The 56,298-nt window shown below is 69.0% G+C and carries 50 protein-coding genes (1 of these 50 only partly in view); 24 read left to right on the top strand and 26 right to left on the bottom strand.

Translation table 11 applies throughout. The features are described 5' to 3' along the window. From CMO28_RS10705 to CMO28_RS10675, 7 genes are all read right to left on the bottom strand, one after another. Nucleotides 1-38 carry the start of a GAF domain-containing protein gene (locus CMO28_RS10705; RefSeq protein ID WP_296713267.1) on the bottom strand. 457 nt of this gene lie to the left of the window's left edge, so the window shows 38 of its 495 coding nt (coding positions 1-38); the start codon lies at nt 36-38; the stop codon falls past the left edge of the window. Between the two features lie 21 nt (nt 39-59). Further along, nucleotides 60-1,649, bottom strand: coding sequence for a putative bifunctional diguanylate cyclase/phosphodiesterase (locus tag CMO28_RS10700; RefSeq protein ID WP_296713266.1), 1,590 nt, complete (start codon nt 1,647-1,649; stop codon nt 60-62). A gap of 148 nt (nt 1,650-1,797) precedes the next feature. Next, complete coding sequence (locus CMO28_RS10695; RefSeq protein ID WP_062767122.1) at nt 1,798-2,811, bottom strand: ABC transporter substrate-binding protein; 1,014 nt, start codon at nt 2,809-2,811, stop codon at nt 1,798-1,800. 170 nt (nt 2,812-2,981) lie between these two features. Beyond that, a complete protein-coding gene (locus CMO28_RS10690) occupies nt 2,982-4,136 on the bottom strand; it encodes an ABC transporter permease (RefSeq protein ID WP_296713263.1) in 1,155 nt (384 codons plus the stop codon). After that, nucleotides 4,133-5,065 carry an ABC transporter permease gene (locus CMO28_RS10685; RefSeq protein ID WP_156503287.1) on the bottom strand — a complete coding sequence of 311 codons (933 nt, stop codon included), beginning with the start codon at nt 5,063-5,065 and terminating at the stop codon, nt 4,133-4,135. Before CMO28_RS10685 ends, CMO28_RS10690 begins: the two co-directional genes overlap by 4 nt. Beyond that, nucleotides 5,058-5,849 (bottom strand): ABC transporter ATP-binding protein, encoded by a 792-nt coding sequence (locus tag CMO28_RS10680; protein ID WP_322111327.1) that lies wholly within the window; start codon nt 5,847-5,849, stop codon nt 5,058-5,060. The genes CMO28_RS10685 and CMO28_RS10680 overlap by 8 nt, the downstream gene beginning before the upstream one ends. 603 nt (nt 5,850-6,452) lie before the next feature. Beyond that, the gene (locus tag CMO28_RS10675; protein ID WP_062767119.1) at nt 6,453-6,920 is read right to left on the bottom strand and encodes a helix-turn-helix domain-containing protein; all 468 of its coding nucleotides are present in this window, start codon (nt 6,918-6,920) and stop codon (nt 6,453-6,455) included. A 482-nt stretch (nt 6,921-7,402) separates the two neighbouring features. Here CMO28_RS10675 and CMO28_RS10670 point away from each other — a divergent pair, with 482 nt between their 5' ends. After that, the gene (locus CMO28_RS10670) at nt 7,403-7,927 is read left to right on the top strand and encodes a hypothetical protein (protein WP_296713261.1); all 525 of its coding nucleotides are present in this window, start codon (nt 7,403-7,405) and stop codon (nt 7,925-7,927) included. 15 nt (nt 7,928-7,942) lie between these two features. Here CMO28_RS10670 and CMO28_RS10665 read toward each other — a convergent pair whose 3' ends face one another. Next, entirely contained in the window at nt 7,943-9,562 is a 1,620-nt protein-coding gene (locus CMO28_RS10665; RefSeq protein WP_296713259.1) for an EAL domain-containing protein, read from the bottom strand. Nucleotides 9,563-9,829: 267 nt separating this feature from the next. Next, nucleotides 9,830-10,672 carry a fumarylacetoacetate hydrolase family protein gene (locus tag CMO28_RS10660; RefSeq protein WP_296713257.1) on the bottom strand — a complete coding sequence of 281 codons (843 nt, stop codon included), beginning with the start codon at nt 10,670-10,672 and terminating at the stop codon, nt 9,830-9,832. 171 nt (nt 10,673-10,843) lie between these two features. On the opposite strand from CMO28_RS10660, the gene CMO28_RS10655 reads away from it, so the two are divergent. The 3 genes from CMO28_RS10655 to CMO28_RS10645 all read left to right on the top strand — a co-directional run bounded on the left by CMO28_RS10655 (nt 10,844) and on the right by CMO28_RS10645 (nt 12,626). Next, nucleotides 10,844-11,446, top strand: coding sequence for a 2-hydroxychromene-2-carboxylate isomerase (locus tag CMO28_RS10655; RefSeq protein ID WP_296713256.1), 603 nt, complete (start codon nt 10,844-10,846; stop codon nt 11,444-11,446). Between the two features lie 317 nt (nt 11,447-11,763). Continuing rightward, on the top strand, nt 11,764-11,955 hold the full coding sequence (locus CMO28_RS10650; RefSeq protein ID WP_296713254.1) for a hypothetical protein: 192 nt from the start codon (nt 11,764-11,766) through the stop codon (nt 11,953-11,955). 131 nt (nt 11,956-12,086) lie between these two features. Continuing rightward, on the top strand, nt 12,087-12,626 hold the full coding sequence (locus CMO28_RS10645; RefSeq protein ID WP_296713252.1) for an META domain-containing protein: 540 nt from the start codon (nt 12,087-12,089) through the stop codon (nt 12,624-12,626). Between the two features lie 41 nt (nt 12,627-12,667). Here CMO28_RS10645 and CMO28_RS10640 read toward each other — a convergent pair whose 3' ends face one another. Then, nucleotides 12,668-13,885, bottom strand: coding sequence for a sensor histidine kinase (locus CMO28_RS10640; RefSeq protein WP_296713249.1), 1,218 nt, complete (start codon nt 13,883-13,885; stop codon nt 12,668-12,670). Nucleotides 13,886-14,150: 265 nt separating this feature from the next. Further along, nucleotides 14,151-15,188, bottom strand: a complete 1,038-nt coding sequence (locus CMO28_RS10635; RefSeq protein ID WP_296713247.1) for an NADP-dependent oxidoreductase — start codon at nt 15,186-15,188, stop codon at nt 14,151-14,153. 264 nt (nt 15,189-15,452) lie between these two features. Here CMO28_RS10635 and CMO28_RS10630 point away from each other — a divergent pair, with 264 nt between their 5' ends. The 3 genes from CMO28_RS10630 to CMO28_RS10620 all read left to right on the top strand — a co-directional run bounded on the left by CMO28_RS10630 (nt 15,453) and on the right by CMO28_RS10620 (nt 18,758). After that, nucleotides 15,453-16,637, top strand: a complete 1,185-nt coding sequence (locus tag CMO28_RS10630) for a thiolase family protein (protein WP_296713245.1) — start codon at nt 15,453-15,455, stop codon at nt 16,635-16,637. A gap of 100 nt (nt 16,638-16,737) precedes the next feature. Next, nucleotides 16,738-17,550 carry an enoyl-CoA hydratase/isomerase family protein gene (locus tag CMO28_RS10625; RefSeq protein ID WP_296713244.1) on the top strand — a complete coding sequence of 271 codons (813 nt, stop codon included), beginning with the start codon at nt 16,738-16,740 and terminating at the stop codon, nt 17,548-17,550. A gap of 83 nt (nt 17,551-17,633) precedes the next feature. Beyond that, the gene (locus CMO28_RS10620; RefSeq protein ID WP_296713241.1) at nt 17,634-18,758 is read left to right on the top strand and encodes an alpha/beta hydrolase; all 1,125 of its coding nucleotides are present in this window, start codon (nt 17,634-17,636) and stop codon (nt 18,756-18,758) included. Nucleotides 18,759-18,782: 24 nt separating this feature from the next. Here CMO28_RS10620 and CMO28_RS10615 read toward each other — a convergent pair whose 3' ends face one another. Continuing rightward, on the bottom strand, nt 18,783-19,457 hold the full coding sequence (locus tag CMO28_RS10615) for a TetR/AcrR family transcriptional regulator (RefSeq protein WP_296713240.1): 675 nt from the start codon (nt 19,455-19,457) through the stop codon (nt 18,783-18,785). A gap of 302 nt (nt 19,458-19,759) precedes the next feature. On the opposite strand from CMO28_RS10615, the gene CMO28_RS10610 reads away from it, so the two are divergent. The 5 genes from CMO28_RS10610 to CMO28_RS10590 all read left to right on the top strand — a co-directional run bounded on the left by CMO28_RS10610 (nt 19,760) and on the right by CMO28_RS10590 (nt 25,545). Then, the gene (locus CMO28_RS10610) at nt 19,760-21,916 is read left to right on the top strand and encodes a TonB-dependent siderophore receptor (RefSeq protein ID WP_296713238.1); all 2,157 of its coding nucleotides are present in this window, start codon (nt 19,760-19,762) and stop codon (nt 21,914-21,916) included. 14 nt (nt 21,917-21,930) lie between these two features. Then, nucleotides 21,931-23,067: an ABC transporter substrate-binding protein gene (locus tag CMO28_RS10605; protein WP_296713236.1), complete on the top strand. Its 1,137-nt coding sequence runs from the start codon at nt 21,931-21,933 to the stop codon at nt 23,065-23,067. Nucleotides 23,068-23,107: 40 nt separating this feature from the next. Further along, on the top strand, nt 23,108-24,211 hold the full coding sequence (locus tag CMO28_RS10600; RefSeq protein ID WP_296713234.1) for a siderophore-interacting protein: 1,104 nt from the start codon (nt 23,108-23,110) through the stop codon (nt 24,209-24,211). A 77-nt stretch (nt 24,212-24,288) separates the two neighbouring features. Continuing rightward, entirely contained in the window at nt 24,289-24,567 is a 279-nt protein-coding gene (locus CMO28_RS10595) for a PqqD family protein (RefSeq protein WP_296713232.1), read from the top strand. A 72-nt stretch (nt 24,568-24,639) separates the two neighbouring features. Then, nucleotides 24,640-25,545 (top strand): aspartyl/asparaginyl beta-hydroxylase, encoded by a 906-nt coding sequence (locus CMO28_RS10590; RefSeq protein WP_296713229.1) that lies wholly within the window; start codon nt 24,640-24,642, stop codon nt 25,543-25,545. Between the two features lie 2 nt (nt 25,546-25,547). On the opposite strand, the gene CMO28_RS10585 is transcribed toward CMO28_RS10590, so the two are convergent. The 10 genes from CMO28_RS10585 to CMO28_RS10540 all read right to left on the bottom strand — a co-directional run bounded on the left by CMO28_RS10585 (nt 25,548) and on the right by CMO28_RS10540 (nt 36,281). Then, complete coding sequence (locus tag CMO28_RS10585; protein WP_296713227.1) at nt 25,548-26,717, bottom strand: JmjC domain-containing protein; 1,170 nt, start codon at nt 26,715-26,717, stop codon at nt 25,548-25,550. Between the two features lie 135 nt (nt 26,718-26,852). Beyond that, a complete protein-coding gene (locus CMO28_RS10580; protein WP_296713225.1) occupies nt 26,853-27,008 on the bottom strand; it encodes a hypothetical protein in 156 nt (51 codons plus the stop codon). Nucleotides 27,009-27,382: 374 nt separating this feature from the next. After that, complete coding sequence (locus tag CMO28_RS10575) at nt 27,383-28,177, bottom strand: SDR family NAD(P)-dependent oxidoreductase (RefSeq protein WP_014748453.1); 795 nt, start codon at nt 28,175-28,177, stop codon at nt 27,383-27,385. A gap of 4 nt (nt 28,178-28,181) precedes the next feature. Next, complete coding sequence (locus CMO28_RS10570; RefSeq protein WP_296713222.1) at nt 28,182-29,294, bottom strand: acetoin dehydrogenase dihydrolipoyllysine-residue acetyltransferase subunit; 1,113 nt, start codon at nt 29,292-29,294, stop codon at nt 28,182-28,184. A gap of 18 nt (nt 29,295-29,312) precedes the next feature. Next, a complete protein-coding gene (locus CMO28_RS10565) occupies nt 29,313-30,320 on the bottom strand; it encodes an alpha-ketoacid dehydrogenase subunit beta (RefSeq protein WP_062767076.1) in 1,008 nt (335 codons plus the stop codon). 34 nt (nt 30,321-30,354) lie between these two features. Next, a complete protein-coding gene (locus CMO28_RS10560) occupies nt 30,355-31,359 on the bottom strand; it encodes a thiamine pyrophosphate-dependent dehydrogenase E1 component subunit alpha (protein WP_296713218.1) in 1,005 nt (334 codons plus the stop codon). 60 nt (nt 31,360-31,419) lie between these two features. Then, on the bottom strand, nt 31,420-32,502 hold the full coding sequence (locus CMO28_RS10555) for an ATP-NAD kinase family protein (RefSeq protein ID WP_296713216.1): 1,083 nt from the start codon (nt 32,500-32,502) through the stop codon (nt 31,420-31,422). A 363-nt stretch (nt 32,503-32,865) separates the two neighbouring features. Continuing rightward, on the bottom strand, nt 32,866-34,908 hold the full coding sequence (locus CMO28_RS10550; RefSeq protein WP_296713214.1) for a sigma-54-dependent Fis family transcriptional regulator: 2,043 nt from the start codon (nt 34,906-34,908) through the stop codon (nt 32,866-32,868). Between the two features lie 214 nt (nt 34,909-35,122). Next, nucleotides 35,123-35,821: a uracil-DNA glycosylase family protein gene (locus tag CMO28_RS10545; protein ID WP_296713212.1), complete on the bottom strand. Its 699-nt coding sequence runs from the start codon at nt 35,819-35,821 to the stop codon at nt 35,123-35,125. Between the two features lie 40 nt (nt 35,822-35,861). Continuing rightward, nucleotides 35,862-36,281, bottom strand: a complete 420-nt coding sequence (locus tag CMO28_RS10540; protein WP_296713209.1) for a c-type cytochrome — start codon at nt 36,279-36,281, stop codon at nt 35,862-35,864. A gap of 346 nt (nt 36,282-36,627) precedes the next feature. On the opposite strand from CMO28_RS10540, the gene CMO28_RS10535 reads away from it, so the two are divergent. From CMO28_RS10535 to CMO28_RS10515, 5 genes are all read left to right on the top strand, one after another. Further along, nucleotides 36,628-37,731, top strand: a complete 1,104-nt coding sequence (locus tag CMO28_RS10535; RefSeq protein WP_062767156.1) for a DUF2336 domain-containing protein — start codon at nt 36,628-36,630, stop codon at nt 37,729-37,731. A gap of 197 nt (nt 37,732-37,928) precedes the next feature. After that, on the top strand, nt 37,929-40,040 hold the full coding sequence (locus CMO28_RS10530) for a PAS domain-containing sensor histidine kinase (RefSeq protein ID WP_296713205.1): 2,112 nt from the start codon (nt 37,929-37,931) through the stop codon (nt 40,038-40,040). Between the two features lie 159 nt (nt 40,041-40,199). Then, the gene (locus tag CMO28_RS10525; RefSeq protein WP_296713203.1) at nt 40,200-40,517 is read left to right on the top strand and encodes a hypothetical protein; all 318 of its coding nucleotides are present in this window, start codon (nt 40,200-40,202) and stop codon (nt 40,515-40,517) included. 36 nt (nt 40,518-40,553) lie between these two features. After that, nucleotides 40,554-41,198, top strand: coding sequence for a 5,6-dimethylbenzimidazole synthase (gene bluB / locus CMO28_RS10520; protein ID WP_296713200.1), 645 nt, complete (start codon nt 40,554-40,556; stop codon nt 41,196-41,198). Nucleotides 41,199-41,248: 50 nt separating this feature from the next. After that, complete coding sequence (locus CMO28_RS10515) at nt 41,249-42,004, top strand: NAD-dependent deacylase (protein ID WP_062767052.1); 756 nt, start codon at nt 41,249-41,251, stop codon at nt 42,002-42,004. Nucleotides 42,005-42,010: 6 nt separating this feature from the next. On the opposite strand, the gene CMO28_RS10510 is transcribed toward CMO28_RS10515, so the two are convergent. After that, the gene (locus CMO28_RS10510) at nt 42,011-42,538 is read right to left on the bottom strand and encodes a GNAT family N-acetyltransferase (protein WP_296713195.1); all 528 of its coding nucleotides are present in this window, start codon (nt 42,536-42,538) and stop codon (nt 42,011-42,013) included. Nucleotides 42,539-42,574: 36 nt separating this feature from the next. Then, complete coding sequence (locus CMO28_RS10505) at nt 42,575-44,038, bottom strand: thioredoxin-like domain-containing protein (protein ID WP_296713193.1); 1,464 nt, start codon at nt 44,036-44,038, stop codon at nt 42,575-42,577. A gap of 388 nt (nt 44,039-44,426) precedes the next feature. On the opposite strand from CMO28_RS10505, the gene CMO28_RS10500 reads away from it, so the two are divergent. Then, nucleotides 44,427-45,185 (top strand): glucose 1-dehydrogenase, encoded by a 759-nt coding sequence (locus CMO28_RS10500; RefSeq protein WP_014748438.1) that lies wholly within the window; start codon nt 44,427-44,429, stop codon nt 45,183-45,185. A gap of 263 nt (nt 45,186-45,448) precedes the next feature. Then, nucleotides 45,449-46,399, top strand: a complete 951-nt coding sequence (locus CMO28_RS10495) for an aldo/keto reductase (protein ID WP_296713188.1) — start codon at nt 45,449-45,451, stop codon at nt 46,397-46,399. On the opposite strand, the gene CMO28_RS10490 is transcribed toward CMO28_RS10495, so the two are convergent. Both CMO28_RS10490 and CMO28_RS10485 read right to left on the bottom strand, forming a co-directional pair. Beyond that, on the bottom strand, nt 46,384-48,159 hold the full coding sequence (locus tag CMO28_RS10490; protein WP_296713185.1) for an ABC transporter ATP-binding protein/permease: 1,776 nt from the start codon (nt 48,157-48,159) through the stop codon (nt 46,384-46,386). The two genes, CMO28_RS10495 and CMO28_RS10490, sit on opposite strands and share 16 nt — an antisense overlap. A gap of 4 nt (nt 48,160-48,163) precedes the next feature. Then, the gene (locus CMO28_RS10485; RefSeq protein ID WP_296713181.1) at nt 48,164-50,470 is read right to left on the bottom strand and encodes a TonB-dependent hemoglobin/transferrin/lactoferrin family receptor; all 2,307 of its coding nucleotides are present in this window, start codon (nt 50,468-50,470) and stop codon (nt 48,164-48,166) included. 266 nt (nt 50,471-50,736) lie between these two features. Between CMO28_RS10485 and CMO28_RS10480 the strand changes: the two genes are divergently transcribed. The 5 genes from CMO28_RS10480 to CMO28_RS10460 form a co-directional block, all read left to right on the top strand. Further along, a complete protein-coding gene (locus tag CMO28_RS10480; protein ID WP_062767036.1) occupies nt 50,737-51,231 on the top strand; it encodes a DUF1344 domain-containing protein in 495 nt (164 codons plus the stop codon). A 240-nt stretch (nt 51,232-51,471) separates the two neighbouring features. Next, entirely contained in the window at nt 51,472-51,903 is a 432-nt protein-coding gene (locus CMO28_RS10475; RefSeq protein WP_296713176.1) for a hypothetical protein, read from the top strand. Nucleotides 51,904-52,072: 169 nt separating this feature from the next. Next, nucleotides 52,073-52,762, top strand: a complete 690-nt coding sequence (locus tag CMO28_RS10470; RefSeq protein ID WP_296713174.1) for an enoyl-CoA hydratase-related protein — start codon at nt 52,073-52,075, stop codon at nt 52,760-52,762. A 255-nt stretch (nt 52,763-53,017) separates the two neighbouring features. Further along, nucleotides 53,018-54,922 carry a methylmalonyl-CoA mutase family protein gene (locus tag CMO28_RS10465; RefSeq protein WP_296713172.1) on the top strand — a complete coding sequence of 635 codons (1,905 nt, stop codon included), beginning with the start codon at nt 53,018-53,020 and terminating at the stop codon, nt 54,920-54,922. 4 nt (nt 54,923-54,926) lie between these two features. After that, on the top strand, nt 54,927-56,298 hold a 1,372-nt coding region (locus tag CMO28_RS10460), incomplete at its 3' end, for a methylmalonyl-CoA mutase family protein (RefSeq protein ID WP_296713170.1).

Here is a 56,298-nt window from a genome sequence, read left to right as displayed (position 1 = left end):
GGGGTCGCGTCGGTATCGATGGGGGCGGCGTCGAACATGGGGGGCGCGAGCTCCGGCTGTCAGGCGGTGGGCGGGGTGGCTGTGGCCCCGATCATGCCCAGGCTTTCGGCCGCCGTCACGCTTCGACCGCGGGTGGAGGCGTTGCGGATGCCGCTCGCCATCAGCCGGTCGGCGGCGGCAGCGCCGGTTTCCGCCCCAAGGCCTTCGGCGCCGACATCGAGCCCCAGCCCGCCGCCCAGCCCGGCCAGCGCCTGCACCAGCCGGGCGGTCTCCGCCTCGTCGATCCGCTGGATGAAACTGCGGTCGATCTTGACCCGGTCCAGTTCCAGATCGCGCAGATGGTAGAGGCTGGAATAGCCGGTGCCGAAATTGGCCAGCGCCACCCGTGCACCCGCGGCCCTCAGATCGCCGACCAGGGCGCGGACGGCATCCGGATCGCCGACGAGCGTGCTTTCGGCGATGTCGAACTCGACCCGCGATGCCGGCAGCCCGGCTTCGGCCAGGATGCCCTGCGCATCGGCGGCGAAGGCCGGATCCTTCACCTGCCCCGGCAGCAGGTCGACCGACAGCAGAACGTCGGCGGGCCAGCCTGCCGCCGTGCGGGCGGCCTCGACCAGCATCCAGCGGCCCAGACCGTGGATGAGGCCGGTATCTTCGGCGATTGGCAGAAAGCGTTCGGGCGGGATGTCGCCATGGACGGGATGCCGCCAGCTGATCACCGCTTCGAAACCCGTCACCCGGCCGGTGTCGAGTTCGATCGAGGGCTGGTAGAGCAGGTCGAGCCCGCCTTTGGCCACGGCCGCCCTGAGATCGGTCTCCAGCGCCTCGCGCTGGCGGACCGCATCATCCATCTGGCTCTCGAAGAAGCGGAAGGCGGTGCGGCGCTCGGTCTTGGCACGGTAGAGCGCCACATCGGCGCGCCGCAATGCCTCTACCGGATCATCGGCATCCTGGGGCAGAAGTGCGATGCCGATGCCGGTGCCGACATCATGCCGGCCGCGGCCGCTGGCGATCGGGTCGGCGAAGGCGCGGGTCAGGCGCAGCGCCACGCTGGTCGCGGCTTCCGGCCCCATCAGATGCGGGGCGAGCACGGCGAATTCGTCGCCGCCCAGCCGGGCGACCAGGTCGCTGTCGCGCACCGCGCCCATCAGGCGGTTGGCGACCACCATCAGCACCTCGTCGCCGGTGCCGTGGCCATAGACGTCGTTGACCTGTTTGAAGCCGTTCAGGTCCAGCAGGAACAGGCCGTGGGTGGCGCCCGCGGCCGGCGGGGCGGCGATCGCGGCTGCGAGGCGTTCCTCGAAGCGGCGCCGGTTGGCAAGGCCGGTCAACGGATCCTGATAGGCGAGGCGCCGGGCCTCGGTTTCCGCCGCCCGCCTGCGGGCGATCTCGCGGCTCTGCTCGCGGTACTGGCGCAGCGCCACCCCCAGCATGATCAGGGCCAGCAACACCCCCAGCGCCAGCGCCTCGTCGAGCTCCAGCATCGCGGTCGCCGTGTCGGCGGCATGTTCACTCGCTTCGAACAGGTCGAAGGCGACCGCCACATAGCCGGCCACGACCATGACCACGGCGATGATGCCGGCATCCCTCAGGCAGATGCGCCGACGAACCAGGCGGCGCAGAATGCGGCGGGGCCGCGACGTCGACATACGATTATCCTCCTTCCGATCACCGGGGCAGGTGGTTGTGCATGGCCCGAAATGCGACCGCCGCCCGGATCGTCCGATCCTGGGCGGCGGCGTAAGAGGACGCAAGTGTTTCGACGTGACCTGGCGGATCACATCACATGGCACATGATCACATGGCCTTGTCGTAGACCGCATGGGTCCAGGCGGCCTCGCCCGGATCCTTGGTGATGACCGGGGCGGATTTGGCCCCCAGCAGCACCTTCACCGTGCGCTGGAAATCCTCGGGCGCCAGATAGCCCATGCCCTTCTTCGAGCCGTCGAGCAGCTTGGCCACCTCCTGCATCATCCGGGTCTGATGCTCTTCGGTCTGGGCGCCGGTGGTGTCGTTGTCGAGCACGATCTCCACCGCCTCGTCCTGGTGGGCGGCGGCGTATTCCCAGCCCTTGACGCTGGCCTTCACGAAGCGGCCGAGCTTCTCGACCATGGCCGGATCCTGAAGGCTCTTCTCCAGCGTGTAGAGGCCGTCTTCCAGCGTGGCGACGCCCTGATCCTGATACTTGAAGGTGATCAGCTCGTCGGCCGGCATGCCGGCATCCAGGATCTGCCAGTATTCGTTATAGGTCATGGTCGACACGCACGAGGCCTGCTTCTGCAGGATCGGGTCGACGTTGAAGCCCTGCTTCAGCACGGTGATGTCGGCATCCGGGCCTTCGGTCTTGTAGCCCAGCGTCGACATCCACGACAGGAAGGGATACTCGTTGCCGCCGAACCAGACGCCCAGGGTATGGCCCTTGAAATCGGCCGGGGTCTTGATGCCGCTGTCCTTGCGGCAGGTCAGCATCATGCCCGACTGCTGGAAGATCTGGGCGATGTTGACCAGCGGCACGCCTTTTTCACGCGTGGCCAGCGCCGAAGGCATCCAGTCGACCACGACATCGGCGCCGCCGCCGGCGATCACCTGCGACGGGTTGATGTCGGGACCGCCGGCCTTGATGGTCACGTCGAGCCCGGCTTCGTCGTAGAAGCCTTTTTCCTTCGCCACGTAATAGCCGGCGAACTGCGCCTGGGTGACCCATTTCAGCTGCAGGGTCAGCGCATCGGCGGCAAGGCCGGGGCCCGTCGCGGCCAGTGCCAGGGCAATCCCGGCGACCGAACCGGTCAGGAGGGTCTTGAGCGTCCTCATTCTCGTCTCCCTCGTCATCATCTGTCCCGGACCGGCCGCCGGCGGGGTTTGCCCCCGTTGTGGGGCGGCGGCGGATCGCGGGGTCTCCCCTCAAAATCATCCACGGGCGGGCCGAAGCCTCCGATGGTCCCGCCCGGGACGCCGTCTCCGCATCAGCTGGCCGGGCGCCGTCAGCGCCCGCGCATCGCGGGATGCCAGAAGGTCACGCGCCGCTCGATGAACGACAGCGCGGCATAGGTGCCGGAGCCGGCAATGGCGGCCACCAGGATCGTCGCCCAGACCACGTCGACATTCATCCGCGCGACCTCGGTGCTGATCCTGAAGCCCATACCGACCACGGGCGTGCCGAAGAATTCCGCCACGATGGCCGCGATCAGGGCCAGCGTCGCACTGATTTTCAGCCCGTTGAACAGGAAGGGCAATGCGTTCGGCAACCGGGCCACCAGAAGTGTGGTGGTATGGGATGCGGCATAGGATCGCATCAGATCCAGTTCCTGCCGGGAGGTGGCGGAAAGCCCCGCCAGCGTGTTCACCAGCATCGGGAACAGCGTGGTCACCACCACCACCGCCGCCTTGGACGGCCAGTCGAAACCGAACCACATCACCATGATCGGTGCGACGCCCACGATGGGGGCGGCGCTCATCAGATTGGCGACCGGCAGCAGGCCGCGGCGCAGGAAGGCGACGCGATCGGCCGCCACACCCAGCAGGATGCCGGCGGTGCAGCCGATCAGATAGCCGCGCAGCGCCCCCTTCCACACGGTCTGGACGAAATCCTGCCACAGCACCGGCAGGTTGGCGGCAAAGGCGGCGCCGATCGCCGATGGCGGCGGCAGCAGCACCGCCGGCACGCCGAAGCCCAGGCAGCCGCCCTCCCAGGCATAGAGCAGCGTCAGGCCCAGGGCGGCCGGCGGCAGCAGCCGCACCGGCAGCGAGGTCTCGGGCAGGCGCGCGACCAGGGCGATGCCGCGAAAGGCCGCGGCCATGGCGGCGAGCCCGGCAAGGGTGTAGCCCGCGCCGCCTTCGCCGAAGGCGACCGTGCCGCTGCGCAGGGCTACGAGCGTGGCGATGGCGGTGAGGGCCGCCCCCGCCAGCACCAGCGGCCCGCGCATGCCGCTTCGCCGCGGCCGAAGCCCGGCCAGCGCAAAGAGCAGGATGCCGGCGATCATCAGCAGAACGGTCAGATCGGCATTGCCGATCCAGGTGCCGCCCGTGGTGGACAGGGGCAGCAGCAGGGCGACGAGCCCCATCAGGCCCCAGACGGCATCCAGACCGCGGGAGACGGGCTGGAAAGGGGCAGAGGGTGCGGCGGATGCCGTGGTCATCGCGCACCTCCGCTCTGGCGGACCACGATCCGCTCGGCCAGCGCCACCGCCTGGACCAGCAGGGCCGAGAGCAGCGAAGCCGCGATCAGCGCCGCCCAGATCTGGGTGGTCTGGCCGTAATAGGATCCGGCGAGCAGCCGGGTGCCGAGCCCGGCCTGGCCGCCGGTCGGCAGCTCGCCCACGATCGCCCCCACGAGTGCGGCGGCGATCGCCACCTTCAGGCTGGCGAAGAGATAGGGCAGGGCGGCCGGCAGGCGCAGCTTCAGGAAGACCTGCAGCGGCGTCGCGTTATAGGAATGCATCAGATCCATATGCAGCGGATCGGCGGAGCGCAGCCCCTTGGTCATGCCGATCGCGACCGGGAAGAAGCACAGATACATCGAGATCACCGCCTTGGGCAGCAGGCCGGTGAAGCCCAGATTGCCCAGCACCACCACCACCATCGGCGCGATCGCCAGGATCGGCACCGTCTGCGAGGCGACGATCCAGGGCAGCACGCCGCGTTCCAGCGGCCTGAGGGCGGCCATGCCGATCGCAAGGCCCAGGCCCAGAAGGGAGCCCAGCACGAAGCCGGCCAGGGTGGATTGCGCGGTCGCGATCACATGGGTGATCAGGTTGCGGACATTGCCGACCGGCCGCTCGGTCGACGAGGTGACGATCTCCACCACCACCTGATCGGGCGTGGGCAGAACCGGCCGGCGCTGGGTGAAGGCCTCGGTCATCAGCTGGGAAAAGCCGGGCTCGGTGATGCCCTTGCGGGCCAGCTGTTCCGCCGCCTGGGGGGTGTTGAGCAGATAGGCGGCGGCATACCAGATCACGATCACCAGAAGGGCGACCGTCGTCACCGGCAGGATGTCGGCACCTCTTTCGGCCAGCGCGCGGCCCAGGCGGCCGGAGCGCGGGGCAGGCCCGGCTGCAAGCTCAGTCATAGGAATGGCCCTTGGCGAGGCCCGCCCTGACCAGGGCCGCGACCCGCTGGAATTCGGCGCTCTCGCGCATCTCCAGCGTGCGCTCCGCCGGCAGGTCGCAGACGATCTCTTCCAGGATCCGGCCCGGGCGCGGGCTCATCACGATGATCCGGTTCGACAGGAACACCGCTTCGGAAATCGAATGGGTCACGAAGACGCAGGTCAGCCCGGTCTGCCGCCAGAGCGCATTCAGCGCCAGGTTCAGATGGTCGCGGGTAATCTCGTCCAGCGCACCGAAGGGTTCGTCCATCAGCAGCAGTTCGGGCGCGAAGGACAGGGCACGGGCGATGGATGCCCGCTGCTGCATGCCGCCCGACAGCTGCCAGGGGTATTTGCGGGCGAAACCGTCAAGCCCGACCAGGGCCAGCTTTTCGCGCGCGATCGCCTGGCGCTCGGCCTTGGAGCGGCCTGAAAGCTCCAGCGGCAGCATGACGTTGCGTTCCACATTGCGCCAGGGCATCAGCGCCGGCGCCTGGAAGACATAGCCATAGGCATGGGCGCGGCGCGCCTCGTCGGGCGTGCGGCCGGTGACGGTGATGCTGCCGCCGGTCGGCTGCTCCAGATCGGCGATCACCCTGAGCAGCGTGGTCTTGCCGCAGCCCGACGGGCCGATCAGCGACACGAAATCCCCCGGGCGAATGTCGATATCGACGTCGCTGAGTGCATGAACCGGCTGATCGGCGGTCTGGTAGACCAGCGACAATCCGCGTGCGGACACCGCCGCCATCCCCGTCTTCCCCGTCATCCCGGCACTCCGTCCCCCCCGTTTCCCGGTCGGTTTGGTCACCGGCGGTCCACCCTTTGCGGGTGCCGACCGGTGCGCGCGCCTGTCATCGCGCGTCCTGTCGATGGTCATCGGTCCTGCCATGCGTCTCGGCCTCACGAGCTGGCCCGCGGCGATGTCGGCACCGGTCTCCCTCCGCTGCCGCCCGCCACTCTTTGTCTCTGCTGGTGCAATCCCCGGGCCAAGGGCGCACCTTATTTTACGATCGGGGTTCAACCCATTGTCCGCAAGAGGTTTTTGCCTGACCGATCGGATAGGTTTCGGCGGATTTTCCCCAGAAGAACAGTCACGGCCGTGCAGGCACGGTCGTGGGTGGTTTGCGTAAACTTTGGACAATTCGCCGGCCATGCATAATTGTTGTGCACGTATCCTGGCCGGCCGATCGATCCTCCCGTTTCGGATCGTAACCCGCGCGTCGCGGGGAGGCGAGGGGGAAGCCGGATGTCGCGGGTTGAACCCCGCCCTCCGGAACAGTTTGCGCGAAACAAAGGGGGCCGCACCGACGATCGTCGGTGCGGCCCCCGGCTTGCCATCAGGGATGGCCGGCAGTGCGGACGGGAGGGATCAATGCATGGCGCTTGTCTGATCGAGATCGAGATCGTCATCCCCCGCTTCGGCACCCTCGGCTGCGGCAGCGCTGCTCAAGGCGGCGATCAGGTCGGTGATCGCCCGGCGCGCGGTGGCATCCGAAATCGAGGCGAGCCGGGTGCTGGCCTCGATCATGCCGCGGCTGATCCGGTTGCGGCGGAGCACCTTGGGCCCGTCGTCCAGCCGGTCGAGCAGCGCCGAGGGCGGAACATCCAGGATTCCGGCCAGACGATAGAGCGCACAGGCGCTGATCCGGTTCTGCCCCTTTTCGTATTTCTGCAGCTGCTGGAAGCTGATGCCCAGCTGGGTGGAGCAGGCTTCCTGACTGAGGCCGCGTGCCAGCCTGAGCGTCCGGATCCGCCGGCCGATGGCGCGGTTGATCTCGGTTTCGATGTCGCGCCGGTTCGTGCCCGGGGCGGTTTCGGGTGCAGCGGGGTCTGGCATGACCGATGCCGGCGTAACGGCACCGGGCGGGGCGGTTGTCGGGTGACCGGGGGCGCAATGAGCGGAACGAAGGTCCGGCGCGGCGGCCGCCCCACCGGGCGACCGGCCGCCCGCAGGCGGGGTGATGTGATGACGCATCTTCGACGACCTCGTCTTGGCGACTGGTTTCGGCGTGATCCTGTGCATCCGCGTGAGTGGGCTGCGGCAGCTTTCAGGTTCTTATCCGGCAACTCATCCGGCGGATGGCCTCTTCTCGGGCTTCAAACGTCATGATAGTGCAATGAGGGCAAAAATCCCGTCTTTTTGTAGGGAAAGGCGCGTTTTGCGCTTATTGAATGCGATCTTATAACGCCATAGGTGTTGAACTCATTGCGTGTTGCACTACCTGTTCACTTCCTGTTGCAGCCGGCCTCCGCCTCGGCGAGGGTGCAGACGATGGGCGGTATAATCCGCCCCGATGGCGGCAAGGGGGCGCCGGGACCGTGTCCTATATCGTCGAAGCCACACTCAATGGCCTGGACCAGCGGCTGATGCCGGTACTCGACCTCTGGCAGCGGGCGGTCGAGGCCGGGCGGCCCCTCCGGCGACGGGATCTGGATCCGCTCGCCTTCCACCATCTGCTGGCCACCAGCTATCTGGTCGATGTCGTCCATCACGCGCCGGCGGCGTCGCATGACGCCGGGCCGCGGCGGCGCTGCCGCTATCGTTACCGGCTGATCGGATCCCGGATCGTCGAACGGCTGGGCCGCGACCGGACCGGCTGGTGGCTGGACGAGGTGTACCCGCCCGAGACCTTCCGGATGGTGGTGGAGAGCTTCGACGAGGTCGTCCGTCGCCGTGCGCCGGTGCGGTCGCGCGGCGACACCGGCTTTGCCGGTTCGCGGGCGCATTATCTGTTCGATGCGCTGGAACTGCCGCTGGTGGGGGACGGCATGGACGACCCCGACCGGATCACCGCCATCTTCGGCGTGCTGTGCCTGACCCTGTGGTCGGAGCTTGAAAGGTGACGCGGGGTTGACCGGTCAGGCGCGCCGCCGGTTCGCCAGCGGCGCCGCCGGCAGATGTCCGTCGACATAGCTGCAGAAGGCGCTGCCGTCCATTGCGCGTGCATAAAGCCAGCCCTGGCCGTAGGTGACGCCGCGGGCGATCAGATAATCCGCCTGGGTCTGATGTTCGACGCCTTCCGCCGCGACATCCAGGCCCAGCGTCGCCGCCAGCGACAGGATATGGCCCATCACGTCGTCGGCGGCAGAGCCGCTGCCGATGCCGTCGACGAAGGTCTTGTCGAGCTTCAGCCCGTCCACCGGCAGGGTGGCGAGATAGGCGAGGCTGGAATAGCCGGTGCCGAAATCGTCGATGGTCAGCCGGTAACCGGCATCGCGGAAGCTGCGCATGGAGCTTTGGGCGCGTCTGGCATCGATCAGGGTGCGTTCCGTCGCCTCCAGCACGATCTGGGCGGCCGCCACGCCATGGGTCTTGCGCAGCCGGTCGAGCCGGCCGCGGACCCGGTCGCTTTCCACATCTGAAGCCGACAGGTTGATCGCGATCCAGACCGATGGGCGCGCCGCCAGGAATTTGCCGAGATCGGCGAAGACGTGCTCGATGATCTCGTCGGTCAGCCGCTCGATCAGCCCTTCGGCCTCGGCAACCGGAATGAAGCGGTCGGGCGAGATCATGCTGCCGTCGCGCTGCTGCCAGCGGACCAGCGCCTCGCCCCCCAGGCAGGCGCCGTCGGCCAGGCGCACGATCGGCTGATAGACCACCCGGAACTCGCCGCGGCCGAGGCCCCGGCGGATGCGGGCACCCATGGTGTCGCCGCGCCGGACAAGGGTGATGATCAGCCAGAAGATGATGCCGCCGCTGGCGAGCCCGGGCAGCCCCATCAGCAGGGCCTGTTCCCGCCAGGTTTCGATCACCACGCTGACGGGTTCCGAGGCGAGCGCCATGGCGGTGCCGTCGCGGGCGATGGCCGCCACCACCAGCCGGTCGCCCAGGCGGATGGCCTCTGGTTCGTTCTGGTTGCGGAACCGGTCGACCATATCCGACAGGATGGCGCGTTCGGGGCGGGTACGCACGCCCAGCACCTGGCCGGTGCCGAGGGCGACCATGCTCAAGACGACGCGCGGTTCCGCCAGAACCAGATCATAGATCTGTTCGGTATCCAGAAACACGGCATAGGGGCCGCGGGCGATCACCGTGGTGCGGCTGGCGGCACGGGCGCTGTCGTCCAGACCGGGGGGCAGGCGGTCATACCAGATCCGCATGTCGCCGACCGACATGTCGGGCAGGGGCAGGGGCATCGGGCTGTCGAGCCGACCCGCCCCCGTGCAGACCACGCGCCCCTCGTCCACCACCCCCACCTCGCGGACCCCGCGGCTGGCGAAGGCGGCGGTGCGCAGGCGCGCCAGGCCCGCAGGCGTACACGCCTCGGCGACGGGAACGGCCGCCATGGCGGCAAGGGCGCGGGTGGCATCCTCCTGCAGGCGTTCCGACCGGGTGAGCATTTCCCGGGTGGCCCGGATCAGCAGATCGGTTTCCACCCGGCGGGCGTTTTCCCAGGCGATCCACAGGCTGCCCGCCACCGGCAACGCCCCGATGAGCGTCGCCAGCGTCAATGTCACCGCAAGCACCCGTCCGCGCATGCCATCACCCTGGAATGCCGCTCCGCCGGCTGTCACCGCCGTCCGGACGAGAGCGCCGGCCATCGGGCCCGCCCCCCGCAATCCGGCCGTGCCCGCCCGCAATCCGGCCGTGCATCGTATGAACCCGGGATTGATCGATCACCGGACAGCTTGCCGGATGCCCGATTGTAGACGGCTCAGGGGGACGGCGTCCACATGCAGCCGACGCGACCCCCCGATTCCCGGGATGCAAGACCCCGGCATGTTAAGAGCATGCAAAGGCGGGCGTTATCCTTCCCTCACCCGGGTGGATTGGCGGCCCAGGCCTTCGACTTCCAGTACCATGTGATCGCCCGGCTTCAGGAAGCGCCAGGGCCTGGCGCCCATGCCGACGCCGGCGGGCGTGCCGGTGGTCACCAGATCGCCCGGCTCCAGCGTCATGAAGCGGCTGAGATAGGACAGAACCTCGGCGACGCCGAAGACCTGATCGGCGGTGGTGCCGTCCTGCCGGCGTTCGCCGTTCAGCTCCAGCCACAGCCTCAGGGCCTGCGGGTCCGGAACCTCGTCGGCGGTGACCAGCCAGGGGCCGACGGGACCGAAACCGTCGGCCGACTTGCCCTTGGTCCACTGGCCGCCGCGGTCCAGCTGGAAGCTGCGCTCGGAGATGTCGTTGACCGTGCAATACCCGGCGACGCCGGCCAGCGCCTCTTCGGGGCTCACCCGCTTCAGCACGCGGCCGATCACGACGCCGAGTTCGACCTCCCAGTCGGTCCTGGCGGCATCCGGCGGCAGGATCAGATCGTCTTCGGGGCCCGCCATGCACGAGGTGGCCTTGTGGAAGATCACCGGTTCGGTGGGCAGGGCCATGCCGGCTTCGGCCGCGTGGTCACGATAGTTAAGCCCGATGCCGACGAACTTGCCCGGCCGCGCGATGCAGGCACCCAGGCGGACCGGGCCGTCAACCGCCGGCAGGCTGGCCGGGTCGATGGCCTTCAGCCGGTCCAGGGTGGCAAGGTCGAGCGTGGCGGGGCCGAGATCGGCGATCCGGCCTGAAAGGTCGCGCAGGCCGCCATCGGGGCCGAGAAGACCGGGGCGTTCCTGGCCGGGCAGGCCGTAACGGACGAGACGCATCGGAGAGTCCTGTGATCATGGGGTGGGTCCGGGGGGCATCCTGCCACGAAATCTCCCGAGCGCGATGCTCCGGGTCCATGGGGGCGGCAGTCTGCCGGCAACTTTGCGCAGGGCGTGTTCTCCATGATAGAAGAATGTCCGACGGCATCACCCCAGGCGATGGAAAAGCCCATGACCGCCCCGATCGAGTTCTGGTTCGACTTCAGTTCCGCCTATGCCTATTTCGCATCTCACGAGATCGAGGCCCTGGCCGCCCGCCATGGCCGGCAGGTGATCTGGCGGCCCTATATGCTGGGCGTGGCCTTCAAGGCCACGGGCATGCGCGGGCTGAGCGGCACGCCGCTGAAGGGGGATTATGCCCGCAACGACTGGCGGCGCATTTCGCGGGAGACCGGCATCCCCTTCACCCTGCCGCCCGGCCACCCGATCGTGGCGCTGCCCGCCTCGCGCGCCTTCTATTGGATCGAGGCGCGCGATCCCGCGGCGGCGGTGGCCTTCGCCCGGGACGCCTTCCATGCCTATTACGTCGAACAGGCGGACATGACCGATCCTGCCGTCGTGGCCGGCGTGGCTGCCCGCCGCGGGCTGGATGCGGAAGAGGTTCTGGCCGGCATGGCCGATCCGGCGATCAAGGAGAAGGTGAAGACGATTTCGGAAGAGGGGGTCGCCAGGGGCGTGTTCGGATCGCCCTTCGTGCTGGTGGACGACGAACCGTTCTGGGGCTGGGACCGGCTGGCGATGGTCGATCGCTGGCTGGCGCGCGGCGGCTGGTGATCGTCGCGCCGCTGCCGCACGCTCGGGGCTTGACGGCGCGGCGGGGCGGGATCAGACTGGCGCCCATGATCACGTCGCGCACCTATACCTCGTTTACGTTCTATTGGTGGAGCCCCCCGGGGGTGGCCAATCGAGCGGGTGTGCCGGCCTGAGGGCCAGACGAGATCCCGAAATCGACGGCCGCCTCCGGAAACGGAGGCGGCCGTTTCGCGTTCTGGCCCTGCGAAACCCGCCTCCCGCACCCGGGGGCGGTTCCGGCGATCCCCAGCAATGACGGCAGCTGCGAGCGGCTGCCGGATCCGACGGAACCGCTTCAGATGACCACGATCATGGCTTCCAACGAGGATATCCGCATGACCGCCCTCCGCCAGGCCGATGCGCAGGCCGACCAGCTGCAGGCTCCCGGCAGCATTGCTCGCCGCCCCATCGGCCACGGCCGACCGCCGCTGGCCGATCGCAGCCCGGCACCGATGGATTTCGATGTGGTGACCGATCCGGTGACGGCCTGATCCTGTCGCGGGCCGTTTCCGTGACGGTCATGTCACGGTATTGCCGCTGGGAAGCCGTGATCCGTGCGGGCAGGATCGGTGTCGCGACGTTCAAAGACGCCGCGACCAGCCAGGCCCCAGGAGGATCCGTCATGCCCGCCAGTTCCGCACCCGCGCATCGCCCCGTATCGGCCGGGTACCCGTCTCTGCGTTTCGGACCCCGCCGCTTCCGGTCTCTGCGCCTGATGGCGGCTGTGGCCGTGCCGCTGGCGCTGGGGGCCTGCGCCGGCATGCAGGGAGAGGGCGGTGGCGGCCGGCCCGACCTGCCGCTTACCGGCACGGTCTGGGCACCCGATCCGGCGGCACCGGGGGCGGAAGCCGCCCGGTTCAGGTTTCACGACGATGGTCGTATGTCGGCGCGCGGCCCCTGCAACCGCATGTTCGGCCGCTATCAGACCGGGGTCGACGACCTGCCGGGCAGCCTGCGTTTCGGCGGCATCGGCGCCACGCGTATGGCCTGCGACCGCCAGAAGACCGATGCCGAGATGGACCTGATCGACGGCCTGCTCGCCGCCCGCCAGGCAGAGGTAGAGGGCAACCGTCTGACCATCGTCACCTCCGACGGCCGGAAGATGGGCTTCCGTGCGGTCGACGACGCCACCGCGCCGGATCCTGGCAAGGATATGCAGTGACGACCGGGTACGGGTGAGGGGCTGCGGGCGAGGGGCGGGCTTCAGCCGCGCGGCAGCAGAACCCGGGTGACCATGCCGCCATTGCCGCGCGGGGCGATGACCAGACGCCCGCCATGCAGGCGGATCAGCGCATCGGCCAGCGACAGCCCGACACCGCGGCCGCGGCCGCTGCGGGCGATCTGACTGTCGGTGTCGCCGAAGGCGGCTAGCGCATTCTCGATCTCGACCGCGCTCATCACCGATCCGGCATCGATGACCTCGATCCCGGCATGGGTGCCGGTGTCGAAGGTGCGGATGGTGACCGCCGATCCGGCCGGCGCGACATTGGCCGATACCTCGACCAGATGCAGCACGGCCCGGACAAGAATGTCGGGATCGCCCGGAATGACGATCCGCCCCTGGGGCAGGTCGGTGGCAAGCCGCACGCCGGGCCGCAGGTCTTCATCGAGGTCCAGCCCGTTCACCAGCTCGTTCAGATCGGTGGGTCGCAGCCGCACCTGAACCCGGCCGGTTTCCACCTGCGACAGATCCAGGATGTCGTCGATCAGGCCGAGCAGGGTGCTTCCGCTTTCGTGGATGCTGCGGGCATAGTCGACATAGGCCGGCACGGCCGCAGGGCCCAGCAATTCGCGGGCGATGACTTCGGAGAAGCCCAGAACGGCATTCAGTGGCGTGCGCAGTTCGTGGCTCAGATGGGCCATGAACTCGCTCTTCGCCCGGCTTGCCTGTTCGGCGACCATCCGGCTGGCATCGGCCAGATCACGTGCCTCGCTCAATGCCCGGGTGCGGGCGAGCAGGGCGTCGTGGATCGATCGGGCCTCGCCCGCACAGCTGCGGCAATCCATGGCCTGGCGGGACAGAACCGTCTCGTCGCGCACGATCCAGAGCTGACGCCGGCCTTGCGGATCGACGGGCTGCGAGGTGATCGAGAAGCTGCGTGGTGTCACGCCCCGCATGCGCAGCACCGAGGCATGGGCCGATTGCCGGTCGTTGCCGAGCAGCTCGATATGGCTGCGAAACGACCGGTCGCTGGCCGCCCGCTGAACCATGCCGTTCACGAGCGCGATCAGCCGCACGAAACCCAGGCGGCGGCGATCGCTGCCGATCAGGCGGCAGGCGGCATTGTTGAGGAAGCCCGAGCGGGTTTCGCCATCGGTGATCAGCATGGCTTCGGACGCGGCCGCGACGACCGTCTCGGCGGCATCCTGCGGGGCATCGGCTCCGGTCTCCACCTGACCGTCGGTGAGCACGCCGGTCATGGCCTGATGTCCGCGAAAACGGGGCGGGGGGTGCGGTGTCGGCGGGTTGGCATCGGTCGACAAAACTCGCATCGGGTGGGGCGGACCACGTTCACTATGACGGGAAAGCGCAGTCCTCTGCCACTGTTGCGGCGCCCTGCCCGGGCGAAAAACGTCCGATCGACCGCCGAGCTACATCTATAAGTCAGAAAAATTAAGATTTAGACACGATCTACAGATGAACGGGGCGCGGTTGTCCACGCCCCGCTCCGCAACCCTTCCGCGGTCAGCCGGCGCGGCTGGTGTCCTCGGAAATCTTCACGATCAGCTTGCCGAAATTGCGGCCGGTCAGCAGGCCCTGGAAGGCCTCCACCGTCGCGTCCAGCCCGCCTTCGACGATGTCCTCGCGATAGCGCAGCTGGCCGTCGCGGATCCAGCCCGACACGTCGCGGAAGAAATCGCCCGCCCGATCGGGATGGTCGCTGACGATGAAGCCGTTCACCGACAGGCGCCGCGAGAGCAGATTGAACATGAAGCGCGGCAGGTTGTCGGGGCCTTCCGGCGCGCCGGTGTCGTTGTAATGGGCGATCAGGCCACAGAGCGCGACGCGGCCGAAATCGTTCATGCGCGAGAACACCGCATCGGCGACCCTGCCGCCGACATTCTCGAAATAGACATCGACGCCCTTGGGCACCGCCGCCTTGAAGGCCTCCAGGAAGTCCGGCGCCTTGTAGTCGACGCAGGCATCGAAGCCCAGCTCGTCCACCACATAGGCGCACTTCTCGGGCCCGCCGGCGATGCCGACCGCGCGGCAGCCCTTGATCTTCGCGATCTGGCCCACCACGCCGCCGACCGCACCGCTGGCGGCCGAGACCACCACGGTCTCGCCTTCCTTGGGCTGGCCCTTGTCGAGCAGGCCGACATAGGCGGTCATGCCCGGCATGCCGAGCACGCCGAGCGAGGTGCTGATCGGCGCCTGGGCGGGATCCAGCTTCCGGACGCCTGCCGCATCGCCCAGATAATATTCCTGCCAGCCGAACATGCCGAAGACATAGTCGCCTTCCTTGAACTTCGGGCTCTTCGAGGCGACCACCCGGCCGGCGGCGCCGCCGACCATCACATCGCCCTCAGCGACGTTGGCGGCGTAGGAACGGCCGGCATTCATGCGGCCGCGCATATAGGGATCCAGCGACAGATAGATGACCTTGACCAGGATCTGGCCGTCGGCCGGTTCGCCCAGGGTCTGGGTCTCGATCGGCAGGTTCTTGGAGGTCGGCATGCCGACCGGGCGCGAGGCCAGGATGATGCGGCGGTTCTGGGTCATCTCTCGTCTCTCGTCAGGGGTGGACGTCGCGCCCCGGTAGAAGCCGCGGGGCGCTGTCGAAGCTGTGGGTCAGCCTACTTCAAACAAACGAGTGTTTGAAGTACGATCGCGGCCACGACCTGACGGGGGCGAAAACGCCCGCGATGAATGCGGATTCATCGGGGTTGCCCTCGGGCGCCGGCTGGCGGATGCTCTGCCGCGGAACGGACTCCCGCATGTCCGGGTGATCCGTGGATCATGAACCAGAAACTCAGGGAGAAACCGATGACCGAGATCGTGCTGGCCGGCGGCATGCGCACGCCGTTCGGCGACTACGGCAAGTCGCTCAAGGACGTGCCGATGGTCGACCTCGGCGTCCATGCGGCGAGCGCCTGCCTTGAAAAGGCCGGCATCGGCGCGGACAAGATGGACCATCTGGTCTGGGGCAATGTGCTGCCCGTGGACCATGACGGCTATTTCGCCAGCCGGGCGATCGCGCTCAAGGTCGGCATGGCCGAGCATTCGGCGGCGCTGAACGTCAGCCGCGCCTGCGGCTCGGGTACTCAGGCGATCCTGACCGCCGCCGAACAGATCATCTCGGGCCATGGCCGCATGGCGCTGGCCGGCGGCGGCGAGAATTTCAGCCGCGGGCCCTATGTCATGACCGGCGCGCGCTGGGGCATGAAGCGCGGCCCCGGCCAGGTGATCGACACCCTGGACTGGGCCTATCGCGACCCGTTCAGCCGCGAACTGATGGGGGAGACCGCCGAGAACCTGGCCGACGACTATGGCTATACCCGCGAGGCCATGGATGAATGGGCGCTGATGAGCCAGCAGCGCGCCGGCGAGGCGATGAAGAGCGGCTTCCTCGCGGCCCAGATCAAGCCGATCGAGGTGCCCGAGGGCCGCAAGACCCGTCTGATGGAGATGGACGAGTTCCCGCGCCCGGACGTGACGCTTGAGAAGCTGGCGAAGCTGAACCCGGTCTTCCGCAAGGGCGGCCGCGTCACCCCCGGCAATTCGAGCGGCGTGACCGATGGTGCCGCCTTCGTGGTGGTCGGCGATCGCGCGGCGCTGGAAGCCGAGGGCGTCGCCCCGGTGGTGCGTCTGGTCGACTGGGCGATCGTCGGCGTGCCGCCGCGCATCATGGGCTGCGGCCCGGTGCCGGCCATCCAGGCGCTGCTCGACCGGCGCGGTCTCAAGGTCTCGGATATCGACTATTACGAGATCAACGAGGCCTTCGCGGCGGTGAACCTGCATGCCGAGGCGAAGCTGGGCATCCCGCGCGACGTCACCAACCTTTATGGCAGCGGCATCTCGATCGGCCATCCTCCGGGAGCGACCGGTGCCCGCATGACCATCGTGGCGATGAACCATCTGGTCAACACCGGCCAGCGCTATGCCATCGTCTCGATGTGCATGGGCGCCGGGCAGGGCATGGCGGTGCTGTACGAAAACGTCGCCCGCTGACGGCCCGCGCGAGTGCTGATACAGTGCTCGCCCTGAAGTAGAAGAAGCCCCCGGCGGACGCCGTGCCGCCGGGAGGCCCTGATCCGGAGAGAGCGCCCCAATGACCGAGACCGCCCGCCCGATCGGTTCGGGAACCGTCCCCCTCGCCGTCGCCGACGGTGTTGCGACCATCACGCTCAACCGGCCGGAGGTGCTGCACGCCTTCAACCCGGCGATGGGGGCGGATCTGCTCGAAGCCCTGCTGACCGTCGATGGCGACGGCGCGGCCCGGGCGGTGCTGCTGACCGGATCGGGGCGCGCCTTCATGGCCGGCGGCGATCTGGCCCATCTGCATGGTGCCACGGGCGAGGAACGGCCGCGGGCCGCCAATGCCCTGGTCGGCGCCTTCCATGAAATCGTGCTGGCCATGGCCCGGCTGTCGAAGCCGATCGTGGCCGGCATCAACGGCGTTGCGGCCGGCGCGGGCGTTTCCATGGCCATGGCCTGCGATCTGGTGGTGATGGCGGCAGAGGCCAAGCTGGTGATGGCCTATACCGGCATCGGTGCCACGCCCGATGGCGGCTCCACCTTCGCGCTGCCGCGGCTGATCGGGCCCAAGCTCGCGATGGAAATGCTGCTGCTGAACGAGCCGGTCGATGCCGAAACCGCCCGGGCCTGGGGCCTGGTCAACCGCATCGTGCCCGCGGCCGAGGTGCCGGCCGAGGCGATGAAGCTGGCGAAGAAGCTGGCGGCCGGCCCGACGCTTTCCTATGCCCGCACCCGGCGCCTGGTTTCGGAAAGCCTGGACAACCCGCTGGGCCAGCAGCTGGCGCGCGAGCAGGAGGCTTTCGTCGCCAACAGCCGCACCCATGATTTCGACGAAGGTCTGGGCGCCTTCCTGGCCAAGCGCAAGCCGGGTTACGAAGGCCGCTGAAGATGATGCCGCGGGCAGCGGGTGGGGTACCGCGCGCAGCGGATGGGGGGACGCGGCGTGGCCGCTTGGGGAGGCGGGGTCTGATGCTGGCATTCCTGATGGCGGCGGCCGCCGCGGCGGGCTGCGCCCCGCTTGCGATCGGCCGCGGCCCCGACCGTCATGCGGTCGCGATCGCAGCCGATCCGCGGCCGGCGGTGGGCGATATCGATGCGGCGGGCGACATGCCGCCGGCCTCTCTGAAGGGCCGCCATCCCTCGCCCGAGGCGGCGGCGATCGCCTGGAAAGAGACGCAGCTGGTGCTGGCGACGCCGACCAGCCCGGCGGCGATCTCGGCCGGGGCGGAGGTGGCGCCGCAGGCGCTGACGCTGACCATGGCCGACGGCACGGCCCTGCCGCTCTGGCACTGGGCCCCGCCGGCCGGCACCGCGACCCGTGCGGTGATCATCGGCCTGCACGGCTTCAACGATTATCGTCGCGCCTTCGCCCTGCCGGCCCCCTGGTGGGCCGGCCGGGGGATCGAGACCTATGCCTATGACCAGCGCGGCTTCGGCGAGGCGCCGCGTGCCGGCATCTGGCCGGGCACCTCTGCCCTGATCCGCGATCTGGAAGACGCCACCCGCGCCATCGCCGCCCGCCATCCGGGGGTGCCGGTCTACTGGCTGGGTGAGAGCATGGGCGGGGCCGTGGTGATGTCGGCCGCAGCCCGCATGGCCCGTGAACTGCCGACCGAACTCAGGCCTGCCGGGCTGATCCTGGTGGCGCCTGCGGTCTGGGGCTGGTCGACGCTTCAGCCCTATCAGCGCTGGATGCTGTGGACCACCGCCCATGCCATGCCCTGGCTGCCGCTCGACGGCGGCGGGCTCGGCATCCGGCCGTCGGACAACGACGCCATGCTCTATGCGCTGGGCCGCGACCCGCTGGTGCTGAAGACCACCCGCGCCGACGCGATCTTCGGGCTGGTCGATCTGATGGAACGGGCGACGGAGGCGGCGGGCTCGCTTGACCTGCCGGTGCTGGCGCTCTATGGCCGCAACGAACAGGTGCTGCCGCGCCGGGCGGTGAAGAACTTCCGCGAAAAGCTGATCGCCCACGGCCGCGACGACCTGCAGATCAACACCTACCCCCAGGGCTGGCACATGCTGCTGCGCGATCTGCACGGCCCGCTGGTCTGGCAGGACGTCGCCCGCTGGGTCACGGCCGGGGGGTGATGCCCGGGGGGGGATGGCCGGCCGTCAGCTGCCGGCCCCGCGCAGGAACAGCGTCCAGGCCTGATCGAAGAACCGGTCGCGGGCGGCGGGGGTTGACCAGCCGGTACGGCCCATCATGGCGTCGGTGGCGGGGCCAAAGACGATCGCATGCAGAAGATGCGTGGCGATCACCCGGGCGTCGCCGGTGGCGAGCGCTCCGGCGCCCTGGGCTTCCTGCACCAGGGCGACCAGCCGGTCCAGGATCGGATCCGTTTCCCACTGATCGTGCCGGCCGTCGCCGAAGACCACCGCCTCGCTGAGCGCGATGCGGTTGAAGGCAATCATCTCCGGATCCAGGTTGACGTCCAGAAACCAGCGCGCGATGCGCTTCAGCCGCGCCAGCGCGTCGCCTGCGCCGCCGGCCGAGCGGATTTCCTGCTCCAGCCGTGCCAGCGTCCGGGTCCGCAGGCTGTCGACCACCGCTTCGAACAGCGCCATTTTCGACGGGAAGCGCCGGTAGATCGTGTCCTTGCCGGCGCTGCACGCAGCCGCGACCTGTTCGATCGAGGTTGCGGCGAAACCCTGCGCGGCAAAAAGCTGCGCTGCCGTCTCGATGATCCGGCCCGAGGTTTCGGCCGCATCCTCCTTCGACGGCCGGCCCCGGCGGGGCCGGTTCCGATCCGGCTGGCCCGCCTGCTGCTGCGGCGCTGCGCTGGTCATCGTCCCGATGTCATCCTCATCTCCCGCCCGTGTCTGCGTCTGCCCCGGTCTGCCTGCGGGTCGCGCCGGGGCTGGTCCGCATGACCGGGGCGGCGAAACCACCCTGGGTCGGACGGGACAGTTGTACCTCACCCGGACCGATCCCGACCAGTTCCGAACGCGGTGTCAATTAACTGGACGGGACCGTCCCGTTTGTTTTATAGCTGCAGTTATCGCGAATGATGCGCATTCGCATTAATTGACAGATCCGCTCGGGGGCAGATCCGCCCGGGCGGGCGACGGAGACGGGGAAGGACGGAGGCATGACGGGGGTGTTCTCAAGACGGGGTGGCGCCGGGGTGATCGCCGCAGCGGCCGTGCTGGCACCGATGGGAGCGGTGGCCGACGAGACGGCGACCACGCTGCCTTCGCTCCAGATCGAAGGCGAGGCACCGGCGGCGACCACGGCCGATGCCTATCTGGCGCCGGTCGCCACCAGCGCCACCAAGACCGGCACCCCCGTGCTGGAGACCCCGCAATCGATCAGCACCGTCACCCGCCGGCAGCTCGACGACCAGAATGCGCGCACGGTCAAGGATGCGCTGACCTATAGCGCCGGGGTGCTGTCCACCCCCGATGCCACCGGTCGCTATGACAGCCTGTTCCTGCGCGGTTTCGGCGGTTTCGGCACCTCGACCCGGATCGTCGACTTCCTCGACGGGCTGCGCCTGCCCCGCGGCCAGGCCTTTGCGCTGCCCTCGATCGATCCCTTCCTGCTCGACCGGATCGATGTGCTCAAGGGGCCCTCGGCGGTGCTCTATGGCCAGACCAGCCCGGGCGGGCTGGTCAATCAGCTGAGCCGTACCCCCTCTGCCACCGCATCGGGCGAGGCCCGGATCGAGGGCGGCAGCCATGGCCGGCTGCAGGGCGGTATCGCCAGCCAGGGCCGGATCGATGCCGAGGGGCAGTGGCAATACGGCATCGCCGCCATGGGCCGGCGGGCCGACACCCGCTATGACGACGTCGAGGAGGAACGGCTGTCCATCGCGCCCCAGCTGCGCTGGCAGCCCGATGCGGAGACGCAGCTCACCCTTCAGGGCTTTTATCAGACCGACCCGAAGGGCGGCTATTTCAACTCCACCTATCCGCAGGAACTGGCGCCGGATGCCTGGAAGGGCGGGCTCGACCGCGACGACAATGTCGGCGATCCGGCTTTCGACAGCTATGACCGCACCCAGCGCGCCATCGGCTACAGTTTCGACCACCGGATCAACGACATGGTGAGCGTCAGCTCGAAGACCCGCTATTCCGAAATCGACCTGGATTTCCAGAGCCTGCAGATGGCGGGCGGGATCACGGCGGGCGGGCTGCTGCCGCGTATCGCCCTGCGCTCGACAGAGACGGTTGAAGGTGTCGCCACCGACAACCGGGCGCAGGTCGATTTCACCACGGGTGCCGTGGGGCATCAGACGATCATCGGCGTCGACTATCAGCATGCCGTGAGCGACTGGACCTATGAGATGGGGGCTGCCGCGGCACTGGATCTGGGCAATCCGCGCTATGGCCTGCCGGTGGGGGCACTTGCGGCCGTCATCGACAGCCGCCAGACCCTGGAGCAGACGGGTATCTATCTGCAGGACCAGATGAGCCTGGGCGGCTGGCGCCTGCTGCTGGGCGCGCGCTATGACTGGACGGAGCAGGAGAGCCGGAACCGCCTGGCCGGCACCACCAGCGACCAGTCGAGCCGGTCGCCGAGCTATCGGGCCGGCCTGCTCTACCGGTTCGACAACGGCATCGCCCCCTATGTCAGCTATTCGACCTCGTTCGAGCCGGTGATCGGCGTCGATGCGTCGGGCCGGCCCTTCGATCCGACCGAGGCCGAGCAGTGGGAAGTGGGGGTGAAGTACGAGCCGGCGTTCATGAAGGCGCTGTTCACCATCTCCGCCTTCCAGATCCGGCAGGAGAATGTTCTCACCCCCGGCAGCACGCCCGGCTTCAATGTCCAGCAGGGCGAGGTCCGTTCGCGGGGCGTCGAGTTCGAAGCCCGCGGCAATGTGACGGCCAATCTGGAGGTGATCGCGGCCCTCACCCTGCTCGATACCGAGGTCACGAAATCGACGGTCGCCGCCAATATCGGCAAGCGTCCGCAGGCGGTGCCGGCCTATCACGGGTCGGTCTGGGCCAATTACGCCGTCGATGCCGGCGCGCTCGACGGTATGACCCTGGGGGCGGGTGTGCGTGTGGTCGGCAGCAGCTATGCCGACGACATCAACAGCTTCAAGGCCGACGGCTTCACTCTGGTCGATGTGGCGCTGCGCTATGATCTGGCCCGGCTGTCCCCGTCGCTGCAGGGCACCCAGGTGACGCTGAATGCCACCAACCTGTTCGACAAGACCTATTACACGAGCTGCACCAGCGGCTTTTACTGCCAGTACGGCAACGGCACCGAGGTGCTGGCCGGGCTGCGCTACAGCTGGTGAGGAGCCGGTCTCTGATGGATCTCGATCGCCGCAGTTTTCTGGCCCTGCTGGGGGCGGCTGCCGCAGCCCCGACACTCGCCCGTGCCGCAGGCGGCGGGATGGTCGTCACCGACGTGATCGGCCGGAGGGTCGAACTGGCGGGGCCGGTGGCGCGCATCGTGCTGCTGGATGCGCGCGACGTGATCAGCATGGCCCTGCTGCATCCCGATCCGTCGCGGCTGGTGGTCGGCTGGGCGGATGTGGCCAGGTTCGACAGCGACCTTCTGCGCCGGCGCTATGAACGCCGCCCCGATGGCAGCCTGATCGCCGAGGTCGGCGGCCAGACCCCCGACACGCTGTCGGTTGAGCATATCCTGTCGCTCACCCCCGATCTGGTGGTCGCCAGCGCCTATATGGAACCGGAGCTGGGGGAGGGGCGTCTGGTCCGGCAGCTGGCCGCCGCCGGCATTCCGGTGGTGTTCAGCAATGCCGCAAGCAATGCGGCACCGCCGGCAGGTGCGGTCGGCGACCCGATCGGCGACATGGGCCGGGCGATGCGGATGTGGGGCGAGGTGCTGGGTGTGCCCGCCCGCGCCCGCGCCTTCACGGATTTCGTCGCCGACCGGCTGGCGCGGGTGACCGGGCGGCTTGCCGGCGTGGCGCCGACCCGCGCCTATCTGGAGGTTCAGTCGACCTATGACGATTGCTGCTGGGCGGCGGGGCAGAGGATCTGGGGCGATCTCCTCAGGCTTGCCGGTGGCATCACGCTCTCGGCGATCGAGGCATCCTGGTACGTCAAACTGCCGATCGAGCAGCTGATGACCGAGGCGCCCGCGGTCTATATCGCCTCGGGTGGTTCCTATGGTGCCGGCATCCGGCCGGGCATCGCCCCGGGGCTCGACCCGGAGGCCGCACGTGCCGGCCTCGCCCGGCTGGTCGCGCGCACCGGCTTCGACACACTGCCGGCCGTCCGCGACGGGCGGGTGCACGGGGTCTGGACGGGGCTGCTGAGCGTGGCGCCACTCAACATCCTGTTCGTCGAGATTGCCGCCACCTGGCTGCATCCGGCGCTGTTCGCCGATCTCGACCCTGCGGCGACGCTCGACGAGATCGGCCGGCGCTTCCTTGCCGATCCGCTGCCCGGCCCCTGCTGGGTGAGCCTTGCGGGCTGAGACCCGCTCGAAAAACAAGACAGTCTGAAGGACGAGCCCTATGCCACGCTTCAAGGCCGAGGCCGAGATCGCCTTTGCCAATCTCGACCGCTATCTCGACACCATCATCGCCTCGCTCTCGGCCCATAATATGACGCTCCGTGCCGAGGGGGACGGTCATCTGGTCGAGACCGATTTCGGCCGGGCCCGGCTGATGCCGGGGCAGGGTGTGCTCCGGCTGGCGGTCGAAGCATCCGACCCGGCGGCCTTCAACCGCCTGAAGCACGACCTGACCGGTCTGATCGATTTCGTCGCCCGGCCCGAGCATCTTCAGATCGGCTGGACCGGCGATGCCGTCGGCACGGCCCTGCCGCAGGATCTGCGCGTGCTCACCGTCCACAGCGTTACGCAGCTGACGCCGCGCATGCGCCGGATCACCTTTGCGGGCCAGGATCTGGGCCGCTATGCGGTGCCCGACCAGATCCATTGCCGGCTGCTGTTCCAGGCGAAGGGCGTCACCACCCCGCGCTGGCCCGAACTGGACGATCACGGCCGGATCCTCTGGCCGGGGAACGACGTGCTGCCCTCGCGCATCTTCACCATCCGCCGGATCGATGCCGCGGCCGGCCGGCTCGACATCGATTTCGTGCTGCATGACGGCGCGGGGCCCGGGGCCGCCTGGGCGCGGGGGGCCGCGCCGGGCGATGTCGTCGGCATTCTGGGGCCGGCGGCCAACGGGCCGATGCCGGCCGGCTGGTATCTGCTCGCCGGTGACGAGACCGGCCTGCCCGGCATCGCCCGTATCCTGGAAGATCTGCCGACGGAAGCGGGGGGCGTGGCGCTGATCGAGATTGCCGACGCCGCAGAGGAACAGGTGATCGCCGCCCCGCCGGAGCTTCAGATCCGCTGGCTGCATCGCGGCGCCGCAGCGCCGGGGACCACAAGCCTGCTTGTGGACACATTGCGGCAGGTGGCGCTGCCTGCCGATCGCGGCGATGTCTTCGCCTGGATCGGTGCCGAATACAGTGCGTTCCGCGCGATGCGCGGCTTCCTGAAGGCGGAGGTCGGTATCTCCGCCGACCGCATGATCGCCTTCTCCCACTGGCGGCGGGGCATGAGCGAGGCGGATATCGTCGCGGCGGGCATTGCGTCGGTTTCGGCCTGATGGACATGGCAGACCTTGTCGTCTAGTAAGGTCTGGGGACATCAGAACCTCGGCGCATCGGGCGGAGTGACCGGACCATGATTGAGCTTTCCAGCGTCGTTTCGGCCAACCCCGATCTGCTTGCCACCGAAACCGATGGCGAACTGATCATGATGGATATGGAGCAGGGGCGGTACTTCAACCTGAACCGCATCAGCGCCGAGATCTGGCGGGAGCTGGAGCGGCCGCGGAATGTGACCGATCTCTGCCGGTCGCTGGGGGAGCGGTATGACGCATCCGCTGCCGAGATCGAGCGCGACGTTCTGGATCTGCTGGGGCAGATGGAAGATCAGAAGCTGATCCGCATCCACGGCTGACCCATGGGCCCGGTCCTCTCAGTCGTGCCGCAACCCGTGCCGGCCAGGCTTCATCACGAGGCCGGCCGGATCATGGCCGACTGGGCCGATATCGCCGGCACGGACCCGGGCTTGCCCTTCTTCGACGACAGGATTGCAGGGGCAGGGCCGGTCTGGCGGGCTGAACTGCCGTTGACGGGTGGTGCGCCGGCCCCCGCGGCGCTGATCCTGCATACCGGCCGCTGTGGCTCCACCCTGGTTTCGCGCAGCCTGTCGCTGCTCACCCGCTGCCATGTGGTCTCGGAGCCCCAGGCGCTCAACGACGTGCTCAGCGTCGATGGCGTCTGGCCGTTCCTGCCGGCTGCGACAAAGGTGGAGGCCCTGCAGCGGGTCGCCAGCGCGCTCGCCCGGATCGCCCGGCCGGACCAGGACCGGTTCATCCTGAAACTGTCCAGCTGGAATGCCCTGCACCTGCCTTTGCTGGATCAGGCCTTTCCGGGCGTGCCGAAGCTGTTCGTCTACCGCCGGCCCGACGAGATCCTGGTCTCTCTGCGGGACCGCCCGGCCGGATGGATGCGGCGGGCCGCGCATCGGATGCAGGCCGGGCTCTTTCTGGGGGGCACGCCGTCGCAGGTTGCAGACACGCCCCTGGCCTTCGCCGCCCAGGTGCTGGGGCGGATCCTGGCGGGGGTGGTGCGCGATGTGGAGCGTCAGGGGGCAGGGGATTGGCTGCTGGTGCCCTATGAGGCCCTGCCCCAGGCCCTGACGACGCAGATCCTGCCCTGGCTGGGGCTGATACCGACCGCAGAGGAAGCCGATCGTCTGGCCCTTGCGGCCGGCCGCCATGCCAAGGATCCGACGGGCCGGCAGAGGTTCGAGCCCGACGGCACCCGCAAACGCGCGGCGGTGACCGCGGATCTGGCGGCGCTTGCCCGTGATCTGGCGGACGCGTATCACGACCGCCTGGAGCATCTGCGTCTGCAGGCCGGCCAGGCGTGAGATCAGCCTTCCGTCAGCAGGACGAGGGACCGTCGGGCAAGGCGGGCGACGGTGTCGCGCACCCTCTCCATATCCAGCCCGGCCGGACCGGGCAGGCTGGCGATCTGCCGTGCGCCGCCGGCCAGCAATGCCGCCAGCACGGCCCGCTCATCCGGATCCAGCGTCACCTCTTCGCCGTTGAACGGGATGGTGGCGCCGCCCTCTGCCGGCAGGCGCAGATCCGGTGCCGGCAGGGGCTGAACCCAGCAGGTCGGCGCGCAATCTGACGACAGGCCCAGATTGAAGGGCGGCCGGGTCTGTCGCTTCTGTATGTGGGCGGCCAGGAAGGCGGTGAGATCGACGCTATCGGCCAGGCGGTGCAGCGTGGCGCGCAGCTCTTCTGCGCAGCGTTCCAGATCGCTGGCCGTCCCGTAGACCGGGATGTCCCGGTCGAGATCGCCGGCCGCCAACCCATTCCCGGCCAACCCGTTCCCGGCCAGCCAGTGCAGCAGGTCCGATCCCCGGGGCCAGAGCAGCGCGTTGGTCAGATGGAGGGATGCCTCCCCCTCGACCGACTCCCGGTGGATCTCGCCTCGCGGCAGATACAGAATGTCGCCAGGCTCCAGCACCTGTTCCCAATGCACGGGGCCGAGGCGGTCGTCGGTGAGCGGCATGCCGGGCGGGGGTGCGCTCTGATGCCCGAACCCGAACCACCGCTTGCGGCCGTGCAGATGCAGGACCAGCACGTCATGGGGGTCGTGATGGGCGCGGAACGCGCTTTCCCTGCCGAAGCTGGCATAGACATTGGTCCCGATGCGGGCCGGCAGCGCCTGTTCCAGCATCTTGACCAGGGCGGCGATGCCGGGGACCGCATGCTGGATCTGATTGAGGGCGATGCTCAGCCCCTCATGGCAGAACCGCTGCAACAGCTCGGGCACGACCACCCGCTTCATGTCGGGGCCGAGATAGCTCCACATTTCCCGCGGCAGGTCGCGGCCACGCCGCACCATCCGGGTCCGGTCGTCCAGCAGCCGCTCCGACCCCAGCAGGCTGTTGAAGGTCGACCAGGGCAGAAGCGCGCGGAACAGATCATCATGGCCGGTCCGGAACCAGGCCATGCGGCGTTCCCGGATGGCCGCATGGAGCAGCGCCGGGTCGTGGGGGGCCAGAAGGGCATCCAGGGACGGTATCATCGGCACTCCGTGCGCAGGTCGGATGCCAGAGCCCGCGCAGATCCCGATCAGCCGGGATCATCCGATCGGGTGGAGGCGCGGCTCACACCACCGCCTCAGGGCTGTTTTCGTGAGCCGGCCTGAAAGACGTCGGCTTCAGCTGGGGGACAGGTCATTGTCGGGGCCGAAGCCCCCGGCCAGCCTGGTCGTGGTGACCAGATCCATCGCATCGAGAGTCGGCCGGACCCAGGCGGCCTTTGCCGTCTTGACGTCTCCGCCGGCATTCTGATCGGATGACACGGACTGCGTCATGCGAAGATCTCCCCCAATTTGGGAAAACTGAAACCACACGGCATCAATTTGCGTGGGCGGTGGAGGGCAGTCAATCCGGTTTATCTGTTCCGGAGCCTGATGTGTGGCGGACGCCTCCGGTCATGCGTCGGCACGGCAACATATGCAGAAGCGAGTGATTGTTCCGGCCGCAAAGGCGCGCCTTGTTCCACGGTGACTGCGCGCGCTCCTGAAGGTTGCCGTATCGTCACCCGACGTCACGGAAGCGCAACATCAGCGTCGTGTCGGGCGGTGGGAAACAGGCCGTGCATAGGGCCCTACAGGAAAACCCCGCCCCGGGTGGAGCCGGGGCGGGGTGGGGACGGCGGTGGGGAAGAGGGTGTGGACCCGGGAGGTCAGTCCATCACCATCCCGCCGTCGACCAGCAGGGTCTGGCCGGTCATGAAGGCGGCCGCATCGGATGCCAGGAAACAGGCGACGCCGACCAGATCCTCGGCCCTGGAGGGGCGGCCGAGCACGGCGCCGGCGGCGAACTGATCGAAGGCCTCGTTCTCGCGGCCGGTGAGGCCTGAGTCGCGGAAGCCCTGATCGATCAGCTTCCACATGTCGGTCGCGACCACGCCCGGGCAGATCGCGTTGACCCGGATGTTCTCGGCGCCGAAGGCCCGCGCCGCCGCCTGGGTGAGGGCGACCACCGCGAACTTGCTGGCGGAATAATGGGCCAGCGGCTCGTAGCCCTGCTTGCCGGCGATGGAGGCGGTGTTGATGATCGCACCGCCCGTGCCCTGGGCACGCAGGCGGGTGATCGCTTCCTGCATGCCGATCAGCACGCCCAGCCCGTTCACATCCATCACCGTCCGCCAGTCGTCTTCGGTGATGGCGAGGAAGGGGCGGACCTGGGCGATGCCGGCATTGTTGAACACCACGTCCAGCCCGCCGAATTCGGCGATCGTCCGGTCGAGCATGGCCGCGACCGAGGCCCGCTCGCGCACGTCGACCGCGGTGGAGGCGGCCTTGCCGCCGGCCTTGCGGATCTCGTCAGCCACGCCGGCGGCGGTGTCGGGGTTGAGATCGGCGATCATCACCGCCGCACCCTGGGCGGCAAGCCCGCGGGCGATGGCGGCACCGATGCCGCGGCCGGCGCCGGTCACCACCGTGCGGCGACCGGAAAGGGGGAGAGAGGCGGTCATGGGATCATCCTCCGATATGGCGCCGGATCAATTCGTTGACCCGGGGGGCCGCTTCCATCTGAACCATGTGGCCGGCATCGGGCAGGACCTCGACCGTGGCCCCGGGCACGGCAGTGGCATGGGCGGCCGGGATCACCCGGTCCTCCGTGCCCCAGATCACCAGCACCGGCAGATCGGCGGCGGCGATGGCACCGGCGAGCGGGGTCTTCTGGCGTCCGTCCGCGAACAGCCCGTCGCGGAGCTTCGCCAGCGCCGCATCGACCCCGTCGAGGCGCTTGTATTTCAGCAGGTCGTCGACCAGCCGCCGTCCGACCAGGGCCTGGTCGGCGAAGAGCTTCGAGAGCACGGGCTTCAGATCGCGGCGCGAGGCCGCGGTGACGAAGCCGTCGATATAGCCCTGGTCGATGTCGTCCCCCAGCCCGGCCGAGGCGATCAGGGTCAGGGACCGGGCGCGCCCGGGCCTTGTGGTGGCGATATGGGCCGAGACCGCACCCCCCATCGAATGGCCGACCAGATGGGCGGCCTCGATCTCCTGGCTGTCCATGAAGGCGAGCACCGCGGTGGCCAGCGCCTCCAGATCGCCGGTCCCCACATCCTTGGAGGACTGGCCATGGCCGGGCAGGTCGAGGGCATGGACCCGGGCGGCGCCGGCCAGATCGTCGATGTTGAACAGCCAGTTGTCGAGATCGCCGCCGAAGCCGTGGATCAGCACGACATGGGGGCCGCTGTCGCCGCGGCTGGCATGGCGCAGCCGGCCGGCCGGGGTGTCGACGAAGGCATGGGCGGGGGCCGTGTCCTCGTCGTCACCGCCCGCGGCCGGCACCTCATAGGCGGCGACGAAGGCATCGATCGCGGCATCGTCGACCTCGGGCGGGGCCAGCACGCCCAGCAGGGCCTTCACCGGATAGACCTCGCCCTCCTGGCCGACCCGGCGGCGGAGACGGCCGGCATCGGCCGCCTCCACGACATTGGTGATCTTGTCGGTCTCGACCTCCATGATCTCGTCGCCGACCGAGATGTCGGCCCCTTCCTCGACCAGCCAGGCGGCGAGGCGGCCCTCCTGCATGGACAGGCCCCATTTCGGCATCACCAGCGGCTTGATGCGGTCGTCACTCATTGCGGTTTCGTCTCCTGGTCAGCGGCCGATGGTCGCGCGGGCGGCCTCGGCGATCGCCTGGCCCGAGGGCAGGAACAGGTCTTCGAGGGTGGGCGAGAACGGCACCGGGGTATGGGGTGCGGTCACCATGCGCGGCGCGGCCTTCAGCGCCTTGAAGGCGTCCTGCGTCACCCGGGCGGCGATGTCGGTCGCGATCGAGCAGCGCGGATGCGCCTCGTCGACCACCACCAGCCGGCCGGTCGCCTCGACGCTTTCCAGAACGGTGTCCATGTCGAGCGGCGAGAGCGTGCGCAGATCGATGATCTCGGCCTCGATCCCGTCCTTCGCCAGCAGGGCGGCGGCCTCCTGGGCGCGATGGACCATCAGCCCGTAGGTTACGATGGTGACGTCGCCGCCCTCGCGCACCACCGCCGCCTCGGCGAAGGGGATGGCATAGGATTCGGCCGGCACGTCGGTCTCGTGGCCGTAGAGCGCCTTGTGCTCGCAGAAGATCACCGGGTCGTTGTCGCGGATCGACTGGATCAGCAGGCCCTTGGCGTCATAGGCATTCGACGGGCAGACGACCTTGAGCCCGGGGATGTGGGTGAACAGCGGGGTCAGCATCTGGCTGTGCTGTGCCGCCGCCCGGAAGCCGCCGCCGACCATGGCGCGGATGGTGACCGGCGTTTCGGCCTTGCCGCCGAACATGTAGCGGAACTTGGCGGCCTGGTTGTAGATCTGGTCGAAGCACACGCCCATGAAGTCGATGAACATCAGCTCCGCGACGGGGCGCAGACCGCAGGTGGCGGCGCCGATCGCGGCGCCGACATAGGCGCTTTCAGACAGCGGCGTGTCCATCAGCCGGTCGCCATGCTTGGCGTAGAGCCCCTTGGTGACGCCCAGAACGCCGCCCCAGGCATCAGCCTCGCCGCTGGCACCGGTGCCGCCCACGATGTCCTCACCCATCATGATGACGGTGGGGTCGCGGGTCATCTCCTGGTCCAGCGCCTCGTTGATGGCGTCTTTCATGCTGATCTTGCGGGCCATGACGGAAATCCTCCGGAAGAAGAGCCGGACCGGCTCAATACGAGACGTAGACGTCGGTGAGGAGATCCGCCGGGGACGGCATCGGCGCGTCCTTGGCGGCCTGCACGGCGCGCTCGATCAGCTCTGCCCCCTCGGCATCGATCGCGTCGCATTCGGCATCGGTCACCACGCCCGCACCGGTGACGCGGCTGCGGAAGATCCGGATGCAGTCCTGCTCGGCGCGGATGCGCTCCAGCTCGCCCTTGGCGCGATAGGTCTGGGCATCGCCTTCGAAATGGCCGAAGAAGCGGACCATCTTGCATTCCAGCAGCGACGGCCCGCCGCCCTCGCGCGCCCGGGCGATCACCTCGCCCGCGGCCTCGTACACCGCGAAGAAATCGGTGCCGTCGACGGTGACGCCGGGCAGGCCGAAGCCGGTCGCACGGTCGACATAGCTGTCGGCCGCGACCGCCCATTCGAAGGCGGTGCTTTCGGCATAGCCGTTGTTCTCGACCACGAAGATCGCCGGCAGATTCCAGACGGCGGCCAGGTTCAGGCTTTCAAGGAAGGTGCCCTGGTTGGAGGCGCCGTCGCCGACGAAGCTGATGCCGACACCCTTGTGGCCCAGCACCTTGGCGGCCAGCGCCGCGCCGCAGACCAGCGGCGCACCGGCGCCGAGGATGCCGTTGGCGCCCATCATGCCCTTGGACAGGTCGGCGATGTGCATGGAGCCGCCCTTGCCGCGGCAGGATCCGGTGGTCTTGCCGTAGATCTCGGCCATCATGCCCATCACGTCGACGCCCTTGGCGATGCAATGGCCATGGCCGCGATGGGTGGAGGCGATGCGGTCCTGATCGTTCAGATGCATCATGATGCCTGCGGCCGTCGCCTCTTCGCCGGCATAGAGATGCACGAAGCCGGGGATGTCGCCGCGGCCGAAATCGACATGCAGGCGTTCCTCGAAATCGCGGATGGTGCGCATGATCCGGTAGGCGTGGAGCAGCCGGTCGTGATCGAGCGGCAGCGGCCCGTCGGGACGGGCGGGCTTTGAATCCGGCATCGGTCATCCTCCCTGGATGGTGGCGGTGTGTCCGCCTTCGTGGTTGAGCCGTAGGAGTGGTCAGGCGCGGGCGTTTACAGGCGGTGCCCGCACCCCGTCGAAGAACAGGCCTTCCGCCGCGGCATGGGTCATGCAGGCCTCGACATCGACGGTGCGGAAGGCATCGGTGCGCAGTGTGACGGTGGGGGCGTCCGCTGCGGTGAAGGCGATTTCGCGCTCGCCGTCGAAGGCGAGAGAGCCGGCCTCGGCCATCACCCGCACCGGCTGGTCGGGATCCAGCCGGGTGATGGCATCGATGCCGACCGGCAGAATCAGCCCGGGGGCGATCGGGGCATGCAGCACCCGTTCCGCATGGGCGGGGTCGGCGAAGCGCAGATGGCGGCCGAAGGGGGCCTCGCGGTCGACCGGCGCCGACAGCCCGGCGATGGCCGACATGCCGATGGTGCGCGGGTCACCGAAGGTGACGAAAAGCTCGCGGAAGCTTTCCGTCCGCCAGAGCGCGCGGGCCCCCACATAGCGTTCGGCCACCACCGCCACATCGACCAGCGCGGTTTCCGTGTGTCCGGCAACCGTCACCTCCAGCCGCTTGTTGGGGCGGAAGGCCACCTCGGCCGGTACCAGGCCTGCGGCGGCCAGGCCCACGGCCAGCCCGGTGACGGTGGCCTCGCGGGTGTCGGGAAAGGCGTTGTTGGTGCCGGTCGACACGCCGGCGATGGGCACGCGGCCGCAGGCCGAGGCGACGGCGCGATGGGTGCCGTCGCCGCCCAGAACCACGATCACCGCCACACCCATGGCGGCCATGCGCCGGGCGGCCTCGATGCTGTCGTCGGCGGTGGCGGTGACGGCCATGTCCAGCCACTCGACCGCCGGGAAGCGGCCGTCGCCGCGATTGGCCGATTGGTGCAGGCCCCGCTTCACATGCGACCGCACCCCGCCGGTATCCGGCATCATCACCACCCGGCCGATGCCGAAATGGCGCAGACAGGCCAGAATCCGGAGCACGATATTGGCCCGGTCGGCGATCTGCAGGCTGGTGGCGTTGGCGATCACCCGGCGGATATCCCGCGCGGAGACCGGATTGGCGATCACGCCCACCAGCGGCGCGCCCGCAGGCGGCGCTGCGTCGTCTCGTCGCGTTTCCATGCCCCTCATCCATCTTGCCGCCGCACATCTGACGGTGCGGTCCGGGCTGAGAGTGGCAAAAGGCGGGCCAGTTCTATGTTTTGAGCAGAATCAAATGCTTGGGCGAAAGCCGCTGTGGCGCGTCGCGTGCACCCTGCCACAGCTGTGGCGCCACGGGCGATGCGGGTGCCGCAGGTTGGCGGGCGCAGATCGGATCTGCCTCCTGCCGATGTCGTGCATCGTGACGCAAAGGTGGATCCCCGCCTTCGCGGGGATGACAGTTTATTGTGTTAGAACAAAAAGATAACGTCATTCCCGCGGAGGCGGGAATCCACCTGTACTGTCGCTGATCGTGGCGTTCAGGAGCCTATGGCCTGCCGCGCCTCACCCCTCCACCCGATGCGGCGGGCGGATGCCCAGGCGGCGCATGCGGCGGTGGACGGTGGTGCGGTCGATGCCGAGCGCCCGGGCGGCGGCCGAGACGTTCCAGCGGTGGGATTTCAGCACCATGCGCAGCATCTCGGCATCCTCCCGCGCCCGCGGATGGGGGCCGATGGCATGGGCCTGGGCGCTGAGCGCCGGGGCCTGCAGGTCTTCGGGCAGGTCGGTGACCCGGATCACGCCGCCGGTGGAGACCGCCCGGGCGCAGACCAGCGCATTGGCCAGTTCCCGCAGATTGCCCGGCCAGTGATGGGCGCGCAGGCGCAGCCGGGCCTGCGGATCCAGGCGGTGGCCGGCGGGATCGGCCGCGCCGTCGGCCAGCATCCGGCCGACCAGCCAGTCCAGATCGGCGCGTTCCCTGAGCGGCGGCAGGGTCAGCAGGGCGCCGTTCAGGCGGTAGTACAGATCTTCGCGGAAGCGGCCGGCGCGCACCTCGGCCATCAGGTCGCGATGGCTGGCCGAAATCACCCGGATGTCGACCGGCACCGGCCGGGCGCCGCCGACCGGCAGCACCTCGCGTTCGGCCAGCACCCTGAGCAGCCGCCCCTGAAGGGCGAGCGGCATGTCGCCGATTTCGTCCAGGAACAGCGTGCCGCCCGATGCCTCGCGGATCAGCCCGGCATGGCCGCGGGCGCGGGCGCCGGTGAAGGCGCCGGGGACATGGCCGAACAGCTCGCTTTCGATCAGGCTTTCGGGCAGGGCCGCGCAGTTGACCGCCACGAAGGGGCCGGGCTTGCGGCGCGACTGGTGCAGGGCCTTGGCGAGATATTCCTTCCCCGTGCCGGTTTCGCCGCGGATCATGATCGCGACCGGCGCCTCGACCAGCCGGGCGGCGCGGCCCAGCATAGCCAGGATGGCAGGGTCGCCGCCGGTGAGGGCGGCGAGCGGTGCCGGCAGGCCATGGGTGCCGCGGCGGAGCGTGTCGGGGCGGCTGCGGGCGGTGGGGGCCGGGCCTGGCGGGGCGGCATGGGCATAGAGCATGCGGCCCGAGCGGACCTCGATGCCGCAGGATTCGGTCGCAGCCCCGCGGCCCAGCTCGCCCAGGCGCTCGACGTCGAAATCGACCAGTTCGTTGAAATGCCGGCCGATCACCGCCGAAGGGTCGCGGGCGCTGCCGTCGCTCTGGCCGGCGAGCAGACGGCGGGCCCGGTCGGTCATGCCCAGGATGCGGCCGTCATCGTCCAGCGCCACCGCACAATCCGGGTCGGCCTCGACGAAATCCGGCGACAGGCTGAAGCGGACCAGCCAGCGGTCGCGGAAGCGCCGCTCCAGATTGGCCATTTCGATGGTATGGGCGTAGTCCTGCACCAGCTGCAGGGCCAGATGCTGGCTGTCCTTAGGCGTGGGGGAGCGCAGGGCCGAGATGTCGAGCACGGCGGCGAGGCGGCCGTCGACATCGTGGATCGGCGCACAGGTGCAGGTCAGCCCGACATGGGTGGCGTCGAAATGGTCGGTCTGATGCACGGTCAGCGCCTCGCCCGAGGCGATGCACAGCCCCACGCCACAGGTGCCGGCATGGGCCTCGTTCCAGTCCGATCCCAGATACAGCCCCGCACGGCGCAGATGATTGTCGAAAGTGGGATCGCCCATGAAATCGACCGTCACCCCGCGCGCATCCGACAGCAGCAGCACATAGCCCTGGCCGGCGATGCGGCGATGCAGGCTTTCCAGGCCGAAGCGGGCGGTGCGGATCAGGTCTTCCAGCCGTTCGCGATGCTCGCGCACCCGTGCCTCGGGCAGGATGCGGGCTTCCTGCAGCCGGGTGGGGTCCAGGCCGTGGGTCGCGACACAGCGCCGCCAGCTGTCGCGGATCAGCCCGTCGCGCAGCGGGGTGTCCCCCCGCTGCGGGTCGCGGAAGGGGGAGGCGCGCAGCTGCGGCCGGGCAAGGCCCCGAGGGACCCGCGCCGCAGTGCCGGGCTCAGGCGTCTCGGTCGAGACGACACGCACGACTTCCTCGATATGGTCCCGCACATGCATGGCCACCATCGTGTAGGTCCTCCCCAGGATCGGAGACGTGGCGCCGGTCATGCCGGCGATCGTCTCTCTCTGGGTGAAATCCTAACGCAGTTTCAGGCGCCGTGCGACAGAAACGGCACAAGAGGTCTGCATGCATGGTCTTGAAATAAATGGAAAAGGCTGATCTGTGACGACGTCGTGTTACCGGTTTTTCTTGCGGTGCGACACGAAAGACTGCGCTGCGTCATCGCCCGAGCGCATGATCCACCCGCTGCTTCAGCGCCGGCACCACACGGTCTTCGAACCAGGGCCGGTCGCGCAGCCAGCGTCGGTTGCGGGGCGAGGGATGGGGCAGGGGCATGATGCCCGGGGGCAGGGTTTCCCAGGCTGCGACCACGTCCGAGAGTGGTGCACGTGCGAAGGCAGGGCCGAGCAGCGGCCGGGCATAGGCGCCGATCGCATAGGTGCCGGCCAGGATCACCAGGCGCAGTTCGGGCAGATGCGGCAGCAGCCGCGGATGCCAGGCCGGGGCGCATTCCGGCCGGGGCGGCAGGTCGCCGCCGGTGCCGCGGCCCGGATAGCAGAACCCCATGGGGATGATGGCGATGCGGGCCGGATCGTAAAACACCTCGCGGTCGAGCCCGGTCCAGTCGCGCAGCCGGTCGCCGCTGGCATCGTTCCAGGGCAGACCGGTCTCGTGAACCTTCGTGCCCGGCGCCTGCCCGACGATCAGAATGCGGGCGCTCGCGCCGGCCCGAAGCACCGGGCGGGGGCCGCGCGGCAGATGCGGCGCACAGAGCGTACAGCCGCGCGCCGCCGTCACCGCCGCCTCCAGGGTGGCATGCGCCCCGGCATCGGCGGTGGTGGGGGCGGCGATCACCCGGCCCAGATGTCGGGCCAGGGCGGCGGCGGTGAAGACGTCAGGTCCGGCGCTGTCGGTCAATGATCCTTCCGGGCCGGTGACCGCACGGGGGCGCTCCGGCTCATTTCTGGCTGGCGAGATAGGCGATGATGTCGGCGCGTTCTTCCGGCTTTGCAAGCCCGGCGAAGGCCATGCGGTTGCCCTTGATGAACTTTGCCGGGGCCGTGAGGTAGGTGTCGAGGTTTTCAGGGGTCCAGACCACGCCGGACTCCGCCACGGCATTCGAATACTTGAACCCCTCGGCCTTGCCGGCCTCGCGGCCGTAGACGCCGTGGAGATTGGGGCCGACGCGGTTGGGGCCGCCGGCCTCGATGGTGTGGCAGGCCTTGCAGCGGGCGAAGATCTTCTCGCCCTTGGCGGCGTCACCCTCGGCGGCGGCGGGGCCTGCGGCGAGCATCAGGCCGGCGAGGCCGGCCAGGGCTGCGATGCGGAAGCTGGTTGCGATGCGGAAGCTGGTTGCGATGCGGAAACGGGTCTTCATTGATCTTGTCTCATCCTCATGTATCTGCGCCTCGGCCGCGCACGCCGTTGCCCCGGCGGATCACGGCTGTCTCTCGGGCGTCAATCTAGAATAAGCGATGGGGGCCGACTGTGCGTCCTATCACCGCAGGGCGGCGGCAGGGGCGGGCGGCACACCCGTTTGCCGGGTATTTTTGTCGGGTATTCTTGACGAAAACATCGTGAAGAACGTGTTAACCCTGTCCTGCGTGGCGCTGTCCCGGCCAATCGCGTAAGCTGTAGGCGTTCACGCCGTGACCGAAGCCCGGGGATCGCCCGCCCGCATGGGGCAGATCGTCCGGCGGCGCGACGGAACGGGGGAGGTCGTCATGGCTAAATTGAGCGAAGAAGACATCCGCAAGCTGCTGTCCGAGCCAACGGCGGCGCGGCGCGAAGACGTTGCCCGCAAAGTCGCCGCCGTCCATGCCGACGGAGAACTCAGCGACAGCGAGCGCCGGCTGGCCGAGGATATTTTCCGGCTGATGCTGCGTGATGCCGAGGTGCGGGTCCGCTCCGCCCTCGCCGAGGCCCTGAAGGACAATCCGGGTGTGCCCAGCGATGTTGCCCGCACGCTGGCGCGTGACGTCGTGCCGGTGGCGACGCCGATCCTGGAATTCTCGGAGGTTCTGACCGACGAGGATCTGATCGAAATCGTCCGTGCCCAGACCGGTGCGGCACAGGAAGCGGTGGCCCGCCGCAAGACCATTTCGGCGGAACTGGGCGATACGATCGTCCGCCATGGTGCCGAAGGCGCCGTCGCGACGGTGGTGGGCAATCCCGGGGCCGAACTGGGCGAAAAGACCCTGCTGACCGCCATCGACCGTTTCCCGGCCAGCGAGAACGTTCAGGCCGGCGTCATCGCCCGGCCGGTGCTGCCGGTGAAGGTGTCGGAGCGGCTGGTCTCGGTCGTGTCCGACCGGCTGCGCACCCAGCTGGTCAAGCGGCCCGACGTGCCTGCGGGCCTGGCGCTGGATCTGGCGCTCGCCGGCCGCGAACGGGCGGTGATCGGCCTGGTCGATCCGTCCCGTGCCGAGGATCCGGACGAGCTGATCGACGTGCTTTATGCCGCCCGCCGGCTGACGCCCACCATCCTGTTCCGGGCGCTGTGCATCGGCGATCGCGGCTTTTTCGACCGCGGCATCTCGCGTCTGGCCGGCGTGGCGCTGATGAATGCCCAGCGGCTGATCGACGATCCGGGCCGCAAGGGGCTGGAGCGCCTGCTGCAGACCGCCCGGATTCCGGACGCGCTGGCGCATGCAATGATGACGGCCATCGACGTGGCGCGTGAAATGCAGTATGACGGCCGGCCTGGAGACCGGATCAGATATCGCTCGACCCTGATCGAGCGGGTGCTGACCCAGGTCGAGGGCATCGACAGCGATAATCTCGACTATCTGATCAGCCGCCTGGCATCCGGCGACCGGGCGGCCTGACGGGACCGGAATCACCCCCGCGCATTCCGGTTCATGTGGCCTCGCTTCCGTAAGGACAATACACTTGCGGATGAACGGTCAGGTGATCCGGATCCCCGCCGTGCCACGGTGGGTTGGGGTGAGACGGTGTGAACGAGGGCATGGGCGATAAAGCGTCGGTAACGGCTTGCGATGTGGCGCGGACCGACGAGGTCCGCATGGTGGCGACGACGGGCGGCTCCGGCCTTGATGGCGGGGCGGCGCCCGGTTGCGGCTTCGTGCTGGTTGCCCGGCCGGGCGTGGCCGGCGATGTTCCCGTCGGTCATCTTGCCGATCAGCCGCAGCGCCCGCTGCCGCTGGCCGATCTTGCCCGCCGGCTTTGCCCGGCCGTGCTGGCCGGCGACCTTGAAGACATGCTGCGCCGCGCCTTTCTGGCCGATGCGCCCCGGCGCTGGATGGGCGGCGGGGTGATCGTGGCGCTTGGCGCACCGGTGATGTCGGCGACCGGTGTCGCCACGCTGCGCGGTATCGCCATCGACCTGCCCGAAGCCATGGCCTCGACACTCGCCGCTGTCCCGCAGGACTTTCTGGCCGACCCAGAAATGGGGCTGGACGTGGAAGCCGCCGAGGTGGGGCTGGTCGTCACCGATGCCGACGGGCGGGTCCGGGTTTCGGACAAGCGGGCCCGGACGCTGTTGTCCTGGGCGGGCCGGGCGGAATCCTTCGCCGATCTGCTGGCACGTATGGGGGTGGTGGGCGAGCGGCTGGCCGGGCTGCTCGACGAGATGCGCCGCGGCACCCGCGACCGGCTGTCGGTGGAATGCCAGCTCGGCGCCGGCACGGAGGTGCGCTGGCTGCGGATCACCGCGATGGCCGATCGTCTGCAGGACGGCCGGCTGGACCGCATCGCCTGGACCCTGATCGACATTTCCGACCAGCGCCGCGAGACCCAGGCGGCCGAGCGCACCCATCGCGTGCTCGACGAGGCGCTGGACGCCATGTCGGCCGGGCTGGTCCTGTTCGATGCCGAGGACCGGCTGGTGTTCTGCAACAGCCGCTATCGCGAATTCTATGGCGTGCCGGACCACCTGACCCGGCCGGGCACGCCCTTCGTCGACATGCTGCGGGAAGAGATCGATTCCGGCCGGATCGACGTAGGTCTGGCCGATCGGGAGGCCTGGATCGCCCAGCGCGTGCGCAAGCACCGCAACCCGATCGGCATCATCGAGCAGCGCAATGTCGACGGCCGCTGGCTGCAGATCCGCGAACGGCTGATGAGCGGCGGGCTGGTGGTCGGCGTGCATGTCGATGCGACCGACATCAAGGTCAAGGAACGCCAGCTCGAGGAAAACCTGCACGAGCTGCAGGACACGCGCGAGCGGCTGGAGGAGCAGACCGCCCGGCTGGTGGAACTGGCCGAAGGCATGAGCCTGGCCCGCGATGCGGCGCTGGCGGCCGCGCGCAGCAAGGCCGAGTTCCTGGCCAATATGAGCCACGAGTTGCGCACGCCCCTGAATGCGATCCTGGGCTTTTCGGAAATGCTCCAGTCGGGGCTGTTCGGGCCGATGAGCGCCAAGCAGGAAGAATATGTCGCCGACATTCGCCAGTCGGGCCAGCATCTGCTGTCGCTGATCAACGACATCCTGGATCTGTCCAAGGCCGAGGCGGACAAGCTTGCGGTCGAGGAAAGCGAGGTTCCGATCCGCTTCCTGCTGGAGCGCAGCCGCCGGATGGTGGCCGAGCGCGCCCGGCGTGGCGGTCTGGATCTGGTGGTGGAACTGCCCGACGAACTGCGCCGCGCCGATCTGAAGGCCGATGAGCGCAAGCTGACCCAGGTGCTGCTGAACCTGTTGTCCAATGCGGTGAAGTTCACCGATCCGGGCGGACGGGTCGAACTGGGCGTGCGCCGCAATCCCGGCCCGGCCGCGCCGGGGGCGGCTGAGGGCGAGGGCGGTACGATCGAACTCTATGTCGCCGACACCGGCATCGGCATCGCCGAGGACGATATCCCGCGGGTCTTCCAGCCCTTCGAACAGGTCGACAGCTCGCTGTCGCGCCGCTACGAGGGCACCGGGCTCGGCATGTCGCTGGTCAAGGCGATGGTCGACCTGCATGACGGCGAGGTGGTGCTGGAAAGCGAGCCCGGGGTCGGAACCACGGTCCGGGTGTTGTTGCCGGCCTGGCGGCTGGTGACCGAAACCGGTGGTGGCCTGCCCCCTGTCGGCGAGGATGACGGCGACGAGGATGGGGGCGAGGAGGACGAGAGCGACGAGGATGGTGACGATCCCCTGATCGAGAGCTTGCAGAAGATTCGCGGCGCCGACATCTAAATGCTATGGATCAATGGTTGATCCGCCGGTCGCCGGCGGATCCTGCCGCGCCCCCAAGTCTGTCGAATGGTCGCATCACCCATGCTCGCCCGTCCCGGTTCCTCCCCGAGCCGCCTGCCCCTGGTCTTTTCTGCACTTTTGACGATCACCTGTCTTTGGATGGCCCCTGCCGCCGCCCAGATCCCGCCGGACCGCAACCTTCAGCCGCAGCCGACGACGCCGGCGGTCCCCGGAGGCCCGGCCGCGCCCGGCGAGGCCGAGGTGCCGCCGCCGCTGCCGCCCAACACGGTGATCCGCATGCTGTCCGACGGCCGCACCGTCATGATCGGCCCCTCGCAATACGCGACCGAGTTCCGCATGCAGGCGACGGTGATGAACCCCGACGGCACCCGCCGCCGGCTGGAAGACGGGCTGCACAAGCTGGATGACGGCACGCAGTTCCGCGTCCGCCGCGGGTCGATCATCGACGGGCGCTGACGGGTCGATGGGCGCTGACTGACGGAGAGCTGATGAATGGCGAGCGCAGCACCGGTTTTCGATCCCGACTTCCAGGCGATGCTGGAGACGCTGCTGCGCTGGCGCCGGGATGTGCGCCGGTTCCGCACCGATCCGCTGCCTGAAGAGCTGATCGACCGGCTGCTCGATCTCGCCTGTCTCGCGCCCTCCGTGGGCAATTCCCAGCCCTGGCGCTTCGTGCGGGTCGACACGCCCGCTTTGCGTGCCGCCATCCGCGCCGAGGTGCTGAAGGCGAACGAGGCCGCGGCGACCGCCCAGGCCGATCCGCGCCGCGCCGCCTATCGGGCGCTGAAACTGGAAGGGCTCGACAAGGCGCCGCTGCAGCTTGCGGTTTTCGCGGTCACCGATCCTGAACAGGGCCACGGGCTCGGCCGCCGGACCATGCCCGAAACCGTGGCCTATTCGGCGGTGCTCGCCATCCATACATTATGGCTGGCGGCACGTGCCCATGATGTGGGGTTGGGCTGGGTCTCGATCCTGGATCCCGCACCGGTGGTGCAGCTGCTGGACGTACCGGCCGGCTGGGGCTTCATCGGCTATCTGTGTCTCGGCCGGGCGGCCGATGAGCAGGAGGTGCCGGAGCTGGAGCGCCAGGGCTGGCAGGACCGCCGGCCCGACTGCCGGCAGGTGCTGCGGCGGTGAACCGCAGTGCCGCATTTTTCCTCTCGTCCTCTTCTCGCGAGTGAGCCCCGATGCGCTGGATCGACCGTTTCGACCCTGAGACGAGCCTGGACGACGTGACCCCCGACCTGCCGATCGTGGTGCTGACGGGGGCCGGCATTTCCAAGGAAAGCGGGCTCGACACCTTCCGCGATGCCGACGGGGTGTGGCGGCGCCACAGCCTGGAAGACCTGGCGACGCCCGAAGGTTTTGCCCGCAACCCCGCCCTGGTCCAGGGCTTCTACAACAGCCGGCGCACCCAGCTGGCGAGCGTTCAGCCCAATCCCGCGCATCAGGCGCTGGCCCGTCTGGAGGCGGCCTGGCCGGGCGGGGTTCTGGTGGTGACCCAGAATGTCGACGACCTGCACGAGCGCGCCGGCAGCCGCAATCTGATCCATATGCATGGCGAACTGGCCAAGGTGCGCTGTCTGGAGTGCGAGGCGGTCGCCCATCACCTGGCCGATCTCGACGAGGCCTCGGCCTGCGGCGGCTGCGGATCGACCGGGCGGATGCGGCCGCATATCGTCTGGTTCGGCGAAATGCCGTTCGAGATGGAGCGGATCTGGGCGGCGCTGGCCGAGTGCGGGCTGTTCGTCTCGGTCGGCACCTCGGGCACCGTCTATCCGGCGGCGGGTTTCGTGGCCGATGTCCGCCATCGCGGCATGGCCCATACGCTGGAACTGAACCTTGAGCCGTCGGAGGGCGCCAGCCTGTTCGCCGAAACCCGCTACGGCCCGGCAAGCCTGATCGTCCCCGCCTTCGTCGACGAGCTGCTCGGCCGGCTCTGAGCCGGATCAGAGCGGTCTTGCCATGGCGATCCGCGGGCCGAGCGGGTCGATCCGCCGGGCCTCGTCCTGCCGGATCTGTCTGAGCGCCGGCCCCTGGGCTGCGGGGGCAAGCTCCGTGAACCCCAGCCGGCGGTACCAGGGGCCGTTCCAGGGCACGTCGCGAAAGGTGGTGAGGGTGAGGCGGTGACGGCCCGCCGCACGCGCCCGATCGGTCACGGCCTCGATCAGGCGGCGGCCGATGCCCCGGCGCTGGACATCCGGCGCCACGTCGAGTTCCGCAAGATGAGCGTTGCCGTCCACCACGGTGACGATGGCAAAGCCCGTCAGCCGGCCGCCCAGGCTTGCGGCCAGCACGGCTCCCTCGGCCGCCCGTGCGGCGATGGCGGCCGGATCCGAGGCGGCAGCACCCAGATCCATCCCGATCCGGGCGAATTGTGCCGCCGCCGCATCCTCGATCGCGGCCAGCGCCACCGCCTCGTCGGGGCGGGCGGGGCGGATCAGCAGGTCATCCGCCCGGGGCCCGGCCTGCGTCATTCCGCCCCCGTCTGCGTCATTCCGCCCCCGTCTGCGTCATTCCGCCCACGTCCGGCTGGTCCGGAAAACGTCGTGATACAGGAAAATCCGGTCATTGCCGGTATCGGCCACGAATACCACCCCGTCATCATCCACCGCAACGCCTGCCGGTTCCGACAGCGGGCGGCAGAGATCGTCGAAACAGTCATAGGGTGGATCGTCGAGGCTGGAGACCATGCCGGTTTCCGGATCCACCACCCGGATCGCATCATTATAGGCGTCGGCGACCAGGATGTTGCCGTTCATGTCGAAACAGAGGCCGAGCGGGTGCTGAAAGCGCGCGGTCCGGGCCGGCCCGTCGACCATGCCGAAGTCGAACAGCCCGTCACCGACCAGGGTCGAGACCGTGCCGCCTGAAAGATCCAGCCGCCGCAGGCTGGAGGTTTCGGCATCGATGAACCAGAGCTGATCTTCCTTCAGCGCCAGCGCCGAGGGCTGGGCCAGCGCCGCCTGATCGGCCGGCCCGTCGACCAGCGCCTCGGCGCCGGTGCCGGCCAGCGGTTCCAGCACGCCGGTCTCAAGATCGATCCGCGCCAGCTGATGGGTGCCGGCATTGGCGACATACAGCACGCCCTCGCGATATTCCAGATCCCAGGGGCTGGCCAGGGCGGTATCGATGGCGGGGGCGGCGGCCTTCAGGATCGGGCCACGCCGGCCGGTGCCGGCGATGGTGGTGACCTCGCCGCTCGCCACATCGATCCGGCGCACGGCGTGGTTCCAGGTGTCGGCGACGAAGATCGCGCCATCGGCGGCGATCAGCCCCTGCGGCCGCTGGAAGCGTGCGCTCTCGGCCGGCCCGTCGACCAGCCCGTGCTCGCCCGATCCCACCCGGCGGATCTCGTTGCCGGCATTGTCGAACAGCGCGATCTGGTGATGGCCGGCATCGGCGATCGCCCAGCCGGCAGAGCCGCGGCCATAGCGGAATTCCTTGAGCTTCGCCGGGTGGCGCAGCAGTCGCGCGGGTTCGGAGGCCGGCGCCAGATCGAGCGTGGCGGGCACGAGACTGCCGCCCTCGCGCGCCTCTTCAAGCACCCGATCGACCAGTTCCACCAGCTTCTCCAGCGCCGGCTCGCCGGGGGCCGCCCCCAGATAGGCGCCGTCGGGGCCGATGAAACCCAGCGTGGGCCAGGCGCGGATGGCATATTCGCGCCACATCCGCATCTCGGGGTCGTGGATCACCGGATGGGTGATGCCGTAGCGGGCGATCGCGCCGGCGACCTTGGCCGGGTCGCGCTCGGCGGTAAATTTCGGGCTGTGGACGCCGATCACCGCCACGGTGTCGGGATAACGCCGCTCGATCTCGGCCAGCACCGGCAGCACATGCATGCAGTTGATGCAGCAGAAGGTCCAGAAATCCAGGATCACCAGCCGGCCGCGCAGGTCCTGCAGGGTTGGCGGCGGGCCTACGAGATTGAACCAGGTGACGCCGTCGGTGGGGAAATGCGGGGCGCGGATCGCCATCAGACGTGTTCTCCCTATTCTGCCGGCCGCTGCTTCGGGCCGTTGCGGTCGACTGTGCGGGCGGCAAGTTTCTGTGTCAATTTGAAACGCATGGTTGCACCCAGGGACCGCCACGGGAATGGTGCGCCGCACGCTCCGCGCAAGGCGGGCATCGGCGGATTTCCTTGGGTTCAGAGGCGCTGGCAGGCTCTTCCCAGCGCCGTCCGACGTGCTATTGTCCGCGAATGTCTTCGCTGTCCGCTCGCGTTTTCCGAGAGTGGACGCCCCGTCGCCGGAGGTGGACGGGAGATCGGAGGCCGGTCCGGAAACCCCGCCCGCACCATCAGACGGGGGCCGGATGCCGTGGCCGGTAGGGCACCGGCCGATCGTTCCAGGAGAGGAGCAGAAGATGAGCCTGACGGGCAAGGTTGCGATCGTCACCGGCGGCGGTTCGGGTTTCGGCGAGGGCATCGCCAGGCTGTTCGCCGAGAAGGGCGCCAAAGTCGTGGTCGCCGACATCAACGATGCCGGCGGTGAGCGGGTGACGGCCGAGATCAAGGCGACCGGCGCCGAGGCGGTCTATGTGCATGCCGACGTGGCGACCGATGCCGGCACCGCGGGCATGATCAAGGCGGCGACCGATGCCTTCGGCCGGCTGGACGTGCTGGTGAACAATGCCGGCTACACCCACAACCGCGGGCCCATGACCGATGTCGACGAGGCGACCTTCGACAAGGTCTTCGACGTCAACGTCAAGAGCCTGTTCTGGGCCGCAAAGCATGCCGTGCCGGTGTTCCGCGCCCAGAAGGGCGGCGTGATGATCAACATCGCCTCCACCGCCGCCGTGCGTCCGCGCCCGGGTCTGGTCTGGTACAACGGCAGCAAGGGCGCGGCCGTGGTCATCACCAAGACCATGGCGGTGGAACTGGCGCCCGACAACATCCGGGTCTGCGCCGTCAACCCTGTGATGGGCCCGACCGGCCTGACCAGCGCCTTCCTCGGCCAGCCCGACACGCCCGAGGCGCGCGCCAAGATCATCGAGACCATTCCGCTCGGCCGCCTGTCTTCGGCCCGCGACGTGGCCGAAGCCACCGCCTTCCTCGCCTCGGATGCCGCCTCGTTCCTGACCGGCGTCTGCATGGAAGTCGATGGCGGGCGCTGCATCTGAGAAGGAGGAGTCTGTTTGACCCTCGCCGGGCGGGTGAGTCTTTTTAGTCCCTCGCCGGGCGGGCACTCCGTGCCCTTGGCCCCCGCCTCAATGGCGGGTGGGGGGGTGTAGCTCCGCGCCGGGACTGAGTGGTGGGGCTGGGGACTCTGACGGCTTGCATACGGGGCCGGGGGCGCGCGACCATGGGTCGCCCGCAGCCGGCCCCGGAGCTTTTCCGGGGAGGCGGCATCTGCGGGCGTTCCTGGATCAGGAGAGGTTCCCCCATGCAGACGCGCCAGCTCGGCCAGTCCGGCCTTGAAATCGTGCCGCTGGTTTTCGGCGGCAACGTGTTCGGCTGGACCGCCGACGAGCCGACCTCCTTCACCCTGCTCGATGCCCTGGTCGATGCCGGCATCGATGCGATCGACACCGCCGACGTCTATTCGGTCTGGGTCGACGGGCATGAGGGTGGCGAGTCCGAGACCATCATCGGCAGATGGCTGGCCGCCAACCCGGCGAAGCGGGCGAAGGTCAAGATCCTGACCAAGGTCGGTGCCCCGATGCGACCCGACGACAAGGGCCTGAAGGCCGCGCGGATCGAGCGCTGCGTCGAGGCCTCGCTCCGCCGCCTGCAGACCGACCATATCGATCTCTATCAGGCCCATTATCCCGATGCCGACACGCCCCAGGACGAGACGCTGGAAGCTTTCGACCGGCTGGTGAAGGCCGGCAAGGGGCGGGCGATCGGCGCGTCGAACTTCACGGCCGATCAGCTGTCGGAAGCGCTCGACATCTCCACCGCCGGCGGGCTTGCCCGTTATGAGACGTTGCAGCCGGAATACAATCTCTATGACCGCAGCAGCTTCGAAGGCCCGCTCAGGGATCTGTGCATGGCCCGCGGGCTGGGCGTCATTCCCTATTTCAGCCTGGCTTCGGGCTTCCTCTCGGGCAAGTACCGGTCGGAGGCAGATCTCTCGCAGAGCCAGCGCGGCAGCCGGGTCGGCAAATATCTGAACCCGCGGGGCTTCGCCATCCTGGCCGCCCTCGACCGGGTCGCAGAGGCCCATGGCGCGACCCCGGCCGAGGTGGCGCTGGCCTGGATGATCGCCAGCCCCGGCGTCACCGCGCCGATCGCCAGCGCCACCAGCCTCGCCCAGCTGAACAGCCTGGTGAAGGCGCTGGATCTGTCGCTGACCGCCGACGAGATGACGGCGCTGGATCAGGCCGGCGCCTGATCCGCCGGAACATCTGCCGCCGGGTGCAGCGCCACCACCCGGTCGCAGGCGGCGATCGCCGCCGGGCGGTGCGCCACCATCAGCACTGCCGGCGGCGGGTGCATCCGGTCGATCAGTGCCAGCACCCGCGTCTCGGCCTCGGCATCCAGCGCCGAGGTCGCCTCGTCGATCAGCAGCCAGCGCGGCCGGCGGAGCAGGGCGCGAACCAGGGCCAGGCGCTGACGCTCCCCGGGTGAAAGCTGCCGGTCCCAGTCGCGGGGCGGGCCGTCCAGATCGGCGACCAGCCGGCCGAGCCCCACGGCGTTCAGCAGCCCTGCGGCGTCTGCCCGGCTGCCGCCCTCCGCCGGGTAGAGCAGGGCGTCGCCGAGGGCGAGACCGGGCAGATAGGGGCGCTGGGGCACGACCACCGGCGGCCAGCCCGCCCGCGGCCGCTCGATCCTGCCGGTGACATGCGGCCAGGCGCCGGCGATGGCAGAAAGCAGCAGGCTCTTGCCCGTGCCCGACGCGCCGGTGAGCGCGACTTTCTCGCCCGGCCGCAGCACCAGATCGATCGGCCGGGTCAGCGGTTCTCCGTCGGGGGTCGTGACCGCCACCCCCTCCAGCACCAGCGCATCCGATGCCGCGGCGCGCGCCGCCGGATGCGGGCAGAGGCGGGGGCCGCGATCGGCCAGCGCCTGTTCGAAGGATTCCAGCCGCCCGAGCACCGCCATCAGTTCGGCGACTTTCGGATAGACGAAGACCAGGGTCGCGAAGCTTGCGACCACCGTCGAGAAGGCGCCGCGCGCCTGCATCATGCCGCCCAGATCCAGCTGGCCGGCCAGATAGGCGGGTGCCGTTACGAACATCGAGATGTTGAGCACGGTGTAGCTGAACGGGGTTTGGAACAGGGCATAGATCCGGTGGCGGCGGGCAAGGTCGAGCGCGTTCCGGCGCACGGCATCGAACCGCCCGGCGGCAAGCCCGGCCTCGCGCCGGCCGCCGCCGAGCAGGACGACCTCCGCCGCCGCATCGCGCAGCCGTGCAAGACCGAAGCGGAAATCGGCCTCGCGGTGCTGCTGCCGGGCGGCGAGCCCGGCGAGCGGCCGGCCCAGACGATGGGCGACCAGATTGGCGATGCCGGCATAGAGCACCGCCGCGATCACCATATAGCCGGGCAGATCCAGGCTGCCGCCCCCCGGCAGCGGCAAAGCGAGCGTGCCCGACAGATACCAGAGCACGCCGATATAGAGGCCAAGCTCGACCACATCCAGCAGCACCCGCAGCGTCAGTTCGACGGTCAGCGACGACAGCAGCCGGGCATCTTCTGCCACCCGCTGGTCCGGGTTGTCGATCCCGCCGGCGCTCTCCAGCCGCCAGAGCCCGCCGCGCCCCAGCCAGCGGTCGAGCAGGCGGCGGGTCAGCCAGGTCCGCCATTCGATCTCGACCATGCGTTCCAGATAGGCCCGCTGGACCGAAACGCCGACCAGCAGCGCCAGCAGCCAGATCCAGTCGAGCGTCGCCCGAAACACGGCGTCGGCATCGCGCCGCTCCAGCGCGCCGAAGAAGGTCTGGTTCCAGGCATTGCGTTCGAAGCCGATCCAGACCGCGGCGATGGCGAGGCCGAAGGCGAGGGTGAATTTAAGCGCCGCCGCCCGGCCCGCAGGCCTGAGGAAGAAGGGCAGGGCCAGACGCAGGAAACAACGCAGCCGCCCGCCGCGCTGGCGGCGGGCGGTGCCGCGTGCCCGGCCGCCTGGGCGGCCGGGATCGGCGGTGACCGTCATCGGGTCAGAAGGTCAGCGTTGCGCCGAGCGAGAACGCGCGGCCCGGCTGGACCTGCGCCTCGATCGGGTTGGTGTTGGCGACCGAGGTGCTGGAGGGCTGGGCGGCATAGGCCGTGGCCGAACTCGGGAAATAGCGCTTGTCGAAGATGTTGTCGATGCCGAGGCGGAGCGTGATCCAGTGTGCCGGCGTCCAGGCGGCGGCGAAATCGAACACGCCATAGCCGCCGGGCTTGTAGGCATTGCTGCCGGCGGTGCGGGTCACGCCGCGCTGGAAGGTGCCGTAAAGGCTGGCACGCAGCCCCATCTCGCTGTCGTCGTAATGCAGCCCCAGCGTGCCACCCAGCGGAATGGCGCCGTCGAAGGCGGTGGTGTCCTCACCCGGTGAGGCCTGCTGCTTGCCCCGCTGGGCCGAGAGCGCGCCGGTCACGCTCCAGAGATCGTCCAGATAGAGTTCGCCCGAGGCTTCCAGGCCCCAGACCTTCACCGTGGTCAGGTTGTCATAGGTGATGTCGCCATTGGGCAGGAAGACGAAGGACTGGATGAAATCGGTATAGTCGGCATAGAAGCCGCCCACCGAGAAACTGCCGTCGCGGAAGCGCCCGCGCAGGCCCGCCTCGTAATTCTTCACCGATTCCGGGCGCAGGTTCGGATTGGGGACCAGGTTGAAGCTCGTGCTGGGCAGCGAGGTATAAAGCTGCTGGGCCGTCGGCATCTTGAAGCCCTCGGCATACTGGGCATAGACCGAATAGCTATCGTCCAGATCCAGCACCGCGCCCAGTTTCCAGGTCGGCTCGGTCTCGGTCACCTTGCGCGGTTCGGCGCCGTCCACCGGCTTGTAATCGGCATTCGGATGGGGATCGATCGCGTAATGCGCCAGGCGCAGCGCCGGGGTCACCCGCAACCTTCCGTTCCAGAGCCCGATCTCGTCCTGGACATAGGCATCGGCGCGGATCGTGGTGGCGTTGGCGAAGTTGAAGCCGCCGGCGCGGGCCACCGTGGTGGTGCCGGTGGTGTGGTTGACCGTGGTGTCGATGCGCTCGTAATCGGTTTCGGTATAGTCGCCGTCGATACCCCAGGTCAGGCGGTGGCTGAGCGGGCCGGTCGCAAAACCACCATCGAACTGGGCATCGAATTCGGTGAAGGCTTCCTCGTATTCCAGATAGTCGTAGCGGGTTTCGCTGCTGCCGTTGGCGAGGATGCGATCGCGTGTCCCCTCGCGCCTGCTCTTCTGCGGGGAATGCGAGAGCTGCCAACGGATGGTTTCGATCGGGCCGATATCGACCGTCCAGTCGTGCTCCAGCGCGATGCGCTGCCGGCTGAGCGTCTGGGTCCGGTCGTAATTCGCGACGAAATTGCCGGCCGCGTCATAGCCGTGGTCGTAAAGCTGCTCGACCTCGGTCTCGCGCTCGAAATGCTCCAGCGTCAGGCCGATGCGATGATCGCTGCCGGGCGTCCAGACCAGTTTGGCGAGCACATTGTCCGCCCGGATATCGGCCGGATCGAGCTGGCCGCAGGGCGTGGCGCCGGGATTGCGATAGCAGTCCCAGACCGCCCCGGCCGCCCTGGAACTGCGGGCATTGCGGTTCTCGGGCTCGTGGCCCACACGCCGGCCCAGCGACAGCGAGGCCGCGAAATCGCCATAGCGCAGCGCCGCCGCCCCGACGCCGCCGGTCGCGTCGTCCAGCGTCGAATGGGTGGTGTCGAAGCGAAAGGCGGTGTCGCGGCCGCTGACCGCCAGATAGTCTTCCGGGTCCATGGTCTCGAAGGCGACCACGCCGCCCAGCGCATCGCTGCCCCAGAGTGCCGAGGCCGGGCCGCGCTGGATCTCCACCCGTTTCATATGGGTCAGCTCGACCACGTCGCGGGTGTTGTCGGTGATCCGCTCCAGGGTCCGGCTGCCGTCGACCAGGGTCAGGATGCGGTTGCCCGACACGCCGCGGATGGTGAAGCCGGTGCGGTCGCCGAAGGGGTTGGTGCCGCTGGTCTGGCGGTCGACCTGGATGCCCGGCAGGTGCCGGACCAGTTCGCCGATATCCTCCACCATGCGCAGGTCCAGCTCCTGCCTGTCGATCACCGTCACATTGCCCGGGATGTCGTCGACCGACCGGGTGCCGCGGGTGGCGATCACCGACAGCGGCGGCAGTCTTTCGCCTGTGCCCGCCGGCGCGTCTGCGCCTTCCGTCCTGTCGTCGTCTTCACGCTCTGCGGCCACTGGTTGTGCCGCGCCCTGGCCGAAGGCGGTGGCGGGCAGGGTGAGGCAGAGGGCCAGCAGCCCATGGCCGAGGCCGTTCGTCAGCCGTGTGGTGTTCATTCGGACCGATCCCTTTCTCGTTGGAAGGGACTCGCCTCTCAATTGCGAATGATTCTTATTATCAAGATTGCGTGAACATACTCGCGCAGGATGGCGATGCCAAGCCCGTCGATGGGGGGAGGGGGCCTGGCGAATAATTCGGGCAGGGAGCGGAACGGTCGTGGCCCCCATCCGTTGAAGGGGGCAAGAGGCGGATGGCGCCCCGCCACGCCTCAGACCCCCGGCAAGGCACGCAGTTGCCTTGCTCAGTATGGAGACCTCCCCCGATGCGCAAGACCCTGCCCGTTCTCGTGACCGCCCTCATGCTCGGCGGCGCCTCGCTCGCCACCGCGGCCGGCACCTCCGGCACGCCGTCCGGCGCCGGCGGAACCACCGGCAGCTCGCAGAACGCCAATCCGACCAATCCGGGCACCACGCCGGGCATCGGCACCGGCTCGGGCGCTGCCGCGCCGGGCGGCACGGGTGCCGGCGCCGGCACCATGACCAGGCAGGGCACCGTCGCCAGCGTCAGCGGCGACAGCGTGACCCTGGAAGACGGCACGAAGTTCCAGGTCGACGACCCGCAGATGAGCGACGTGAAGGCCGGTGACAAAGTCACCGTCACCTACAATCAGGACGGCGGCACCAACAAGGCCACCTCGGTGCGCAAGGGTGCGACCGACAGCCTGAGCGGCACCGGCACCGATTCGACCACCACCGGCTCGTCGGCGACCGGTGGTGGCGGCCAGATGGGCGCCCAGCCCCGCGCCAAGGGCAGCTGACCCGTCAGCCGCTTAATGCCTTTCGGCATCTGTGATGCCGATCGAGGACGCCCGTCATTCCGGACTGCCCCCGGGATGGCGGGCGTTCGCGTGTCGGCTGCGGCATTTTGATGGCGCGCGCGGGGGGCTGCGACGAGATCGGGGCAAAACCATGACCCCGGGAACGGGTACGAGCGCCCGGGGTTTCGAGGGACATGCGGTGCCCGACGGCACCGTCCCCGGAACAGAGGACCCAAGATCATGCGCAAGTCCCTCCCCCTGTTTGTCGCCGCCTTCACCCTTGCCGGTGCCGGCATGGCCAGTGCGGCCAATGATCAGCGCCATGCCGTGACGCCAGAGCAGGCCGCCGCCGCGCCGCTTGCCGCCGCGGCAGCCGATGTCTCCGGCACCCACACCAGGCAGGGCGTGGTCTATCAGGCCGACGGCGCCTTCCTGACCCTGATGGACGGCACCGCCTTCCTGATCGGCGACCCGCGGATGACCGAGGTTGCGCGCGGCGAGGGGGTGACCATCACCTATCACGCCGATGACGGCTTCAACCGCGCCACCTCGATCCTGAAAGGCGTGACCGACAGCGTCGAGGGCACCGGCGGCAACGGCAACACCATCGGCGCCGGCGGCACCGGCGGCGGTGGATGGCTGGGCATCCAGCCGCGCAGCCGCGGCAGCTGATGGCCCATCTCCGGCGCGCGCCCACCCGGCGCGCACCCGCGTGACGGCTTCCACCCGGACGCGCTATGATAACGGCCCCCGCAACCCGCCCCGGATCAGAGGGCGGGGCGGGGGCAGCCGTCGTTAGGGCCATCGGCGTTGAGGCAATGTCAGGGAGGAGACGCATTCCATGGAGACCAGCTTCCGGGACGGGGTCGCCACCGTCCGCTTCGACGACGGCAAGGCCAATGCGCTCGACGCCGGTTGGTTCACCCGGCTGGATGCGGCGCTGGACGAGGGCGAGGCGGCGGACGCCCGCGCCCTGGTGCTGGCGGGGCGCGACGGCATGTTTTCGGCCGGGCTGAACCTCAAGATCCTGCCGGGGCTGTCGGGCGTCGAGTTCATCGCCTTTTTCGAGCAGTTCTCGCGGCTGGTGCTGCGCCTGCACGGGTTGGGCCTGCCGACGGTGGCCGCCCTGACCGGCCATGCCATCGCCGGCGGCGCGATCCTGGCCTATGCCTGCGACATGCGCTGCATGACCGCCGGCCCTTATCGGCTGCAATTGAACGAGACCGCCATCGGCATGCCGCTGCCGGCCTGGATGCTGATGGTGGCGCAAAGCGTGGTGCCCCGGCATCTGGAGGCGCGGGCGCTGCTGCATGCCGAAGCCTTCTCGGCCGAGGCGGCGCTGGCCGAGAATCTGATCGACGATATCGAGGTCGCCCCCGCCAGCACCGTCGCCCGGGCGGAGCGCATGGCCCGGGATCTGGCCGAGCGTCTGTCGCCCGCCGCCTATGCCGCAACCAAGGCGCGGCTGCGCGGCCCTGCGATCCGTGCCGCACTGGACGGGCTGGCGGCGGATCTGGCGACGCTGCGCTGATCCCCTCTGCCGCGCCGCCGTGCATATTCGCACGCGGTTCGCGACGCCTCGGGTGTTGCTGCGATGCGGTTCGTGTTTCCAGTCTGCTACCGCTTTGCGGTATATGTCTTGCGACCCATGTCCGGACGACGGTGCATTGCCCGGTTCCGGACGCAAGGATAAGGAAACGCCGAACCCGCCTTCGGCAGACCCGTGCAGGCAGCGCCCGCGGGGCCGCGTCCGAAGGCGCCAGAAGATGCCGGATCGGAAAAAACCGTGGTGAAACCTGTGCAGACGAGCAATCCCCTCGAACCCGCCACCCCGCTGGCCGCGGATTTCGATCCGCCGTCGCGGGATGCCTGGATGGCCCTGGTCGAGAAGACGCTGAAGGGCGCACCCTACGAGAAGAAGCTGCGCTGGAAGACCCGGGACGGGTTGAGCGTCGAGCCGCTCTATACGCCCGAAGACGGTATCGCCGCCCGGATGCTGCCGCGCCCCGCCACGGGTGATGCAGCCCGGCCCTGGGATCTGCGCACCCTGGTCCGCCACCCCGATCCCGCAACTGCGAACGCTCAGGTACTTGAGGATCTGGAGAATGGCGCCGCCTCGGTGCTGCTGCGCCTGGACCCGACCGGCCGCGACGGCATCGCCGCGGTCTCGACCGAGGATCTGGCGACGGTGCTCGATGGCGTGATGATCGATCTGGCGCCGGTCGGGCTCGATGCCGGCGCGCTCGATGTCGAGGCGGCCGGCTGGCTCGCCGGTTTCGCCCGCAGCCAGCCCGGCGCCATCCGCGCGCCGCTCGCTTTCAACATGGATCCGGTTTCGGCCTTTGCGGCCAGCGGCACGGCCCCCGGATCGGTTCAGGCCCGGGTCGCCCGGGCTGCGGCGCTGGCGAAGCGCCTGGCACCGGACCTGCTGGAGGCCCGCTTCCTGCGCGCCTCGGGCCAGGTGGTCCACGAGGCCGGCGGTGGCGAGGCCCAGGAACTGGGCGTGATGGCGGCGGCCGCCGTGCTTTACGCGAAGGCGCTGGTCGAGGCGGGCTTCGGGGTCGAGGAGGCCTTCGCCCGCGTGACGCTTGGCCTTGCGGTCGATGGCGAGTACTTCACCTCGCTCGCCAAGCTGCGCGCGGCGCGGGCGATCTGGGGTCGGATCACCGCTGCCTCCGGCGTGGAGGTTCCGGCCCGGATCGAGGCGCGGTCGTCGGCGCGCATGCTTTCGAAGGTCGACCCCTGGGTGAACCTGCTGCGGCTGACCGCGGCCGGCTTCGCCGGTGCGGTGGGCGGCGCCGATGTGGTCGTGCTCGCCCCCTTCACCGATGCGATCGGCCATCCGGGCGCGCTTGCCCGCCGCCAGGCCCGCAACACCCAGCTGGTGCTGATGGAGGAAAGCCATCTGGGCCGGGTTGCCGACCCCGCCGCCGGCGCCTGGGCGCTGGAGCAGCTGACCGACGGCTTCGCCCGCGCCGGCTGGGCCGCCTTCCAGGCGATCGAGCAGGCCGGCGGCCTGATCGCGGCGCTGGAAGCCGGCATCGTGCAGGAGCGTGCCGCCGCCACCCGGGCCGCGATCGAGGCCGCGGTGGCGAAGCGCCAGACCGGCCTGATCGGCGTGTCGGAATTCCCCAATCTGGGCGATGTCGCCCCCACCATGGACGAGGTCGACCCCGCGTCCTTCGCCCGGCCGATGCCCGAGATCGCAGCCGAAGGCCCGGCCTCGACCTGCACCCCGCTTGCCCCCATGCGCCTGGCCGAGCCCTTCGAGCAGCTGCGCGAGGCCGCCCGGCGTCTCACGGCCGACGGCGCGTACCCGAAGGCGCTGCTGGTGACGCTGGGCACGCCGGCCGACTATACCGCCCGGCTGACCTTCACCCGCAACCTTCTGGCCGCGGGCGGCATCGATGCCGATATTCATGACGGCACCGATGGTCTGCCGGCCGGTGCGCGCCTTGCCGTGCTCTGCTCGTCGGATGCGCGCTATGCCGAAGAGGCGGCCGCCGCGGCCGCCGCGCTGAAGGCGGCCGGTGCCGCCCATGTCTGGCTGGCCGGCCGTCCGGGCGAGCTGGAGGCGGCGCTGACCGGGGCCGGTATCTCGCGCTTCCTGGCGGCCGGCATGGATGCGCTCGCTCTGCTTGCCGAGGCCCATGCGGCCGTGGCCACCCCTTCTGTCGGTACGGAGGCCTGATCCGATGGCACGTACGCTTCCCGATTTCGCCGCCCTCGATTTCGACGCCGTGCCCCCCGCCGCAGCACCCGATGTGGCGGCGGCGGTCGAGCCCTGGGTCACGCCCGAAGGCATCGAGGTGAAGCCGGCCTACGGGCCCGATGCGCTGGCCGGCATCGACTTCACCGGCACCTATCCGGGTGTGGCGCCCTATGTGCGCGGCCCCTATCCCACCATGTATGCCACCAATCCGTGGACGATCCGCCAGTATGCGGGCTTCTCGACCGCGGAGGACTCCAACGCCTTCTACCGCCGCAATCTCGCGGCCGGTCAGAAAGGCCTGTCGGTCGCCTTCGACCTTGCCACCCATCGCGGCTATGACAGCGATCATCCGCGGGTGAAGGGTGATGTCGGCATGGCCGGTGTCGCGATCGATTCGATCTACGACATGCGCACCCTGTTCAGCGGCATCCCGCTCGATCAGATGAGCGTGTCGATGACCATGAACGGCGCGATCCTGCCGGTGATGGCGCTTTATATCGTGGCCGCCGAGGAACAGGGCGTGCCGCACGACAGGCTGACCGGCACGGTCCAGAACGACATCCTCAAAGAATTCATGGTGCGGAACACCTATATCTATCCGCCCGCGCCGTCGATGAGGATCATCTCGGACATCTTCGCCTATACGGCGAAGGAGATGCCGCGCTTCAACTCGATCTCGATCTCCGGCTACCACATGCAGGAAGCCGGCGCTTCGGCCGATCTGGAACTGGCCTATACGCTGGCCGACGGCATCGAATACATCCGCGCCGGTGTCGCCGCCGGCATGGATGTCGACCGGTTCGCGCCGCGGCTCAGCTTCTTCTGGGCGATCGGCATGAACTACTTCATGGAGACGGCCAAGATGCGGGCGGCGCGCCTGCTCTGGGCGAAGCTCGTGAAGCAGCATTTCAATCCCAAGGATCCGCGCTCGCTGTCGCTGCGCACCCACAGCCAGACCTCGGGCTGGTCGCTGGCGGCGCAGGACGTGTTCAACAACGTCGCGCGCACCTGTGTCGAGGCGATGGCGGCGGCCGCCGGCCAGACCCAGAGCCTGCACACCAATTCGCTGGACGAGGCGATCGCGCTGCCGACCGATTTCTCGGCCCGCATCGCCCGTAACACCCAGCTGTTCCTGCAGACCGAAAGCGGCCTGACGAAGCTGATCGACGCCTGGGGCGGCAGCCATTATGTCGAGCGGCTGACCTATGATCTGGCCCAGCGCGCGCTGGGCCATATCGAAGAGGTCGAGGCGCTGGGCGGCATGACCAAGGCGATCGAGGCCGGCGTGCCCAAGCTGCGGATCGAAGAATCCGCCGCGCGCACCCAGGCCCGGATCGACAGCGGCCGGCAGAGCG

It is taken from the genome of Tistrella sp. (genome assembly GCF_002684955.1).
Classification (GTDB): domain Bacteria; phylum Pseudomonadota; class Alphaproteobacteria; order Tistrellales; family Tistrellaceae; genus Tistrella; species Tistrella mobilis.
The sequence above is the reverse complement of the archived record's forward strand: the minus strand, read 5'-3'. Positions and strand labels throughout refer to the sequence as shown.

Bases quoted from the DNA above. Each gene is read 5' to 3' on its own strand.
- CMO28_RS10530 (WP_296713205.1), top strand. From the start codon at position 37,929: ATGGTGGCGACGACGGGCGGCTCCGGCCTTGATGGCGGGGCGGCGCCC.
- CMO28_RS10540 (WP_296713209.1), bottom strand. From the start codon at position 36,281: ATGAAGACCCGTTTCCGCATCGCAACCAGCTTCCGCATCGCAACCAGC.
- bluB (WP_296713200.1), top strand. From the start codon at position 40,554: ATGGCGAGCGCAGCACCGGTTTTCGATCCCGACTTCCAGGCGATGCTG.
- CMO28_RS10675 (WP_062767119.1), bottom strand. From the start codon at position 6,920: ATGCCAGACCCCGCTGCACCCGAAACCGCCCCGGGCACGAACCGGCGC.
- CMO28_RS10700 (WP_296713266.1), bottom strand. From the start codon at position 1,649: ATGTCGACGTCGCGGCCCCGCCGCATTCTGCGCCGCCTGGTTCGTCGG.
- CMO28_RS10560 (WP_296713218.1), bottom strand. From the start codon at position 31,359: ATGCCGGATTCAAAGCCCGCCCGTCCCGACGGGCCGCTGCCGCTCGAT.
- CMO28_RS10515 (WP_062767052.1), top strand. From the start codon at position 41,249: ATGCGCTGGATCGACCGTTTCGACCCTGAGACGAGCCTGGACGACGTG.
- CMO28_RS10510 (WP_296713195.1), bottom strand. From the start codon at position 42,538: ATGACGCAGGCCGGGCCCCGGGCGGATGACCTGCTGATCCGCCCCGCC.
- CMO28_RS10550 (WP_296713214.1), bottom strand. From the start codon at position 34,908: ATGGTGGCCATGCATGTGCGGGACCATATCGAGGAAGTCGTGCGTGTC.
- CMO28_RS10525 (WP_296713203.1), top strand. From the start codon at position 40,200: ATGGCCCCTGCCGCCGCCCAGATCCCGCCGGACCGCAACCTTCAGCCG.
- CMO28_RS10585 (WP_296713227.1), bottom strand. From the start codon at position 26,717: ATGATACCGTCCCTGGATGCCCTTCTGGCCCCCCACGACCCGGCGCTG.
- CMO28_RS10535 (WP_062767156.1), top strand. From the start codon at position 36,628: ATGGCTAAATTGAGCGAAGAAGACATCCGCAAGCTGCTGTCCGAGCCA.
- CMO28_RS10555 (WP_296713216.1), bottom strand. From the start codon at position 32,502: ATGGAAACGCGACGAGACGACGCAGCGCCGCCTGCGGGCGCGCCGCTG.
- CMO28_RS10475 (WP_296713176.1), top strand. From the start codon at position 51,472: ATGCGCAAGTCCCTCCCCCTGTTTGTCGCCGCCTTCACCCTTGCCGGT.
- CMO28_RS10695 (WP_062767122.1), bottom strand. From the start codon at position 2,811: ATGAGGACGCTCAAGACCCTCCTGACCGGTTCGGTCGCCGGGATTGCC.
- CMO28_RS10690 (WP_296713263.1), bottom strand. From the start codon at position 4,136: ATGACCACGGCATCCGCCGCACCCTCTGCCCCTTTCCAGCCCGTCTCC.
- CMO28_RS10490 (WP_296713185.1), bottom strand. From the start codon at position 48,159: ATGACGGTCACCGCCGATCCCGGCCGCCCAGGCGGCCGGGCACGCGGC.
- CMO28_RS10470 (WP_296713174.1), top strand. From the start codon at position 52,073: ATGGAGACCAGCTTCCGGGACGGGGTCGCCACCGTCCGCTTCGACGAC.
- CMO28_RS10610 (WP_296713238.1), top strand. From the start codon at position 19,760: ATGACGGGGGTGTTCTCAAGACGGGGTGGCGCCGGGGTGATCGCCGCA.
- CMO28_RS10615 (WP_296713240.1), bottom strand. From the start codon at position 19,457: ATGACCAGCGCAGCGCCGCAGCAGCAGGCGGGCCAGCCGGATCGGAAC.
- CMO28_RS10620 (WP_296713241.1), top strand. From the start codon at position 17,634: ATGCTGGCATTCCTGATGGCGGCGGCCGCCGCGGCGGGCTGCGCCCCG.
- CMO28_RS10565 (WP_062767076.1), bottom strand. From the start codon at position 30,320: ATGGCCCGCAAGATCAGCATGAAAGACGCCATCAACGAGGCGCTGGAC.
- CMO28_RS10625 (WP_296713244.1), top strand. From the start codon at position 16,738: ATGACCGAGACCGCCCGCCCGATCGGTTCGGGAACCGTCCCCCTCGCC.
- CMO28_RS10570 (WP_296713222.1), bottom strand. From the start codon at position 29,294: ATGAGTGACGACCGCATCAAGCCGCTGGTGATGCCGAAATGGGGCCTG.
- CMO28_RS10595 (WP_296713232.1), top strand. From the start codon at position 24,289: ATGATTGAGCTTTCCAGCGTCGTTTCGGCCAACCCCGATCTGCTTGCC.
- CMO28_RS10685 (WP_156503287.1), bottom strand. From the start codon at position 5,065: ATGACTGAGCTTGCAGCCGGGCCTGCCCCGCGCTCCGGCCGCCTGGGC.
- CMO28_RS10635 (WP_296713247.1), bottom strand. From the start codon at position 15,188: ATGACCCAGAACCGCCGCATCATCCTGGCCTCGCGCCCGGTCGGCATG.
- CMO28_RS10600 (WP_296713234.1), top strand. From the start codon at position 23,108: ATGCCACGCTTCAAGGCCGAGGCCGAGATCGCCTTTGCCAATCTCGAC.
- CMO28_RS10580 (WP_296713225.1), bottom strand. From the start codon at position 27,008: ATGACGCAGTCCGTGTCATCCGATCAGAATGCCGGCGGAGACGTCAAG.
- CMO28_RS10505 (WP_296713193.1), bottom strand. From the start codon at position 44,038: ATGGCGATCCGCGCCCCGCATTTCCCCACCGACGGCGTCACCTGGTTC.
- CMO28_RS10660 (WP_296713257.1), bottom strand. From the start codon at position 10,672: ATGCGTCTCGTCCGTTACGGCCTGCCCGGCCAGGAACGCCCCGGTCTT.
- CMO28_RS10575 (WP_014748453.1), bottom strand. From the start codon at position 28,177: ATGACCGCCTCTCTCCCCCTTTCCGGTCGCCGCACGGTGGTGACCGGC.
- CMO28_RS10500 (WP_014748438.1), top strand. From the start codon at position 44,427: ATGAGCCTGACGGGCAAGGTTGCGATCGTCACCGGCGGCGGTTCGGGT.
- CMO28_RS10655 (WP_296713256.1), top strand. From the start codon at position 10,844: ATGACCGCCCCGATCGAGTTCTGGTTCGACTTCAGTTCCGCCTATGCC.
- CMO28_RS10630 (WP_296713245.1), top strand. From the start codon at position 15,453: ATGACCGAGATCGTGCTGGCCGGCGGCATGCGCACGCCGTTCGGCGAC.
- CMO28_RS10480 (WP_062767036.1), top strand. From the start codon at position 50,737: ATGCGCAAGACCCTGCCCGTTCTCGTGACCGCCCTCATGCTCGGCGGC.
- CMO28_RS10495 (WP_296713188.1), top strand. From the start codon at position 45,449: ATGCAGACGCGCCAGCTCGGCCAGTCCGGCCTTGAAATCGTGCCGCTG.
- CMO28_RS10640 (WP_296713249.1), bottom strand. From the start codon at position 13,885: ATGACCGGCGTGCTCACCGACGGTCAGGTGGAGACCGGAGCCGATGCC.
- CMO28_RS10605 (WP_296713236.1), top strand. From the start codon at position 21,931: ATGGATCTCGATCGCCGCAGTTTTCTGGCCCTGCTGGGGGCGGCTGCC.
- CMO28_RS10665 (WP_296713259.1), bottom strand. From the start codon at position 9,562: ATGCGCGGACGGGTGCTTGCGGTGACATTGACGCTGGCGACGCTCATC.
- CMO28_RS10590 (WP_296713229.1), top strand. From the start codon at position 24,640: ATGGCCGACTGGGCCGATATCGCCGGCACGGACCCGGGCTTGCCCTTC.
- CMO28_RS10650 (WP_296713254.1), top strand. From the start codon at position 11,764: ATGACCACGATCATGGCTTCCAACGAGGATATCCGCATGACCGCCCTC.
- CMO28_RS10485 (WP_296713181.1), bottom strand. From the start codon at position 50,470: ATGAACACCACACGGCTGACGAACGGCCTCGGCCATGGGCTGCTGGCC.
- CMO28_RS10680 (WP_322111327.1), bottom strand. From the start codon at position 5,849: ATGACGGGGAAGACGGGGATGGCGGCGGTGTCCGCACGCGGATTGTCG.
- CMO28_RS10645 (WP_296713252.1), top strand. From the start codon at position 12,087: ATGCCCGCCAGTTCCGCACCCGCGCATCGCCCCGTATCGGCCGGGTAC.